At 69.7% G+C, this 56,599-nt stretch carries 53 protein-coding genes (1 of these 53 cut by a window edge); 21 read left to right on the plus strand and 32 right to left on the minus strand.

Annotation, left to right across the window (positions count from 1 at the left end):
* The 3 genes from LDO27_RS22090 to LDO27_RS22100 form a co-directional block, all read right to left on the minus strand.
* Positions 1–387, minus strand: a 387-nt coding sequence (locus tag LDO27_RS22090) for a response regulator (RefSeq protein WP_224044008.1), incomplete at its 3' end; no start/stop codon positions are given.
* 195 nt (positions 388–582) lie between these two features.
* The gene (metH, locus tag LDO27_RS22095; RefSeq protein WP_224044009.1) at positions 583–3,330 is read right to left on the minus strand and encodes a methionine synthase; all 2,748 of its coding nucleotides are present in this window, start codon (positions 3,328–3,330) and stop codon (positions 583–585) included.
* Positions 3,331–3,362: 32 nt separating this feature from the next.
* Entirely contained in the window at positions 3,363–4,490 is a 1,128-nt protein-coding gene (locus LDO27_RS22100; protein ID WP_222202815.1) for a homocysteine S-methyltransferase family protein, read from the minus strand.
* Positions 4,491–4,620: 130 nt separating this feature from the next.
* On the opposite strand from LDO27_RS22100, the gene LDO27_RS22105 reads away from it, so the two are divergent.
* Complete coding sequence (locus tag LDO27_RS22105; RefSeq protein ID WP_222202816.1) at positions 4,621–5,013, plus strand: rhodanese-like domain-containing protein; 393 nt, start codon at positions 4,621–4,623, stop codon at positions 5,011–5,013.
* Between the two features lie 80 nt (positions 5,014–5,093).
* Here the strand turns inward: LDO27_RS22105 and LDO27_RS22110 are convergent, their stop codons facing one another.
* The 4 genes from LDO27_RS22110 to LDO27_RS22125 all read right to left on the minus strand — a co-directional run bounded on the left by LDO27_RS22110 (position 5,094) and on the right by LDO27_RS22125 (position 8,317).
* The gene (locus LDO27_RS22110; RefSeq protein ID WP_222202817.1) at positions 5,094–5,351 is read right to left on the minus strand and encodes a BTH_I0359 family protein; all 258 of its coding nucleotides are present in this window, start codon (positions 5,349–5,351) and stop codon (positions 5,094–5,096) included.
* A gap of 230 nt (positions 5,352–5,581) precedes the next feature.
* The gene (gene pcaD / locus LDO27_RS22115) at positions 5,582–6,424 is read right to left on the minus strand and encodes a 3-oxoadipate enol-lactonase (RefSeq protein ID WP_224044010.1); all 843 of its coding nucleotides are present in this window, start codon (positions 6,422–6,424) and stop codon (positions 5,582–5,584) included.
* A 41-nt stretch (positions 6,425–6,465) separates the two neighbouring features.
* Positions 6,466–7,524, minus strand: a complete 1,059-nt coding sequence (locus LDO27_RS22120; protein ID WP_224044013.1) for a DUF3108 domain-containing protein — start codon at positions 7,522–7,524, stop codon at positions 6,466–6,468.
* Entirely contained in the window at positions 7,484–8,317 is an 834-nt protein-coding gene (locus tag LDO27_RS22125) for an IclR family transcriptional regulator (RefSeq protein ID WP_222202820.1), read from the minus strand. The genes LDO27_RS22120 and LDO27_RS22125 overlap by 41 nt, the downstream gene beginning before the upstream one ends.
* 207 nt (positions 8,318–8,524) lie before the next feature.
* Between LDO27_RS22125 and LDO27_RS22130 the strand changes: the two genes are divergently transcribed.
* From LDO27_RS22130 to rfaE2, 7 genes are all read left to right on the plus strand, one after another.
* Positions 8,525–9,508, plus strand: a complete 984-nt coding sequence (locus tag LDO27_RS22130) for a fumarylacetoacetate hydrolase family protein (protein WP_224044015.1) — start codon at positions 8,525–8,527, stop codon at positions 9,506–9,508.
* A gap of 176 nt (positions 9,509–9,684) precedes the next feature.
* On the plus strand, positions 9,685–10,536 hold the full coding sequence (locus LDO27_RS22135) for an enoyl-CoA hydratase/isomerase family protein (RefSeq protein ID WP_222202822.1): 852 nt from the start codon (positions 9,685–9,687) through the stop codon (positions 10,534–10,536).
* 109 nt (positions 10,537–10,645) lie between these two features.
* The gene (locus LDO27_RS22140; protein ID WP_224044017.1) at positions 10,646–11,524 is read left to right on the plus strand and encodes a PhaM family polyhydroxyalkanoate granule multifunctional regulatory protein; all 879 of its coding nucleotides are present in this window, start codon (positions 10,646–10,648) and stop codon (positions 11,522–11,524) included.
* Between the two features lie 236 nt (positions 11,525–11,760).
* On the plus strand, positions 11,761–12,624 hold the full coding sequence (locus LDO27_RS22145) for a ferritin family protein (protein WP_222202824.1): 864 nt from the start codon (positions 11,761–11,763) through the stop codon (positions 12,622–12,624).
* A gap of 179 nt (positions 12,625–12,803) precedes the next feature.
* Positions 12,804–15,713 carry a hypothetical protein gene (locus tag LDO27_RS22150; protein WP_224044018.1) on the plus strand — a complete coding sequence of 970 codons (2,910 nt, stop codon included), beginning with the start codon at positions 12,804–12,806 and terminating at the stop codon, positions 15,711–15,713.
* 56 nt (positions 15,714–15,769) lie between these two features.
* Complete coding sequence (locus LDO27_RS22155; protein ID WP_224044020.1) at positions 15,770–16,852, plus strand: hypothetical protein; 1,083 nt, start codon at positions 15,770–15,772, stop codon at positions 16,850–16,852.
* Positions 16,853–17,064: 212 nt separating this feature from the next.
* Positions 17,065–17,559 (plus strand): D-glycero-beta-D-manno-heptose 1-phosphate adenylyltransferase, encoded by a 495-nt coding sequence (gene rfaE2, locus LDO27_RS22160; protein WP_224044022.1) that lies wholly within the window; start codon positions 17,065–17,067, stop codon positions 17,557–17,559.
* Positions 17,560–17,591: 32 nt separating this feature from the next.
* Here the strand turns inward: rfaE2 and LDO27_RS22165 are convergent, their stop codons facing one another.
* Both LDO27_RS22165 and LDO27_RS22170 read right to left on the minus strand, forming a co-directional pair.
* Positions 17,592–18,428 carry a type III pantothenate kinase gene (locus LDO27_RS22165; protein ID WP_224044024.1) on the minus strand — a complete coding sequence of 279 codons (837 nt, stop codon included), beginning with the start codon at positions 18,426–18,428 and terminating at the stop codon, positions 17,592–17,594.
* A complete protein-coding gene (locus LDO27_RS22170; protein ID WP_224044026.1) occupies positions 18,425–19,312 on the minus strand; it encodes a biotin--[acetyl-CoA-carboxylase] ligase in 888 nt (295 codons plus the stop codon). Before LDO27_RS22170 ends, LDO27_RS22165 begins: the two co-directional genes overlap by 4 nt.
* 175 nt (positions 19,313–19,487) lie before the next feature.
* Between LDO27_RS22170 and LDO27_RS22175 the strand changes: the two genes are divergently transcribed.
* The 5 genes from LDO27_RS22175 to LDO27_RS22195 all read left to right on the plus strand — a co-directional run bounded on the left by LDO27_RS22175 (position 19,488) and on the right by LDO27_RS22195 (position 24,392).
* Positions 19,488–20,612: an MlaE family ABC transporter permease gene (locus tag LDO27_RS22175; protein WP_222202836.1), complete on the plus strand. Its 1,125-nt coding sequence runs from the start codon at positions 19,488–19,490 to the stop codon at positions 20,610–20,612.
* Positions 20,609–21,445 carry an ABC transporter ATP-binding protein gene (locus LDO27_RS22180; RefSeq protein WP_222202837.1) on the plus strand — a complete coding sequence of 279 codons (837 nt, stop codon included), beginning with the start codon at positions 20,609–20,611 and terminating at the stop codon, positions 21,443–21,445. Before LDO27_RS22175 ends, LDO27_RS22180 begins: the two co-directional genes overlap by 4 nt.
* On the plus strand, positions 21,445–22,386 hold the full coding sequence (locus tag LDO27_RS22185; protein WP_222202842.1) for an MlaD family protein: 942 nt from the start codon (positions 21,445–21,447) through the stop codon (positions 22,384–22,386). Before LDO27_RS22180 ends, LDO27_RS22185 begins: the two co-directional genes overlap by 1 nt.
* A 92-nt stretch (positions 22,387–22,478) precedes the next feature.
* Positions 22,479–23,102: an ABC-type transport auxiliary lipoprotein family protein gene (locus LDO27_RS22190; protein WP_224044027.1), complete on the plus strand. Its 624-nt coding sequence runs from the start codon at positions 22,479–22,481 to the stop codon at positions 23,100–23,102.
* A 27-nt stretch (positions 23,103–23,129) separates the two neighbouring features.
* Positions 23,130–24,392 (plus strand): VanZ family protein, encoded by a 1,263-nt coding sequence (locus LDO27_RS22195; RefSeq protein ID WP_222202849.1) that lies wholly within the window; start codon positions 23,130–23,132, stop codon positions 24,390–24,392.
* 15 nt (positions 24,393–24,407) lie between these two features.
* Here the strand turns inward: LDO27_RS22195 and pcp are convergent, their stop codons facing one another.
* The 7 genes from pcp to LDO27_RS22230 all read right to left on the minus strand — a co-directional run bounded on the left by pcp (position 24,408) and on the right by LDO27_RS22230 (position 30,166).
* The gene (pcp, locus tag LDO27_RS22200; RefSeq protein ID WP_224044029.1) at positions 24,408–25,064 is read right to left on the minus strand and encodes a pyroglutamyl-peptidase I; all 657 of its coding nucleotides are present in this window, start codon (positions 25,062–25,064) and stop codon (positions 24,408–24,410) included.
* A gap of 50 nt (positions 25,065–25,114) precedes the next feature.
* Entirely contained in the window at positions 25,115–25,855 is a 741-nt protein-coding gene (pxpA, locus tag LDO27_RS22205) for a 5-oxoprolinase subunit PxpA (protein WP_224044030.1), read from the minus strand.
* Positions 25,856–25,941: 86 nt separating this feature from the next.
* Entirely contained in the window at positions 25,942–26,967 is a 1,026-nt protein-coding gene (locus tag LDO27_RS22210) for a 5-oxoprolinase subunit C family protein (RefSeq protein ID WP_224044032.1), read from the minus strand.
* A complete protein-coding gene (pxpB, locus tag LDO27_RS22215) occupies positions 26,964–27,614 on the minus strand; it encodes a 5-oxoprolinase subunit PxpB (RefSeq protein WP_224044034.1) in 651 nt (216 codons plus the stop codon). The genes LDO27_RS22210 and pxpB overlap by 4 nt, the downstream gene beginning before the upstream one ends.
* Before the next feature lie 249 nt (positions 27,615–27,863).
* Positions 27,864–28,859, minus strand: coding sequence for a lipoyl synthase (gene lipA / locus LDO27_RS22220; RefSeq protein ID WP_222202856.1), 996 nt, complete (start codon positions 28,857–28,859; stop codon positions 27,864–27,866).
* Between the two features lie 67 nt (positions 28,860–28,926).
* Complete coding sequence (lipB, locus tag LDO27_RS22225; RefSeq protein ID WP_224044035.1) at positions 28,927–29,652, minus strand: lipoyl(octanoyl) transferase LipB; 726 nt, start codon at positions 29,650–29,652, stop codon at positions 28,927–28,929.
* A gap of 151 nt (positions 29,653–29,803) precedes the next feature.
* Complete coding sequence (locus LDO27_RS22230) at positions 29,804–30,166, minus strand: DUF2917 domain-containing protein (protein ID WP_222202861.1); 363 nt, start codon at positions 30,164–30,166, stop codon at positions 29,804–29,806.
* A gap of 302 nt (positions 30,167–30,468) precedes the next feature.
* On the opposite strand from LDO27_RS22230, the gene LDO27_RS22235 reads away from it, so the two are divergent.
* On the plus strand, positions 30,469–31,395 hold the full coding sequence (locus LDO27_RS22235) for a transcriptional regulator GcvA (protein ID WP_377747222.1): 927 nt from the start codon (positions 30,469–30,471) through the stop codon (positions 31,393–31,395).
* A 13-nt stretch (positions 31,396–31,408) separates the two neighbouring features.
* On the opposite strand, the gene LDO27_RS22240 is transcribed toward LDO27_RS22235, so the two are convergent.
* The 8 genes from LDO27_RS22240 to gatC form a co-directional block, all read right to left on the minus strand.
* Positions 31,409–32,509, minus strand: a complete 1,101-nt coding sequence (locus LDO27_RS22240; RefSeq protein ID WP_224044039.1) for a tyrosine recombinase XerC — start codon at positions 32,507–32,509, stop codon at positions 31,409–31,411.
* Between the two features lie 10 nt (positions 32,510–32,519).
* Entirely contained in the window at positions 32,520–33,188 is a 669-nt protein-coding gene (locus LDO27_RS22245; RefSeq protein ID WP_222202867.1) for a DUF484 family protein, read from the minus strand.
* Between the two features lie 77 nt (positions 33,189–33,265).
* Positions 33,266–34,888: a hypothetical protein gene (locus LDO27_RS22250; protein WP_224044041.1), complete on the minus strand. Its 1,623-nt coding sequence runs from the start codon at positions 34,886–34,888 to the stop codon at positions 33,266–33,268.
* A 1-nt stretch (position 34,889) separates the two neighbouring features.
* Positions 34,890–35,330: a type III secretion system chaperone gene (locus LDO27_RS22255; protein WP_222202871.1), complete on the minus strand. Its 441-nt coding sequence runs from the start codon at positions 35,328–35,330 to the stop codon at positions 34,890–34,892.
* A 330-nt stretch (positions 35,331–35,660) separates the two neighbouring features.
* Positions 35,661–37,118, minus strand: a complete 1,458-nt coding sequence (gene gatB, locus LDO27_RS22260) for an Asp-tRNA(Asn)/Glu-tRNA(Gln) amidotransferase subunit GatB (protein WP_224044042.1) — start codon at positions 37,116–37,118, stop codon at positions 35,661–35,663.
* 61 nt (positions 37,119–37,179) lie between these two features.
* Positions 37,180–37,632, minus strand: a complete 453-nt coding sequence (locus LDO27_RS22265) for a hypothetical protein (protein ID WP_222202873.1) — start codon at positions 37,630–37,632, stop codon at positions 37,180–37,182.
* The gene (gene gatA, locus LDO27_RS22270; RefSeq protein ID WP_224044044.1) at positions 37,629–39,140 is read right to left on the minus strand and encodes an Asp-tRNA(Asn)/Glu-tRNA(Gln) amidotransferase subunit GatA; all 1,512 of its coding nucleotides are present in this window, start codon (positions 39,138–39,140) and stop codon (positions 37,629–37,631) included. Before gatA ends, LDO27_RS22265 begins: the two co-directional genes overlap by 4 nt.
* Before the next feature lie 114 nt (positions 39,141–39,254).
* The gene (gene gatC / locus LDO27_RS22275; protein ID WP_222202877.1) at positions 39,255–39,554 is read right to left on the minus strand and encodes an Asp-tRNA(Asn)/Glu-tRNA(Gln) amidotransferase subunit GatC; all 300 of its coding nucleotides are present in this window, start codon (positions 39,552–39,554) and stop codon (positions 39,255–39,257) included.
* A 570-nt stretch (positions 39,555–40,124) separates the two neighbouring features.
* Here gatC and LDO27_RS22280 point away from each other — a divergent pair.
* The 5 genes from LDO27_RS22280 (at position 40,125) to rodA (ending at position 46,416) form a co-directional block, all read left to right on the plus strand.
* A complete protein-coding gene (locus tag LDO27_RS22280) occupies positions 40,125–41,168 on the plus strand; it encodes a rod shape-determining protein (RefSeq protein WP_222202878.1) in 1,044 nt (347 codons plus the stop codon).
* Between the two features lie 234 nt (positions 41,169–41,402).
* Positions 41,403–42,377 (plus strand): rod shape-determining protein MreC, encoded by a 975-nt coding sequence (mreC, locus tag LDO27_RS22285; protein ID WP_224044045.1) that lies wholly within the window; start codon positions 41,403–41,405, stop codon positions 42,375–42,377.
* Entirely contained in the window at positions 42,374–42,886 is a 513-nt protein-coding gene (gene mreD / locus LDO27_RS22290; RefSeq protein WP_222202883.1) for a rod shape-determining protein MreD, read from the plus strand. Before mreC ends, mreD begins: the two co-directional genes overlap by 4 nt.
* 33 nt (positions 42,887–42,919) lie before the next feature.
* Complete coding sequence (mrdA, locus tag LDO27_RS22295) at positions 42,920–45,262, plus strand: penicillin-binding protein 2 (protein WP_222202884.1); 2,343 nt, start codon at positions 42,920–42,922, stop codon at positions 45,260–45,262.
* Between the two features lie 11 nt (positions 45,263–45,273).
* Positions 45,274–46,416, plus strand: coding sequence for a rod shape-determining protein RodA (rodA, locus tag LDO27_RS22300; RefSeq protein ID WP_222202886.1), 1,143 nt, complete (start codon positions 45,274–45,276; stop codon positions 46,414–46,416).
* A gap of 10 nt (positions 46,417–46,426) precedes the next feature.
* Here rodA and LDO27_RS22305 read toward each other — a convergent pair whose 3' ends face one another.
* From LDO27_RS22305 to LDO27_RS22340, 8 genes are all read right to left on the minus strand, one after another.
* Positions 46,427–47,131 carry a tetratricopeptide repeat protein gene (locus tag LDO27_RS22305; protein ID WP_222202887.1) on the minus strand — a complete coding sequence of 235 codons (705 nt, stop codon included), beginning with the start codon at positions 47,129–47,131 and terminating at the stop codon, positions 46,427–46,429.
* Positions 47,132–47,320: 189 nt separating this feature from the next.
* On the minus strand, positions 47,321–48,016 hold the full coding sequence (gene kdpE / locus LDO27_RS22310; RefSeq protein WP_224044046.1) for a two-component system response regulator KdpE: 696 nt from the start codon (positions 48,014–48,016) through the stop codon (positions 47,321–47,323).
* Entirely contained in the window at positions 48,017–50,866 is a 2,850-nt protein-coding gene (locus LDO27_RS22315; protein WP_224044047.1) for a sensor histidine kinase, read from the minus strand. It abuts the gene before it with no gap.
* Positions 50,867–50,994: 128 nt separating this feature from the next.
* Entirely contained in the window at positions 50,995–51,612 is a 618-nt protein-coding gene (kdpC, locus tag LDO27_RS22320; protein WP_224044048.1) for a potassium-transporting ATPase subunit KdpC, read from the minus strand.
* A gap of 37 nt (positions 51,613–51,649) precedes the next feature.
* Complete coding sequence (kdpB, locus tag LDO27_RS22325; protein WP_224044049.1) at positions 51,650–53,863, minus strand: potassium-transporting ATPase subunit KdpB; 2,214 nt, start codon at positions 53,861–53,863, stop codon at positions 51,650–51,652.
* A gap of 74 nt (positions 53,864–53,937) precedes the next feature.
* Complete coding sequence (kdpA, locus tag LDO27_RS22330) at positions 53,938–55,761, minus strand: potassium-transporting ATPase subunit KdpA (RefSeq protein ID WP_224044051.1); 1,824 nt, start codon at positions 55,759–55,761, stop codon at positions 53,938–53,940.
* The gene (locus LDO27_RS22335; protein ID WP_222202905.1) at positions 55,761–55,850 is read right to left on the minus strand and encodes a potassium-transporting ATPase subunit F; all 90 of its coding nucleotides are present in this window, start codon (positions 55,848–55,850) and stop codon (positions 55,761–55,763) included. Before LDO27_RS22335 ends, kdpA begins: the two co-directional genes overlap by 1 nt.
* The gene (locus tag LDO27_RS22340) at positions 55,850–55,987 is read right to left on the minus strand and encodes a hypothetical protein (RefSeq protein WP_224044052.1); all 138 of its coding nucleotides are present in this window, start codon (positions 55,985–55,987) and stop codon (positions 55,850–55,852) included. The genes LDO27_RS22335 and LDO27_RS22340 overlap by 1 nt, the downstream gene beginning before the upstream one ends.
* A gap of 152 nt (positions 55,988–56,139) precedes the next feature.
* Between LDO27_RS22340 and LDO27_RS22345 the strand changes: the two genes are divergently transcribed.
* Positions 56,140–56,484 carry a nucleotide pyrophosphohydrolase gene (locus LDO27_RS22345; RefSeq protein WP_224044055.1) on the plus strand — a complete coding sequence of 115 codons (345 nt, stop codon included), beginning with the start codon at positions 56,140–56,142 and terminating at the stop codon, positions 56,482–56,484.
* Between the two features lie 22 nt (positions 56,485–56,506).
* Positions 56,507–56,599, plus strand: partial view of a DUF72 domain-containing protein gene (locus LDO27_RS22350; protein WP_224044056.1) — the 5' end (the start) only. Its footprint extends 783 nt past the window's final position; 93 of the gene's 876 nt are visible here — the first part of the coding sequence; its start codon is at positions 56,507–56,509; its stop codon lies off the right edge, out of view.

The following is a 56,599-nucleotide window of genomic DNA, read 5'->3' on the forward strand; positions in this document are numbered from 1 at the left end:
CTTGGTCAGGTAGCCGGACGCGCCAGCGCGGATCAGGTTGATCGCGTACTGGTCCTCCGGGTAGGTGGACAGGATCAGCACGGGCAGGTCGGGGTAGCGTTGGCGGATCAGGTTGATCGCGTACTGGTCCTCCGGGTAGGTGGACAGGATCAGCACGGGCAGGTCGGGGTAGCGTTGGCGGATCAGCTTCAGCACGTCGATGCCGTTGCGGTCCGGCATCGAGATGTCGAGCACCACCACGTCGAACTCGCTCTCGCGCAGCCGCGTCATGACTTCGTCGCCGCTGGCGGCTTCGCCCTCGACGCGGATATCGGGCTCGTCGGAAATAAACTGGCGCAGACCGGCGCGGACGATCTGATGATCGTCGGCGATCAAAACGCGAATCATGGAGTTCTCCCTGTCGGTGGGGTGTCGCCCCGGACGCCGGGACAGCGTGTGCTGCGGACTGAAGCATTGTAGTCCTTACAAGTCGCACGGACTGTCGGTGTCAGGCTGACACCAGAACGTCAAACCCGCATGAAAAAAAGGGACGGCCGAGCCGTCCCTTTTGCTTTGCGCGCCGCCGCCGGGCGGGCCGGGTGCCTACAGATTCGGCGCCAGCGCCCGCTCCAGTTCGCGCCGCTCCTCGCCGCGGCGTGCCACCATGTCGTCCAGCTGGTCCTGCCCGATCTTGCCGACGCTGAAGTAGGTCGCGTCCGGGTGCGACAGATAGAAACCGCTGACCGAGGCCGCCGGCGTCATGGCCAGCGCATCGGTCAGCGCCATGCCGATCTCGCCGGCGTTCAGCACCTCGAACATCGGCCGCTTGACGGTGTGCTCCGGGCAGGCCGGGTAGCCGGGCGCCGGTCGGATGCCGCGGTACGACTCGGCGATGAGCTCGTCGTTGGACAGCGCCTCGTCCGCCGCATAGCCCCACAGGTCCGTGCGCACCCGCCGGTGCAGGCATTCGGCGAAGGCCTCGGCGAAGCGGTCGGCCAGCGCCTTGAGCATGATGGCGCTGTAGTCGTCATGGTCCGCCTCGAACTGCGCCTCCTTCTTCTCGACGCCGAGCCCGGCCGTCACGGCGAACAGCCCGACATAGTCCGCGATGCCGCTGTCCTTGGGCGCAACGAAGTCGGCCAGGCAGCGGTTGGGCCGCATCACGCCGTCGATCACCGCGCGCTCGCTCTGCTGGCGCAGGTTGTGCCAGGTCAGCGCGACTTCGCTGCGCGTCTCGTCGGTGTAGATCTCGATATCGTCGTCGTTGACCGTATTGGCAGGCAGCAGTGCGATCACGCCGTTGGCGGTCAGCCAGCGGCCCTGGATGATGCGCGAGAGCATCGCCTTGCCGTCCGAGAACACCCGGCGCGCCGACTCCCCGACGATCTCGTCGTTGAGGATCGCCGGAAACTTGCCGGCCAGGTCCCACGTCTGGAAGAACGGCGCCCAGTCGATATAGTCGGCCAGCTCGGCCAGATCGTAGTTGCGGAACACGCGCCGGCCGACGAACCGGGGCTTGGGCGGCACGTAGCCAGACCAGTCGACCGGCGTCTTGTTGGCGCGCGCCTTGGCCAGCGACACCATCGGCGTAGCCTTCTTGCTGGCGTGCTGGTGGCGGATGCGCTCGTAGTCCGTCTTCAGCTCGTCCAGGTAGCGCGCCGCGCCCTCGTCCGACAGCAGGCTGGAAGCCACGCTGACCGAACGGGAGGCGTCCGGCACGTAGACCACCGGGCCCTCGTAGTTCGGCGCGATCTTGACCGCGGTATGCACGCGCGAGGTGGTCGCGCCGCCGATCAGCAGCGGAATCTTCTTGATGCGGAAATAGTCGTCGCGCTGCATCTCGGCGGCCACATAGGCCATCTCCTCCAGCGACGGCGTGATCAGGCCCGACAGCCCGACGATGTCCGCGCCCTCGACCTTGGCCTTGGCCAGGATCTCGTTGCACGGGACCATCACACCCATGTTGACCACTTCGAAGTTGTTGCACTGGAGCACCACCGACACGATGTTCTTGCCGATGTCGTGCACGTCGCCCTTGACGGTGGCGATCACGATCTTGCCGCGCGAGCGGACCTCGCCGCCCGCCTCGACCAGCAGCCGCTTCTCCTCCTCGATGAAGGGCAGCAGATGGGCCACGGCCTGCTTCATCACGCGGGCGCTCTTGACCACCTGCGGCAGGAACATCTTGCCCGCGCCGAACAGGTCGCCGACCACGTTCATGCCGTCCATCAGCGGGCCTTCGATGACCTCGATGGGCCGGCCGCCGCGCGCGGCGATCTGCTGGCGCGCTTCTTCCGTGTCCTCGACGATAAAGGTCGTGATGCCGTGGACCAGCGCGTGCGCGAGGCGGTCCGCGACCGGCACCGGTGCCTCCGGCGTGCCGCGCCACTGCAGGTTTTCCTCCCGCTTCGCGCCGCCGCCCTTGAAGCGGTCGGCGATCTCCAGCAGCCGGTCGGTCGAATCGGCCCGGCGGTTCAGCACCACGTCTTCCACGCGCTCGCGCAGCTCGGGGTCGAGCTGATCGTAGACGCCGAGCTGCCCGGCATTGACGATGCCCATGTCCATGCCGGCCTTGATGGCGTGGTACAGGAACACCGTATGGATGGCCTCGCGGACCACGTCGTTGCCGCGGAACGAGAACGACACGTTCGACACGCCGCCGCTGACCTTGGCGTACGGCAGGTTCTGCTTGATCCAGCGCGTGGCCTCGATGAAGTCCACCGCGTAGTTGTTGTGTTCCTCGATGCCGGTGGCCACCGCGAAGATGTTCGGATCGAAGATGATGTCCTCGGGCGGAAAACCGACCTCGTTGACCAGCACGTCATAGCTGCGCTTGCAGATCTCGGTCTTGCGCGCGTAGGTATCGGCCTGGCCCTGCTCGTCGAAGGCCATCACCACGGCGGCCGCGCCATAGCGGCGGATCAGCGCGGCATGGTGGCGGAACTGCTCCTCGCCTTCCTTGAGCGAAATGGAGTTGACCACCGCCTTGCCCTGCACGCATTGCAGCCCGGCCTCGATCACTTCCCACTTCGAGGAATCGATCATGATCGGCACGCGCGCGATATCGGGCTCGGAGGCGATCAGGTTCAGGAAGCGAACCATCGCGGCCTTCGAGTCCAGCATGGCCTCGTCCATGTTGATGTCGATGATCTGCGCGCCGTTCTCGACCTGCTGGCGCGCGACCGCCAGCGCCTCGTCGAACTGGCCGTTCAGGATCATCCGCGCGAAGGCTTTCGAGCCGGTCACGTTGGTGCGTTCGCCGACGTTGACGAACAGCGTGCCCTCGTCGATGGAAAACGGCTCGAGGCCGGCAAGGCGCATCGGGCGCGGGGCAAGGGTAGCGGTGGTCATGGCGGATTCTGTGTCTTGGGGCGCGGGGCGATTCATGCGGCGGCGGGGCTGTCGCCGCCAGCGTCCGGGTCGCGGTACTGGCCCGGCCAGGCGCGCGGCTTGCGGCTGGCCACGCGCTGAGCGATCGCCGCGATATGTTCTGGCGTGGTGCCGCAGCAGCCGCCAACCAGGTTGACCAGCCCCGACGCCGCGAACTCGTCGACCAGCGACGAGGTGACATCGGGCGTTTCGTCGAAGCCGGTGTCGCTCATCGGGTTGGGCAGGCCGGCGTTCGGGTAGCACGAGATCGCCGCGTCGCAGACCTTGGCCAGCTCGGCCACATAGGGACGCATCAGCGCGGCGCCCAGCGCGCAGTTCAGGCCGAAGGTAATCGGGCTGGCGTGGCGCAGGCTGTTCCAGAACGCCTCCACGGTCTGGCCCGACAGGATGCGGCCGGAGGCGTCGGTGACGGTGCCGGAGATCATGACCGGCAGGCGTTCGCCCGTGTCCTCGAAGAGCTGGTCGATGGCGAACAGCGCGGCCTTGGCGTTCAGCGTGTCGAAGATGGTCTCGACGAGGAACACGTCCGCGCCGCCTTCCATCAGCCCCTTGCCCTGCTCGTAGTAGGACTGGCGCAATTCCTCGAAGGTCACGTTGCGCGCGCCCGGGTCGTTGACGTCGGGGGAGATGCTCGCCGTCTTGGGCGTGGGCCCGAAGGCGCCGGCGACGAAGCGGGGCTTGTCCGCCGTGCTGTACTTGTCGCAGGCCGCGCGGGCCAGGCGCGCGGCCTCCACGTTCATCTCGTAGGCCAGATCGGCCATCTTGTAGTCTTCCTGCGCCACGCGGGTGGCGCCGAAGGTATTGGTCTCGATCAGGTCGGCCCCGGCGGCCAGGTATTGCTCGTGGATCTCGCTGATGACGGCCGGGCGGGTCAGCACCAGCAATTCGTTGTTGCCCTTGACGTCGACGTGGTGGTCGGCGAAGCGCTCGCCCCGGTAGTCGGCCTCGCCCAGCTTGTAGCGCTGGATCATGGTGCCCATCGCGCCGTCCAGGATCAGGATGCGCTCGCGCAGCAGCCGCGGCAGGACCGCGGCCCGGGTATAGGGTCGCGCATAGGGCCGCGCATCGGGGCGCGGACTTGGCGCGGCGGGGCGGGAGGCGGAACTCGGGGCGGCGCTCATGGCAAAGGCTCGTTACGGGGAAAAGACAGCGATTTTAGCAGTTGGCCCCGCCGGACGCGGGGCGGCGGCTTGCGGCGCAAGGGCCGGCGCGCCTACACTCGGGCCATCCTCCTGCCCCAGGCGCCACGCCATGCGACACCTCACTCCCGCCGACGCCCAGGCGCTCCTTGCCGATGCCCCCGACGCGCTGTTCGTCGACTGCCGCAGCGAAATGGAATATCTGTTTGTCGGCCACCCCAAGGGCGCGCACAACGTGCCCTGGAACGACGGACCGGACTGGGAGGTCAACCCGCATTTCGTGCAGGCGGTGAAAAAGCTGGCCGGGCACGCATCCGCCCGTCCCGTGCTGCTGATCTGCCGCAGCGGCAACCGCTCCAACGCGGCCGCCCAGGCGCTGGAAGGCGCGGGCTTTACCAATGTGTACAACGTGCTGCATGGCTTCGAGGGCGATCTGGATGCGCAGCGCCATCGCAATACCGTCAACGGCTGGCGGCACGACGGCATGCCCTGGGAGCAATATTGAAGCCGCGATCGGTCGCGGTTGAAAAAAACGCCCGCGAAGCGGGCGTCGTTCTTTATGGATAGCGGCAAGACCGCGGCGGCTCAGTGCATGACCAGGGGATGCGTCATCACGGTGTCGAACTTCGCAAGAAAGTCATCCACCTCCTCCACCGACGGTTCGCTCTCGATCAGACGTTTCACGTCGGCGCGGAAATGCTCGGCCAGTTCTCCGCCGAGAAAGATCTCGCGCTTCAGATTCTTGTCCACGATCTCGTAGCCGCCGGAAGCGAGAGGTGCATGCTCGACGTCGGCACCGAATTCCACGATGCAATAGTTGTCGCTGTTGTAGATCATCTGCATGGCAAACCTCCTGGCTGTCATGGGTCAAGCGGAAGTGGTTTGTTGATTGTTGCTCGACCGGATAAAAAGCGGTCTTCTTCCGCAAATTCACCTCTAAGCTGAGGGTGACTGCAGCGATTTCAAGCCATGCCAGGCTTCGGAACGACTCGGATTCGGTGCGCCCTCCACAGATTGGGCACTTCTATGGCGTGCAAGTTCTGGGCCCAGCGGAGAAAAGCGCCGGCCAATTATTACGGCGTATCACACTGCGTGCCGCAAGCGGCGCGCCCCAGGAATCCGTCGAGGATCTCCCCGAAACGGGCGGGCTGCTCCACCGGCGGCAGGTGGGCGGCCTCGGGGACGATCTCCAGCCGCGCCCCGGGAATGGCGCTGGCGATCGCCTCGGCCTCGGCCACGGGGGTGCCCTGGTCCTGCTCGCCCACCACCACCAGCGTGGGGCAATGGATGCGGCCGATCGCCTGGTCCAGGTCGTATTCGAGAATGGCCAGGCACGCGCCGACGTAGCCGTGGACCGGCGTGGCGAGCACCATGCGGCGGATGCGCTCGACCTCGTCCGGATGGCTGGCGCGCCAGGGAGCGGTCAGCCAGCGCTGCAGGGCGCCGTCCACCACGCCTGCCATGCCGTGCGCTTCCGCATGGCCGATCCGCTCGTGCCACATCGGATGCGCCTCCATCGGCGTGCGGCGCGTGGTGTCGGCCAGCGTCAGCGACAGCAGGCGTTCGGGATGGCGCACGCCCAGCGTCTGGCCGATCATGCCGCCCAGCGACAGTCCGACGAAATGCGCCTGCGGCACTTCGAGCGCATCCATCAGCGCGACCACATCGTCGGCCAGCCGGGTCATCGTGTACGGACCGACAGGCGCGCCGCTCTTGCCGTGCCCGCGGATGTCATAGCGCAGCACGCGATAGCGGCCGGCCAGGTGCGCGGCGGTGGCATCCCACAGCGTGTGGTCGGCGCCGAGCGCGTGGGACAGGATCACCCAGGGGCCGTCGGCCCCGTCGATGCGGACTTGCAGCTCGATGTCGCCGACGGAAATCCGGCGCGTTTCGAAGGGGGGCAGATTGCTGGTCATGACGGCTCCTGACGGGAAGACGTGAATGGGACCGCGACGCGCTAGCCGCCGCGCAGTATCAGGTCGATCTGCGTGCCATCGGGTTCGGTCTGGCGCAGCTTGACCGGCATCCAGCCCACCGCCTCGGCCAGCCAGACCTCGACCCGGCGGTGGTCGTCGGCGCGGCGCGGCAACCGGATGAAATGCCGGGCGCGCACGAAGCCGTTGCCGGTATCGACCTCTTCTTCCCCGACATACTGCACGCGCATCGGTTCCAGGTCACGCGTATCGGCCACCTGAAACGTTTCGGTGACGCCCGGCGTGGCATAGCGCTGCGGGTTGCCGCGCACCAGTCCCACCAGTTGCAGGAACACGCTGAAGCGGTCCTGCACGCCCTCGGGCAGCGGCTCCTGCCGTCCGGCCGCCTCGAAGACCAGGGTGCGCGCCGCGCGATCGAAGCGCACCGCCTGCTTGCGCTTGCGCCGCTCCTCCTCGTAGCGCTCGGGCGCGAGACCGCGCTCATCCAGCGCGCCCTCGCTGCGAAAGGCGAAGCGGAACCAGAGCATGCGCATTTCGACGGACAGCCGGTAGCGGCCGCCGCCCTGCTCCCACTGGATATTGCCGTCCGGGTTCTGCACGCCGTTGACGAAGCTGGCGTAGCGCAGCGTCGTGGACGGCGGCGCGGCGTAGCGCAGCGCGGGTGCGGCCGGCTCCTGCGGGGCGCCTGCCGCAGGCGCCGCGGGCGGTCCGGGCGGGGCGGCCGGCGCCGTGCCCTCGCCGCCGCTGCCGGCGGCCGTGGTGGTATCGCCGCCTTCGGAGGTGGCGAGCGGCGGCGCGGCGTCGGGTTCGGGCGCCGGCGCGGGAGGGGCCGGCCTCGTGGCCTTGGGCGGCGGCCGGGGCCGGGGCGGCGGCACGGCGACCGGCTGCGGCGGCACGAGGATGGCCTCCAGCACCGGCAGGTCCGGGGCGAGGGGCAGCGCAGGGCCGGGCATGCGCACGAGGCCGACCCAGACCAGCAGATGGGCGCCCACCACGAGCGCGATCGCCACCGCCCAGCGCAGGCGGCGCCCGGTCTTGCCTTCAGGAGTGGCCGGCGTCTCCGGCCGGCGTTTGCCCGCCAAGGTATCCAAGTTCCGTCGAGATCTGTTGCGCGATGGCGCGCACGCGGCGGTCCACCGCGCCGCCCCATTCTGCATCGAACACGCTCTGGGCGCCGAGCACGATCAATGCCATCGCCACATGGCCGTTGGCATCGAACACCGGCATCGAGATCGCGTTGATACCGGGCAGCACCCCGCCGCGGATGCGCGCCGCGCCGTGCGCACGCACGTCCGCGCAGACGGCATCGTAGTCGGCCAAGGTGCGGGGCAGGTCGGGCACCTCGTCCTGCTGGCGTTCCCGCAGCTCGCGCTCGATCAGCGGCAGCGTCTGGCGGCGCGGCAGATAGGCGCCGAACAGGCGGCCGGTGGCCGAATTGAGCATGGGCATGACATCGCCCAGGCGCAGGCTGACGGTCACGGGATGGCTCGACTCTTCCCAGTGCACGATGGTGGGGCCATGGTTGCCCCATACCGCGATGCCCGCCGTCTGGTCGATTTCGTCCCGCAGTTGCGACAGGATGGGCCGCGCCTTCTTCACGGGGTCCAGCCGGTTCAGCCCCGCCAGGCCCAGCTGCAGCGCGAACGGCCCGAGATCGTAGCGCCCGCCCACGGGGTCTTGGGCGACCACGCCCAGGCGCTGGAAGCTGACCAGATAGCGGTGCGCCTTGGCCGGATTCATGTCGGCGGCGGCCGCCAGATCGCGCAGCATCATCGCGCGCGGCGAGGCGGCGAGCGCCTGCAACAGCTTGAAGCCTACCTCGATGGACTGGATGCCGGAGCGCAGCCTGGAGTCGTCGTCGTCTGGTTCTGTCATGCGGGGTCTTTCGGTTGGCGCGGCCCGGGCCGGCGTGGCCGGGAGCGGCGGGACCAATTTACTATAGCGAAATGAATTTACCAATTTTTAAGCCCCGCGCGCTTCGTCCGGCGGCCCCACCGCGAAAATGCGGCGCCGCATCACGGGTAGACTAGCGGCCTACCAGCGCCGGCGCGCCGCCGGCCCCGTCATGACGCAGGAACATCGATGAAACTCGCCACCCTCAAGGACGGCTCCCGCGACGGCCAGCTCGTGGTCGTGTCGCGCGACCTGAAGACCGCGCACTACGCCACCGACATCGCCGGCAAGCTGCAGACCGTGCTGGACGACTGGTCCTTCTACGCGCCCCAGCTGCAGGACCTGTACGACGCGCTCAACGCCGGCCGCGCGCGCCACCCCTTCGCGTTCGATCCGAAGCACTGCATGGCGCCGCTGCCGCGCGCGTACCAGTGGGCCGACGGCTCGGCCTACGTCAACCACGTCGAACTGGTGCGCAAGGCGCGCGGCGCCGAGATGCCGCCCGAGTTCTGGACCGACCCGCTGATGTACCAGGGCGGCTCCGACGACTTCATCGGCCCGCAGGACGATATCGTCTGCGCCAGCGAGAGCTACGGCATCGACTTCGAGGGCGAGGTGGCGGTTATCACGGGCGACGTGCGCATGGGGGCGACGCCGGAGCAGGCCGCGGAGAGCATCCGGCTGGTGGTGCTCGTCAACGATGTCTCGCTGCGCAATCTGATTCCCGCCGAACTGTCCAAGGGCTTCGGCTTCTTCCAGAGCAAGCCGGCCACCGCCTTCTCGCCGGTTGCCGTGACCCCCGACGAACTGGGCGACGCCTGGCGCGATCGCAAGGTGCATCTGCCGCTGTCGATCTGGTGGAACAGCAAGAAGGTCGGCACGCCGGACTGCGGCACCGACATGGTGTTCGACTTCGGCCAGTTGATCGCCCATCTGTGCAAGACGCGCAATGCGCGCGCCGGCAGCATCGTCGGCTCGGGAACCATCTCCAACGTGGATCGCGGCAAGGGATACGCCTGCATCGCAGAGAAGCGGACGCTGGAGACGATCGACGGCGGCAAGCCGGTCACCGAATTCATGAAGTACGGCGACGCGGTCCGGATCGAGATGCTGGACGCGCAGGGGCGCAGCATCTTCGGCGCCATCGACCAGGTGGTGGCCCCGCCGGCGTAAGTCCAGGCACGGGACGCCGCGTTGGGGGAAACACGGCGTTGAGGCGGCCCGGGGATTGCATATAATTTGCCGACCGATCGGTCGGCGAAAGCAGTCGCCGGTCCGATTCCCGCGCCGTGCCGCTAGGCCCGGTCCCACTACGCCGTCGACCGAACTGGCTCGCGCCAGCCCCTCCGATGACCGCCACGCCTGCCTCCGCACCGTCCCCCTCCCCGTCGTCCCCGCTCTCGCCGCGCTATGCGCGCTACAGCGCGCTGACCCTGCGCCAGCACGGGCCCATCCTCGAAATCGTCATGGGCGCCGCGCAGTCGGCCAACCAGAAACTCGCCACCGCGGATGCCAACATGCATCGCGAACTGGCGGAAATCTGGCGCGACGTCTCTGCCGACCCCGACGTGCGCGTCGCGCTGATCCGCGGCGAGGGCAAGGGCTTCTCCGCGGGAGGCGACCTGGCGCTGGTCGAGGAAATGTCCAACGACTTCGCCACCCGCACGCGCGTCTGGCACGAGGCGCGCGACCTCGTCTACAACCTCGTCAACTGCGACAAGCCCGTGGTGTCCGCCATGCACGGGCCGGCGGTCGGCGCGGGCCTGGTGGCGGGACTGCTCGCCGATATCTCGATCGCCGCGCGCACCGCCCGCATCGTCGATGGCCATACCCGGCTGGGCGTGGCGGCCGGCGACCACGCCGCCATCGTGTGGCCGCTGCTGTGCGGGATGGCGAAGGCCAAGTACTATCTGATGCTATGCGAGTCGGTCAGCGGCGAAGAGGCCGAGCGCATCGGCCTGGTATCGCTGGCGGTGGACGAGGGCGAGCTGGTCGGCAAGGCCTTCGAGGTCGCCAACCGGCTGGCCGCCGGATCGCAAAGCGCAATCCGCTGGACCAAGTACGCGCTGAACAACTGGCTGCGGATGGCGGGCCCCGCCTTCGATACCTCGCTGGCGCTCGAATTCATGGGCTTCGCCGGGCCGGATGTGCACGAGGGCATGGCGAGCCTGCGGGAAAAGCGGCCGCCGCGCTTCGACTGACGGCGAAGTAGCGGCGACAGGCGCAGGACCGCAGCATGGCTGGCACAAGCAGTCAGGCAGACAGACCCACGGCCGCGCATCCGCGCGCCACGGCACCGGAGGCGACACCATGTTTGGACAGATTCCCGATTTCAACGACGGCTTCGAGTTCCTGCGCAAGATGTGGGGCAACGCCGCGGGCATGCCCGCCGGCCTGATGCCAGGGCTCTCGTCGATGACCCCGCCGATGGACCTGGAGGAAGTGGACAGGCGCATCCAGGAACTGAAGACGGTGGAGAGCTGGCTGCAGTTGAACACCAACCTGCTGCGCACCACCATCCAGGGCCTGGAGGTGCAGCGCGCCACGCTGGTCGCGCTCAAGACCTTCGGCAACGCGCTGTCTCCGGAAGCCATGCAGAGCGCGATGGAAAACGTGGCGCGCGCGGCCAACGCGCCGAGCGCCTCGCCGCCCCGCCGGGACACCCGCCCGGAGCCGGCGCAGCCGTCGGCGGCGGGCCACGATCCCGACGCCGACAATAACGAGGAGGACGAGGAAGAACCCATTCCGGGCCAGCCCCCGTTCGAGCCCTCGTCTGCCGGGGAGGCGGCCGGTGCCGGCGCCACCGCGGGCGCCTCCGCCGCGCCCGAACCGGCCGCCCATGCCAACCTGTGGTGGGACATGGTCCAGCAGCAGTTCAACCAGATCGCGAGTACCGCCGCGGCCGCCAGCCTCGCGTCGCTTGGCAACATGGGCGGCTTCGGCGTACCCGGCGGCGGCGCGACGGAGGCGCCAGTCCCGTCGGGAACCGGCCCGACGGGGCAGCCGGCGGCCAAGCGCGCGCCCGCGAAGAAGGCGGCCGGCGCGAAGGCCGGCGCGAAAGGCGCCAACAACGGCAGCGCCAACGGCCGCAGCGGCAAGGCAGGCGCCAAGTCCGCCGGTACGGCGGGCAACGAGGGCGCCGGGAAAGGCCGCGCCAGGCGCGCAGGCCCGGACGGCGGCAAAAGCTGATTCCGCCGCGCCCTCGCAGGGCAGACCCGGCGCGGCGGGGCAAGCTCCGCTTGCGTGGCTTTTGCCGCCGGTAAAGTCGGGTCGGACTCACCGGACGCACGATATTGCGGGCAAGGGACGGATAAGCGCCGAACCTTTGCGCCGCGACGGGTTCTCACTTCTTTGGGGCGATTGGAAAAGCCCTATAAGAATGACTCGCATCTGGTAGAATCCGCCAGTAATTTCAAAGGCTTACCATGCTCTACCCCGAACTGTTCAAATCGCTGGAAGCGGTGCGCTGGCACATGGACAAGGACATCCCCTGGGATTCCTTCGACGCCAGCCTGCTCACCGACGACCAGGCCAAGACCATCCGCATGAATGCCATCACCGAGTGGTCCGCATTGCCGGCCACCGAGATGTTCCTGCGCGACAACCGCCACGATTCCGACTTTTCGGCATTCATGAGCATCTGGTTCTTCGAGGAGCAGAAACACTCGCTGGTATTGATGGAATACCTGCGCCGCTTCCGCCCCGACCTGGTGCCGACCGAAGAGGAACTGCACGCGGTGCGCTTCGAATTCGATCCTGCGCCGCCGCTCGAAACGCTGATGCTCCATTTCTGCGGGGAGATCCGCCTGAACCACTGGTATCGCCGTGCCGCCGAATGGCACACCGAACCGGTGATCAAGCATATCTACCGCACGCTGTCGCAGGACGAAGCCCGCCATGGCGGCGCCTACCTGCGCTACATGAAGAAGTACCTGAACCAGTTCGGCGACAGCGCGCGCTCGGCATTCGCCAAGATCGGCGTGCTGATGGCCTCGGCGCGCCGCACCGAGAAGCCGCTGCACCCGACCAACCTGCACGTGAACAAGTCGCTGTTCCCGAACGACACCGTGCAGTCCCGCCTGCCGGATCCGGACTGGCTCGAGCACTGGCTCGATACGCAGATCCGCTTCGACGAGGGCTGGGAGAAGAAGGTGATCGAGCGCATCCTGCACAATATGTCGCTGCTGTTCGAGCGGACCTTCGAAACCGTGCAGGACCTGAACCGGTATCGCAAGGAACTGAACGCGCGGCTGCAGGCGGCCGGCGGTGCGCAACCGGCGGAGATCTGAGCCGGCGCCAACCCGCCCCAACGCAGTACCCACGAACCCCATCCCCCGGATGGGGTTTTTTGTTTTTCTGGCCCCGCAACGCCCCCCGGCCACCAAGCCGGTGGGGAGCGACCAAAGTCGAAAGAGCGCATGCGAAATCCGGAGCGATCGGCGCCGAAGACGGCTACAAAGCAGTCTCCTTGTTCGCCAGACTGCCTGCGCGACGAGGTTCGTTCCGCGCCGCCACCATCCGGATTGCCATGCCAGTACCTCCCGCTTCGCTCACCCCCACTTCCCTTGCGCTGACCAAGCGCGTGTACGACGTCGGCCCGGTCGACAAGCCGCGATACGAGCGCGCGCAAAATCTGATTCATCTGATACTGACCAACAAGGTGCCCAAGGACGAGGCGGCGCCCCGCTCTCTGGTCATCCGCCTCCATGAGGCGCTGCAGAAAGTCGTCGACCTGTTCAAGCTGTTCGTCGGCCGCCATCATCCGGATGCCCCCGATCGCAACACCATCGCGAATTGCGTGGCGTCGTTGAACTGGCGCGACCTGGCCTACCTGCACGAATGGCTCACCTACAACGAGCGGCCTCTGGCTGCGATGCTGGATCGAAACACGACGGCCGTCGCGGCGGACTTCACGCTGCTGCGGCAGTGCGTCGACGAAGAGTGGGTCGCACGGGACGCGCAGTTGCATACGGCCCCCTATTCCCAGGACCGATTCCAGGCCGCGCTCCGTGAGGCGCTCTACAAGATCGACGGCCGGGCACAAGCGGTCTGCGACCGCGAAGCGGCCGCCACCGACCTGAGAAGCGCGCTGACGGAGCTGACCCGACACGCCGGCGGCGGCAAGGGTCTGAGCGACGCGGAAAAGGCGCAATACCACGACACCATCAAGGCCACGCTCGCAGAGTTCGACAAGCCGGCGCTGCGCCGGATCACGGACTGGTTCGATGGTCGCGACCTGGGCAACGCGGGCCCGGCGGCCCGCGAATTGCTGGACATCGAAACGTGGCTGCGCACCTATATGGCAAGTCCGGAGTCATTGCGCGCCGACCGGCTCCGGCTCAATGCGGGCTTCTTCAAACAACAGCATCGCTGCCTGCAAGCCATCGCCGCCGGCATCGCATCGCCGGACGGTGCGCCGTTCCCGACAGCGCTTCCCAAACACCTGCTTCATTCACTGACGCCGGCCGAGCAAGACCAGCTGCATCTCGTCATCGACGCATATGGCAAGGCGTTCTCGCCCGTCGTGCGTCGCGAGATGCCGCAGTTGGTGCGCGGCCTTGCCAACGCGTTGGTTGCCGAACACGACATGCTGGCGCGCGGGGCGGAACGCGGCGAGCTGTCGCCCTCCGCCGTTGGCCATATCCATGACGTCGTTCACGACGCCGTGGCAGCGATGAAGGCGGAAGGCTACCGACAGGGCGCTGCCTCCGTGCGCTATGTCGAGAGGCATCTGACCCGGGAAGGCGTCGATCACCTCAGGGCCGGACTTGCGAGCGAGCATCCCGCCGAGAAGCAGGCGGCGCAGTCGAAGCTTGCCTTGCTGGTCCGGCATATGCGCTTGCTGTCCGAGCTGCAACGTGTGCCGGCTCTGGGGGGCAGGGCCGATCCGGGCAACATCCAGTTCGGCAGCGAGACGCGAATGGCCTACGTGGGGCTGCTCGCGAGCGTCGGGCCGTTGCTTGGGGCCGATGCGTTGCGTCAGCTTGGCGAATGCGATCTCTTCGGATCGGGCACCGACGCGGTGGAAGCCAGCGGGCAGATGGCCCGCGCCATCGAACTGTGCATTGCGAGCAGCGTCGATGCCAACGGCTTCACCGCGTGCTTCAAGGACCTGGTCGAAGCCGGCGTGGCGCTCACCGCGCAGGCCTTCGTGACCGACGCGGCGCCGGAAGACGCCGCTGACAGCAGGAATGTCGCGGTCTACGCCCGCTTGGCGGACACGATCGGCATGGCGCTCGAACCAGTACTTGACGGCCTGGCGCCGGACGCGCTTTCGGCGCTATACGCCAACCTGCGCAATCCGGTGTACGACGCCGTCACGGACGAGCTGACGCAGTCGGCCATCAAGCTCTCCCCTAAGCAGTCGATCGACCCCAAGACCGGCGCGCCCGTGACGATCAATGGACCGTTGCAAGGGGCGTCGCCCAGCGCCGTTGGCGGTATCACCGGAGCGCTCGTTGCAACATGTCAATGCTTCGACGCGCTTCGTGAGAGTGTTCGGGAAAGGTGCGGCGCGCAGGAGATAGCCGCGCCGGTCCCGGAAGACGCCCAGTTGGAGGCAGCCGCCGTTGTCCGTCGGGCGTACGGGATCGACACCGAGAGAACCACCGACGCAAGCGCCGCCATCGATGGCCTGACGTTCGTATTCATCGATCCGGATTCCGGTCGGCCCTATCGGGCTATCGTCAACTATGGCGAGATGACGCCGGAGCGCGTCGACGAGATGTGGGAGCGGCAGGCGAAGACGTTTTTCGACGTGCTGGATCCGGCTCGACGCGAACAATTGCATGTCGATGTGAATGGCCAGCTCATCCTTTTCGAGGTCGACGAGCAGATGCCGAAGGACTTCAACCGCGGCCCTTATTTCCTCGACGGTATCGAGTACGGCAGCGCCAGAACCGATGAAACACTGGCGGTGACGCTGCCGGCGTTCGTCGGCAAGTTGGCTAACCGGCTGGACAATGATCCCCAGTGGGTGCTTTCGGTCAGCAGGCTGGCATCGCAGATGACGCAGTCTGCCCCCCAGACCCTCATCGAACGCCCAATCGGAAATCCGGTTCTGGGCATGCTCGGACCCGGTTACTTCAGCGACCGCCATGGCACCCCCTCGGCCTACCACATCACGCGACAAGGAGACGAGGCACTGGTCGTGGCCACATGGAAAAAGACCGACTTCGGACGCTTCGTATCGACTCCGGACGAGAACGGCGACCCTTTAGACACCCGATGCGCATACGACATACTGGGGTCGCACAGCTTTATCGAGTTCAGCACTGCGCTGGTTGCACGAAAGGACGGCACTGGCGCATTTTCCCGGGACGTGCCATGCACGGTAGCCATGGTGCTGGCTTTCGACCCTCACAGCCGACCGGCATAGGAACTCCAGCGGGCGTCGTACAGGCCGGCGGGATCCACTTTCATCGGGAGCGCAAGATGAAGCAATGTGTTTCTGTGAACGCCTATGGGACGCGTGTCAGCCGCAGCGATATCAAGCGGGCAGCGCACGGTTCGGACAAACCGACCGCCCGGCCAATCGCGAGCCGCGACGGTCCCGCCGGGCCGCTTGCCAAGGGCGCCAGGTGTCATGCAGGCCGGACACCGAAGCAGGCAGGTGTCGGCCTGGAGACCGTACTCGCCGCGTTGCCCCCGCGCCAGATCAAGAAGATTTTCTGCACCGACGGTAAATCGCTGCGGGCGCTCAGCGTGACATCGACCGCGATGTCGTCGCTGTTGCGAGCCGATTATTTCTGGACCCACGTACCTTCCCCCAATACTCCGAAAACCATGATGCAGCTTGCCGAACTGGGAGTGGACAAAGACATGGTCGAACGCATACCCGTTCGCATGATCATGGCGCTGGCCAATGCCTACCTGTCGGGCCAGTGCTCCCGGCGGCAGTGCAGATACGCGCTCAAGCTCCTGGCGCAGCCGCGGCCCCTCCGCCCCGGCGACGATGACCTGGCGCAGATGGGCCTGTCCGAAGCATCACGCCTTATCGAGGGACGCAGATTCCTGCTCGACGAGTGGGCGGTCATCGGGCTGATGAATGGCATCATCGATGTGCACGACTTCGCCTACATCCGACCTGGGATTGGCATCGCGTTTCCCGAATTCTGGGCGCGGCGCTTTCCCGCCATGCGCAAGGAGTCGCCGTTTGCACTGATACCGCAGGACTTGCGCTACATCGGCGTCTATACGCCCGCAGCAATCGACTTGATGCGCGTCGGTCTGCTCCGCGACCGACCCGTCACGCTCGATGGGCCCTGCCGGACCAATGTGCTTGATGTGGCGGAAACCCTCGGCGTCTATACGGGACGAATGCACTACCTGCTGGGCATCGTGGCCGCGCGCGCGGCGGGCAGAAGCCCCGGGCCGCTGGGTGGAGACGCGAGCAATGAGGCGTTGAACCTGTCCTTCCAGGCCGCGTTCGGCATCGCCGTGGAACCGGCCGAAGGCGGGAACCGCGCCGCCGCGCCTGCCGCGCCGCGCCATCGGGAATTCTGTCATCTCGTCTGAGCGATGCGCCGCCCCGGCGGCGTAGTCGCCTAAAATGCCGGTGTCCGACGGAAACCCAAGCCGTCGGCTCCGCGCACGATCTGGCCAGAACTGTGTAGCAGCCCTTCCTGCAATGGCTGCCTCTTTCTCCGGTGCCATTTCCTCCCTGTCGCGGACCGCAAACCCATCCCGGCCGCCAGACTCCATCGCGGCCGGCGCCACACACCGGAACCATGGCCGCCCCGAATTTCGAATCCAAACTGGTCCCCCCGGGGAACCCCGAAGCGCTGCAACGACAGCTTTCCGCCCTCCCCCGCCCCATGGTCTTCACCAACGGGGTATTCGACATCCTGCATCGGGGCCATGCCACCTATCTGGCGCAGGCCCGCGCCATGGGTGCGAGCCTCGTGGTCGGCGTCAACAGCGACGCTTCGGTGCGCATGCTTGGCAAGGGCGACGACCGGCCGCTGAACAGCGAGGCGGACCGCATGGCGCTGTTGGCCGCGCTGGAATCGGTGGACCTGGTGGTGATGTTTACCGAGCAGACGCCGGTCGAACTGATTCGGCAAGTGCGCCCGGACATCTATGTGAAGGGCGGCGACTACGATATCGATACGCTGGAGGAAACGCGGGTGGTCCGCAGCTGGGGCGGGCAGGCGCATGCGATCGCGTTCCTGCACGACCGCTCCACCACCAAGCTGCTGCACAAGGTGCGGCAAGGCGGCTGAGCGAGATACCTCCCGCGCGCCGGCGCCCGGCGTCAGCCAGCCGTGGCGCCAGCCATCACGTGCAGGCCCAGCAGTACCAGGTTGTCATGCATCTCGAAGGGCATCGGCAGCGCGGGCGCCAGCACGTGGCGGGCGCCGCCGGACAGCAGGCAGTGGGCCGGTCCGAGCGCTGACAGCGCCCGCCATGCGCGTTCGATGGCGCCCACCTGGGCGGCGAGGCAACCCGCGGCGATGGCGTCGTGCGTGTTGTCGGCCCAGGGCGCCCGGGCCGCCGCGTCCTGCGGATCCACCGCAGGCAGCTGCGCGGTATTGCGGGCGAGCGCGTTCATCATCAGCTCCAGCCCCGGCAGGATCTGTCCGCCGGCGAAGCGCGCGCCGCCATCGGGCTGCGCGAGCACGACGTCCAGCGTGGTCGCCGTGCCGGCGGTGACGATCAGCAGATGGCCGGCGCGCCGGAACGCGCGGGCCCCCACGCTCCCGGTCCAGCGGTCCACGCCCAGCTGCGTCGGTTCCCGGTAGCCGTTGACCAGTTCGCCCGCCGCGGCGGCGCTGCGCACCCAATGGATGCCGGGCAGCACGCCGAAGACCGCGGCCAGCGCGGCGTCGACACGCTCGGCCACCACGGGACCGGCCACGTTGCTGATCCAGACCGCCGGTGGCGCGCCGGCCGCCGAGGCCAGCGGCAACAGCGGCCGCCATTGCGCGGCCAGCGCGTCGGCGTCGTGGTGCGCGACCGCGCTGGCGTGGCGCCACGGTGTCGGCAGCGCTGCCGCGGCGTCCACGTTCGCGTGCGTATCGCACCAGGCCCATTTCAGGCGCGTATTGCCGATATCGATCAGCAGCAGCGGCGACGAGGGCGACGCGCTCATGCCTGCGCCCCGGCAACCGCGCCGCCCGCCGTGGCTGGCCGCAACGACAGTTCCCCGCTGGCGATGCGCTGCAGACCGGCATCGGTCTCCAGCAGCAGATGGCCCTCGCCATCCACGCCGCGCGCCATGCCCTGGGCCAGCAGCCGGCCGTCATGCAGCAGCCGCACCGGCTGGTCCCGGTAGGCATCGTGGGCGCACCAGCGTGGCGCCATCGGGCCGAAGCCCTGCGCCAGGAAATCGGCGTGCATGGCGGCGAGCCGGTTCAGCACGGCGGCCAGCAAGGCGGTAGGCCCTTGCACGACGTCGAAGCCGGTCGCGATCTCCGTCACGCCGGCCAGTTCGCGGCCCAGTGCGGCCTCCATTGCGGGATCGCGCACGAGGTTCAGGCCGATGCCGATCACCGCCCACACGCGTTCGGGCCCGGCCGGCACCGACTCGATCAAGATGCCGGCCAACTTGCGTTCGTCGATCTGCAGGTCGTTGGGCCACTTGAGCCCCACCGCGCGGCCCAGCGCCGGCTCGAAGTCAGCCAGCGCCTCGGCCAGCGCCAGCCCGACCGCCAGGCTCAGTCCGCTCAGCCGCGCCGGCGGCAGCGCCAGGGGCAGCGCCACCGAGAAGGTCAGGCCCGCCTGCCCCTGCCACGGGCGCCCCTGCCGGCCACGGCCGGCGCTCTGCCGGTAGGCCGCGCGCACGCGGCCGCCGCCGCCCCAACCGGCCTCGCGCACCGCGCGCGACAGGTCCGCATTGGTGGAACCGGTTTCGTCGACGATTTCCAGCAGCCAGTCGCGCGCGGTGCCGCCTAGCGCGGCGCGCAGGGACGGCGCGTCGATGCGCCACGGCGCAGGGGCTGGATTGGCTTGAAAATCGGGCGGGTCGGCTGGCATGGGAAGGCGCGGAAGCGGGGCGGGAAAGCGGTCAGCCCGCATTGTAGCCGCGGCCCCCGCGGGCGATCGCCGCGACGGCCGTGGCGCCCGCGCCCGCCCTTCGCCCGACCGTGGTGCTTCGCGATGCCCCCCGCGTGGCTTAGAATCGGCACTCGTTCATCAGATCACCGACCCTTTGGAACGCTATACGAGGCCAGATCTCGAGGTCACCCGGCAGGACGGCGCGGCGGCGGTACGCCTGCAAGGCGACTGGACCGCCCTGTCGCTGACCGAGGACCGCTGCGCGTTCGAGCTGCGCCGCCAGCTGCGCGAACTGGCGGGCGAGCGGACGCGATGGTCGCTCGCCGACATGGGCCGCCTGGACCATATCGGCGCGCAGCTGCTGTGGCAGGGTTGGGGCGCGAAGATGCCGGCCGCGCTCGAAGCGAACGACGGCCAGCGCCGCACGATCGAGCGGATCGCGGCGGTGCAGCGGCAGGGGTGGAAGAAGCGCATGGTCGAACGCTTCAACCCGATCACCCTCTTGGGCGCGTCGATCCTGTCGATGCTGTCGCAGCTGGGCAATGGCATCACCATGCTGGGCCAGCTGATGCTGGACCTGCTGCGCTTTGCCGCCGCGCCGCGCCGCGGCCCCTGGCGCGAGATCTCGGCGAACATCTACAACGCGGGTTACAAGGCGCTGGGCATCACGGCGCTGGTGGGCTTCCTGATCGGCATCGTGCTCGCCTATCTGTCTGCCAACCAGCTGCGCACCTTCGGCGCCAGCATCTTTATCGTCAATATCCTGGGCATGGCGGTGATCCGCGAACTCGGCCCGGTGCTGGCCGCGATCCTGGTCGCGGGCCGCTCGGGTTCGGCCATCACGGCGCAGATCGGCGTGATGCGGGTCACGGAGGAACTGGACGCGATGCGCGTGATGGGCATTCCGCACGGCTTCCGCCTGATCATGCCGCGCGTGGTGGCGCTGTCGATCGCGATGCCGCTGCTGGTGTTCTGGACGGACCTGATGGCGCTCGCCGGGGGCATCATGGCCGCGCGGCTGCAACTGGGCATCAGCGCCACGTTCTTCCTGCGCGAGCTGCCGGAAGCGGTGCCGGTGGCCAATCTGTGGTTCGGCCTGGGCAAGGGCGTGGCGTTCGGCATCCTGATCGCGCTGACCGCCTGCCACTTCGGGCTGCGCATCAAGCCCAATACCCAGAGCCTGGGCGAAGGCACCACCGCGTCGGTGGTCACCTCCATCACGATGGTGATCGTGGCCGACGCCATCTTCGCCATCCTGTTCCGGAACGTCGGCATATGAGCGCGGACACCGGCCGCATGCCGGCAGACACCATCATCGAGGTACGCGACCTGGTCAAGCGCTTCGGCAAGGCCGTGGTGCACGACCATCTGAACCTCGACGTGTACCGCGGCGAGGTGCTGTCCATCGTGGGAGGATCGGGCACCGGCAAGACGGTGCTGCTGCGGCAGATCGTCGGACTGGAGCGGCCCACCTCCGGCACCATCCGCCTGTTCGGCGAGGACGCGACCCGGCTCGGCGCGCGCGAGCGCCAGTCGATGCGCAACCGCTGGGGCATGCAGTTCCAGCGCGGCGCGCTGTTCTCGGCGCTGTCGGTGCTCGACAATATCGCGCTGCCGCTGCGTGAACTTCGCTGCCTGCCCGACAATCTGATCTGCGAGGCGTCGCTGCTCAAGCTCGAGCTGGTCGGCCTGTCCGCCAAGGACGCGGACAAGATGCCGGCGGACCTGTCCGGCGGCATGGTCAAGCGCGTGGCGCTGGCCCGGGCGCTGGCGCTGGAGCCGGAGCTCGTGTTCCTGGACGAGCCCACGGCGGGCCTGGATCCGATGGCCTCCGACGACTATGTGGCGCTGATCCGCGACCTGCGCCGCGAACTGGGACTGACGGTGGTAATGGTGACGCACGACCTGGACACCCTGGTCGCGCTGTCGGACCGCGTCGCCGTGCTGGCCGACCGCAAGGTGCTGGCGGCGCTGCCGCTGCCGCAACTGGTGAAGGTCGACCATCCCTTCATCCACGAATATTTTCTCGGCGAGCGCGGCCAGCGCGCGCTGCAGGCCCTGCCCTCGCCGGCGAGCCCGATGCCCGGCGACGGGCAGTCTGGAGAGATGTAATGGAAAACAAGTCCAACGCCTTCCTCGCGGGCGTCTTCACCATCGGCCTGGTGGTGCTGACCGCGGCGGCGATCTTCTGGTTCAGCACCGACCATACCGAGCGCGTGCCGTTCGACCTGGTGACCCGCTCCACCGTCAACGGCCTCGGCCCCCAGGCCGACGTCAAGTATCGCGGCCTCGACGTCGGCAAGGTCGTCTCGATCCGCTTCGATCCGTCCGTGCCCGGCCAGATCATCGTGCGCATCAGCGTCGACAAGAACGCGCCGATCACGCGTACGACCTACGCCACGCTGGGCTTTCAGGGCGTGACCGGCATCGCCTACGTGCAACTGGACGACACCGCCGCGCAGGAAGGCAGCAATGCGCCGTCCCCGCCGCTGGCCACTTCCGAGCGCGCGGTCGCGCAGATCACGATGCGCCCCGGCTTCCTGGAGCAACTGGAAAAGCGTGGGGATACGCTGCTGACGCAGGCCGAGATGCTGATGACCTCGATCAACGACATGTTCCAGGGCGAGAACCGCCGCGAGGTCATGACGACGATTCGCTCGGTCAAGGAAGCGGCCGACGACTACGCGCGCCTCGCGCGCCGGCTGGAGCCGGCCGTGCGCGACCTGCCCCAGGTCACCGCCAACCTGAACGCCACGCTGGCGTCCACGCGGCGGCTCGCGCAGGAACTGGGCAGCCCCAACGGCACGCTGCTGCGCACGGTCGACAACGTGGGCACCGATCTGCAAAGCGCCGCGCAGTCGGTGCAGACCGCGGCCGGCAGCCTGGGCGAGGACACCCTGCCGCAGATCAACGGCCTCACACGCGACGCGCGCCAGACGGTGCGCTCGCTGGACCGCGCCGCCAGCCAGTTCAACGACAGTCCGCAGAGCGTGCTGTTCGGCGGCTCGGCGACGCCGCCCGGTCCGGGCGAACCGGGCTTCAGCGCGCCATGAAGGCCGCCACGAGGATCGCCATGAGACTGCGCACCACGTCGGCCATCCGGTCCCCACGCGGGTGGACCATCGAACTTCATTCAAGGCATGTCATGACACGTCTGCTTTCCCCGTTCCGCCGCGCGCGGGCCGCGCTCGCGGCGCTGGCCATCGGCGCCGTACTGGCCGGCTGCTCGCTGGTGCCCGACACGCAACCGGTGGTGACCTACGACCTGGGCCCCGCCGTCGCCACGACCGCGGCCACGCCGGCGGCCGCCACGCCGCTGCCGCCCCTGCGGGTCTTTCCCACCGACGGTCCGGCGTGGCTTGACGGCAATGCCATCTACTACCGGCTGCACTATGCGCAGGCCGAACGGCTGCAGCCTTACGCCACCCAGCGCTGGGTGATGTCGCCGGTGCGGCTGTTCGACGAGCGCATGCGCGAGGCCATCTCCGCCCGTGGCGCGCTGGGCTGGACCGGCGACAAGGCCACGCCGGCGCTGAAGGTGGACCTGCTGGACTTCGAGCAGGTGTTCGACAGCGCCACCGCCAGCCGTGGCGTGGTGCGCGCGCGGGCCACGGTGTTCCGCGACGGCGTGGTCGGGCAGAAGACCTTCGTGGCCGAGCAGCCGGCCCCGTCGGCCGATGGCGCCGGCGGCGTCAAGGCGCTGGCGGCGAGCTCCGACGCGGTGGTCCACGCGATCATGGACTGGGTCGCGACCCTGCCGCTGCGCTAGCCAGGGCGACGGACAAGGCAAATTCGCATGGCCACGGTCGATCCCGCAACGGCCTCCCCGCCGCCACCGCCCCCGGTACAACCCGCCGACGCGGCCCCGGCTCCGCGGCATTCGCCGCTCGCGCGCGTGGGCCTGCTGTGCTTCACGCTGCTGGTGATTTTCGCCAGCCTGTATCCGTTCACGGGCTGGACCGACAACGGCATCTCGCCCTTCGCCTTCCTGACCGCGCCCAAGCCGCGCTATATCACCGACTTCGACCTGCTGACCAATGTGATCGGCTATTGCCCGCTGGGCGCGCTGGTGGTGTTCTCGCTGCATCCGCGCGTCTCGGGCACGCGCGCCACGCTGGTGGCGCTGGTGGCCGGCGCGCTGCTGTCGGCCGTGCTCGAGGCGCTGCAGACCTGGCTGCCCAACCGCATCTCGTCGAACATCGACCTGATCACCAATGCGCTCGGCGCGCTGCTGGGCGCGGCCATCGCCGCGCCGTTCGCCGCGGCGATGATCGACCGCGGTGCGCTGCGCCAGCTGCGCATCAGCTGGTTCGAGCCGCACGCCAGCTTCGCCATCATGCTGATCCTGCTGTGGCCGTTCGCGCAGATCTTTCCGCAGGAGCATCTGTTCGGCATGGGCGGCATCGTGCGTCAGTGGCTGACCGATCCGGATTCATGGCCGATGCAGCTGCTGCAGATGGTGCTGCCCGGCGTGACCACGATCCAGGAGGACCTGGGCCTGCGCCCCGACGACATGCACAGCCAGGAGTTGCTGGAATCGCTGGTGACGGCCTGCGCCTGGCTTGGCACTGGCCTGTTCGCCTCGGTGGCGATGCGCCGGCAGGCCCCGATGCTGGGCATTCTGGCGGCGCTGCTCTCCAGCGCGCTGCTGCTCAAGGCCTGGGTGTCGGAGCTGCAGTTCCGCGCCGACAGCCCGTTCAACTGGCTGTCGGAGGGCGGCCGCTTCGGCCTGCTGACCGGCTCGCTGCTGCTGGTGCTGCTGCTGCGGGTGCCGCGCTGGCTGCGCGGGGTGATCGCCATGGCGGCGCTGGCGGCGCTGGTGGTGCTGACCAACCTGCTGCCGTCCAATCCCTATGCGTGGATCTCGGACGAGAGCTGGCGCCTGGGCCGCTACGTCCATTTCAACAGCCTGTCCCAGTGGCTGGGCTGGCTGTGGCCGTTCCTGGCCTTCTGCTATGTGGCCTGGCGCTTCGAGCAGTTCGGCCTGCGCCGGCGCAGCGAACGGCGCGCGCGGCGACGCGCGGCGCGCCGCGCCGGCGGCGGAAATCCGGACGCCTGAGCGCGAAGGCAGGGCTCAGTGCAGCTGGCCGCCGCTCTCGCGGGCGTCGGTCGCGGTGGACAGCGCGGTGGCCACCGCGCAACGCAGCCCCGCCACCAGCGTGGCGAGCGCCAGGCTGGGCTGGCCCGGGTGACGCGCCGCCTGCTCCGGCAGGTAGGGGATATGGATGAAGCCGCCGCGCGTATTGCGATCGCGGTCGCCGTGGCCGGCGAGCGCATGCATCAGCCCGTAGAACACGTGGTTGCAGACGAAGGTGCCGGCCGTCTGCGAGACCGAGGCGGGAATGCCCGCGGCGCGCATGTCGCGCACCATGGCCTTGATCGGCAGCGTCGAGAAGTACGCGGCCGGGCCCCCGCCGGCGATGGGCTCGTCCACCGGCTGGCGGCCGGCGTTGTCGGCGATCCGCGCATCGTCGATATTGATGGCCACCCGCTCCACCGACATCTCGGCCCGGCCTCCGGCCTGGCCCACGGCGATGGCAACGGCCGGCCGCAACTCTTCCAGCAGCGCCGCCATCGCGTCGATCGCCGCGCCGAACACGCACGGCAGCCGGCGCGCCACGATCACCGCGTCGCCCACGCGCTCGCCGTCCAGCGCGCGCACCGCCTCCCATGACGGATTGATGGGCTCGTTATCGAAGGGCTCGAAGCCGGTCAGCAGCACGGTACGCATCGCAGGTCCTCGGGATGGGTTCACATCGGCGTCAACGGCGCTCTTCCGCGTCAACCGCCGGCCCGCACGGCGATGCCTTCTGCGCCGAGCCGCTCGCGGATGCGCCGCGCGAAGGCCAGCGCGTGCGCGCCGTCGCCATGCAGGCAGACCGTCTCGGCGCGGATCGGCACCCAGCTGCCGTCGACGGCGCGCACCTTCTGCTCGCGCACCATGGACAGGGTCTGGTCCAGCGCCACCTGCTCGTCCTCGTGCAGCGCGCCCGGCGTGCCGCGCCTGACCAGTGAGCCGTCCGGGTTGTAGCCGCGGTCGGCGAAGACTTCCTCCTTGACCTTCAGCCCCGCCTCGCGCGCGGCGCGGATCATCGCGCTGCCGGCCAGGCCGAAGAAGATCAGCCCGCCATCGAAGTCGCGCACCGCGCGCACGATGGCGCCGGCCAGCACGGGATCGCGCGCCGCCTGGTTGTACAGCGCGCCGTGCGCCTTCACATGGGCCAGCCGGCCGCCCTCGGCCCGCGCGATGGCCGCCAGCGCGCCGATCTGGTACAGCACGTCGGCGTAGACGAGCTCCGGCGCGCGGTTCATCTCGGTGCGGCCGAAGTTCTCGCGATCCGGATAGCTGGGATGCGCGCCGATGGCCACGCCGCGCGCCAGCGCCCATTGCACCGTCTGGCGCATGGTCGCGGCGTCGCCCGCGTGCCAGCCGCAGGCGATATTGGCCGAGCTGATCAGGTCCAGCAGCGCCTCGTCGTTGCCGCAGCCTTCGCCGAGGTCGGCGTTCAGATCGATTTGCATGGCTCTCTCCTTGTCGATGCGCGCGGCCGGCGCGCGGCGGTGCGGTGCTGTCCGGTTACGTCGTTACGGTGAGCTCCGCGGCCGGTTCAGACCACGGACCGCGTGATGGCGCGGCGGCGCGCGGCGAGCGGCGCGCCGCCCGCACCCGCCTGCCACGCCAGCGCCAGATCCACCTGGCGCAGGTAGCGGTCCAGCGCGGCCTGCGCCTCGGCCGCCTCTTCCAGCGAGACACGCACGAAACGTACCGCGCCGCCCAGCGGCGCCTGCGCGAGCCGCCACAGGTCGGCGCCGATCACCACGCCGATCTTGGGATAGCCTCCGGTGGTCTGCGCGTCCGCCATCAGCGCGATCGGCTGGCCGCCCGGCGGCACCTGCATCACGCCCGGCACCACGCCGTGCGAGAGCAGGTCGGCGCCCTGCCAGGCCAGGCGCGCCAGCGCCGGGCCCTGCAGCCGGAAGCCCATGCGGTTGCTGTTCGGCGTCACGGTCCAGTCCGCCTCCCACAGCGCGGCCTGCGAGGCCGCGTCGAACTGCTCGTATTCGGTACCCGGCAGCATGCGGATCGGCATGGCGGTGCCCAGAGGCTTTACGGGCATGGCCCAGCCCGGTGCCTGCACACCCAACGAACCCTGCTCGGCGGCCACCCCGGGCCTGCCCACCGGCAGCCGGTCGCCGTCGCACAGCGCGCGGCCGGCGAAGCCGCCGAAACCCGCCTTCAGGTCGGTGCTGCGCGAGCCCATCACCGGCGGCACGTCGATGCCGCCCGCCACGCAGAGGTAGGTGCGGGTGCCGCCCTGCGCCGCCGGCAGCGTCAGCGTCTGCCCCTCGCGCACGTCGAAGGCGTGCCAGGACCAGACAGGCACGCCGTCCAGGTTCGCGCGGCAATCGGCGCCGGCCAGCGCCACGCGCATGTCGGCACGGAAACGCACCGCGGCGCGGCCGAGCGTAAATTCGATCGCGGCGCAGTCCGCGGCGTTGCCCACCAGCCGGTTGCCGACCGTCAGCGCCACGCGGTCCAGCGCGCCGGTGCTGCCGACGCCGAAGCGCCGATAGCCCGTGCGGCCCAGGTCCTGGACGGCGGCCAGCGCGCCGGGACGCAGGATCTCGATCACGCGAGCACCTCCTGCGCCACGAAGCGCACCGTGTCGCCCGGTGCGAACAGGGATGGCGGATCGCGGTCGGCCACGAACAGCGCGGCATCGGTATGGCCGATCAGCTGCCAGCCGCCGGGCGCGGTGGCCGGATAGATGCCGGTCTGCTCGCCGCCGATGCCCACCGAGCCGGCCGGCACCGCCATGCGCGGCTCGGCGCGGCGCGGCGTGGCGAGGGCGGGCTCCAGCCCGCCCATATAGGCGAAGCCGGGCTGGAAGCCGAGGAAGTAGACGACGTACTCGCCGGCGCTGTGCCGGCGCACCACCTCGCGCGGACTCAGGCCGGTATGGGCCGCCACGTCGGCCAGGTCGGGCCCGTGCTCGCCGCCATAGCGCACGGGAATCTCCACCAGCTTGCCGGTGGTATTGCGCGATTCGCCCGATGCCCAGGCCAGCTTCAGGTTGCGCTCCAGCGCCTCCGGGTCGGCCTGGCCGTCGAACACCAGCGTGAGGTTGTTCATGCCGGGCACCACGTCGACTACGCCGCGCCAGTCCCCGGCGCGCTCGGCCATGGCCCAGATGCGGCGCTGCACCTCCAGCGTAGCGGGCGGCGCTACGCTGCAAAGCAGGGCGTGCTCGGCAAGACGGTGAACGGTGCAACGGGTCATTGGCGGTGTCGGTGGTGGCCCAGCGTGCAGTGTAAGCCGCAGCAAGCCTGCGGAGCGCAAGCACAGGCCGAATATCGCTTCCGGTAATTCATCGACAATTTATCTACAAATCATCATAAAGGAACGGGCGGAGCCGGGCAGTCGGGGTTGACCCTAGGTGCGCGGCCGGGACCCTTTACGGGGCGCGGACGAAAAAAAAACCGGCCGGTGTGGCACCGGCCGGTTTTCCCTGGCTGGACTGCTGTCGCCTTACGCGAAGCCGGCCAGATGCGCCTGTTCGTCGGCGTGGTAGGAGCTGCGCACCATCGCGCCCACGGCGGCGTGGGTGAAGCCCATCTTGTAGGCCTCTTCCTCGAACATCTTGAAGGTGTCGGGATGCACGTAGCGGGTCACCGGCAGGTGGTGGTTCGACGGCGCCAGATATTGGCCGATGGTCAGCATGTCGATATCGTGGGCCCGCATGTCGCGCATGACTTCGAGAATTTCCTCGTCGGTCTCGCCCAGGCCCACCATCAGGCCGGACTTGGTGGCCACGTCCGGGCAGCGGCGCTTGAACTCCTGCAGCAGCTTCAGCGAGTGCGCATAGTCGGCGCCCGGGCGCGCCTGCTTGTACAGGCGCGGCACCGTTTCCAGGTTGTGGTTCATCACGTCGGGCGGGTTGCCCTGCAGGATGTCCAGCGCCTTGTCCAGGCGGCCGCGGAAGTCGGGCACCAGCACCTCGATGCGGGTGAGGGGCGACAGCGCGCGGGTTTCGCGGATGCAGTCGACGAAATGGCCCGCGCCGCCGTCGCGCAGGTCGTCGCGGTCCACGCTGGTGATCACCACGTAGTTCAGCTTCAGCTGGGCGATGGTGCGCGCCAGATTGCCCGGCTCGTTGACGTCGAGCGGATCGGGACGGCCGTGACCCACGTCGCAGAACGGACAGCGGCGGGTGCACTTGTCGCCCATGATCATGAAGGTGGCCGTGCCCTTGCCGAAGCATTCGCCGATATTGGGGCAGCTCGCCTCCTCGCACACCGTCACCAGGTTGTTGGCGCGCAGGATGTCCTTGATCTCGTAGAAGCGGGAATTGCCGGTGGCCGCCTTCACGCGGATCCATTCGGGCTTCTTCAGCTTCTCGGCCGGCACGATCTTGATCGGAATGCGGGCCGTCTTGTCGGCGGACTTCTGCTTGCGGGTCGGGTCGTAGGCCTCGGGGGCCGTTGCGGGTGCTTCGCTGGAAGCGGCGATCAGGGCATCGCTCATCGTGTTCTCCGCACGCCCTCTGGCGTGCAATGTCGGCTAACCCGGCGCAATGCCGGTTCAGGCTGTGTCAGGCCGTGGCGGCAGACCGATCCGCCGCGACCGCGCGCTCGTGCGCCGCCGTCAGCACCTCGCACAGGGCCGCCGCCAGGCGCCGCGCGATCTCGGGTTGATGTGCCGCGCTCACCGGCTCGGCACGCAGTTCTCCACTGGCATCCGCCGCGCCGCGCGTGGCGCCGGCGCCGGCCATGTCGACCGTCTCGAGGCCGGCATAGCCGCAGGGGTTGATGCGCAGGAAAGGCGCAAGGTCCATCTCCACGTTCAGACTGACACCGTGATAGCTGCAACCGTTGCGGATCTTGAGGCCGAGCGCGGCAATCTTGGCGCCGCGGTGCGGCCCCGCGGACAGATAGATGCCGGGGGCGCCGGGCTTGCGTTCGGCTGCGAGATTATACGCCGCCAGCGTATCGAGTACCGCCTGCTCGATGCCGTGGACCAGTTCGCGCACCATCAACTTGCGCCGGCGCAGGTCCAGCAACAGGTAGACGACGATCTGGCCGGGGCCGTGGTAGGTGATCTGCCCGCCCCGGTCGATCCGTACCAGCGGGATCGCGGGGTCGGGTGCCAGCAGGTGCGAGGGATCGCCGGCCTGCCCGAGCGTATAGACCGGGGGATGTTCGACGACCCAGATCTGGTCGGGGGTGTCGGGCGTGCGCGCGTCGGTGAAGGCGCGCATCTCGTCGAAGCAGGCCTGGTAATCCACGCGGCCCCGTTCGAGGACTTCGATATCTGGCATGCCCGAGAGTGTAACGAAAAGGGCCGGATCGCTCCGGCCCCTGTCGTGTCATGGGTTTGCGCCGCCCGGGCCCGCCGCCTCTGGCGCGCGGCGAGAATGCACCAGCCGCAGGGGGCCGCGGGCGATGCCGCCCGCCGCCGGCCCCACCGCGTCAGGCGGCCGTGACGACGTTCTGGCTAGGCGTCCATTCCGTGCCTCGAACCAGCCGGCGTCCGATGCGCGCCACGACGTGGCCGAGGTGGGTGCCGGCGGGCCGGCGCGCTTCGGCGATCAGGGCCAGCCGCACCGGGCGCTGGGCGCGCGGATCGACGCTTAGCGTGACCTCTTCTCCCGCCGACAGCAGCAGGCTGCCGCCGCAGCGCAGCCAGTAGTCGGCCGAATCGCTATCGCGCGTGGCCCACAGGTCGACCCCGGCGGCATCCTCGACGTGCAGGCGCTGCGCGGTGTGGATCGACAAGGTCGTGACTTCGCCCGGGCTCAGGGAAAAAACGGTCGTTGTGAGCAAGGTTTCCATTTTGTGCACCCTTCAGATGACTTGGCCCGTCAGCTTCACCCGCCGGAATGGCGCTTCCGGGATCGTTGCCCCCGCAGGGGGCGGGCCGGAAATCGATGCAAAACCGCAGTGCCGATGGAGTGCATTCTAGTGATTGCCAAGGCGCTGCCAAAACGATATATATTGCGCTGGCTTGTTAGCAAAACTCACAACGGGAAGCCTTTGCGAACGCCGTTCGCAGCGGCCTTGCAGTACCGCACAGCCCCGTTCCCAATGTCATTCCGGAGTCCACCATGGCGTTCAAACTGTCCCGGGACGTCGACATGCCGCGCGCCTGGCACCGCGAACTGCCGCGCCTGCCGGCGCTGACCGCGCTGCGCGCGTTCGAGGCCGCCGCCCGCCACGAGAGTTTTTCCCGGGCGGCCACCGAGCTGTTCGTCACGCATGGCGCGGTCAGCCATCAGGTGCGGGCGCTGGAGGAAGAGCTCGGCCTGCCGCTGTTCGAGCGCCACGGCAAGCGCGTGAAGCTGACGCCGTCGGGCCGCGTCTACGCCGAACGGGTGCGCGACGCGATGCTGCAGATCGCGGACGCGACGCGCGTGCTGCAGGCCGGTGCCCGCGACAAGCGCCTGACCATCAGCACCATGCCGTCGTTCGCGGCGCGCTGGCTCACGCCGCGCATCGGCAGCTTTATCGAGCGCCACCCGGAGTTCGACGTCGAGCTGATGTCCTCCAACACGCTGGTGGACTTTGCCCGCGAGGAGGTCGACGTGGCGCTGCGCATGGGCAGCGGCGACTATCCCGGCCTGTATGTCGAGCGGCTGATCGACGATGTCTTCTTTCCCGTCTGCAGCCCCGACTTCAATGGCGGCAACCTGCCGCGAGCGCCCGCCGACATGCAGGGCTTGCCGCTGCTGCGCGGCGAGGGCGATCCGTGGAAACCGTGGTTCGAGGCGGCCGGGCTGGACTGGCCCGAGCCGCGCAAGGGCCTGTTCATGGAGGACTCGTCGCTGCTGCTGCAGGCCGCCGCCGCCGGCCAGGGCATTGCGCTGATCCGCTCCTCGCTGGCCTACAACGACCTGCTGGCCGGGCGCGTGGTGCGGCTGTTCGACGTGACCATCCCGTGTCCGTGGCTGCTGTATTTCGTCTGCGCGCCGGCCATGCTGCAAACCCCGAAGGTCCAGGCGTTCCGCGAGTGGCTGATGCCGGAAATGGAGGCGTTTCGCGCCGTGCTGGCGCAGTGGCGCTAGGCCGCCGGCCGCGCTAGCGGCCGCTCGTCCCGTCGATGTCGTTCCCGCCGTCGGCGCGCGGTGCGCCGTCGTCCGCGGTGGACCCCACGCGGCCCGCGCGGGGATGGGCCTTGTCGTAGACCTTGGCCAGGTGCTGGAAGTCCAGCGCGGTATAGATCTGCGTGGTGGACACGCTGGCATGGCCCAGCATCTCCTGCACCGCGCGCAGGTCGCCGGAGGATTGCAGCACGTGCGTGGCGAACGAGTGCCGCAGCATGTGGGGATGCACGTCGGCCGGCACGCCGGCGCGAATGCCCTGCTGCTTGATGCGCAGGCGCACCGTGCGATCCGACAGCCGGCGGCCGCGCGCGGTCAGGAACAGCGCATGCGCGTCCGAGGGCTCGGCCGTGGGACGCAGCCACGCACCGCGCACCGCCAGCCAGCCGCGCAGCGCGGCGACGGCCTTGGCACCGACCGGCACGGTGCGCCGGCGCGAGCCCTTGCCGATCACCGTGACCTCGGCGCTCGCCAGGTCGATCCAACCGTTGGAGCGGTAGGCGCCATCCTCGACGTAGCGGGCATCGAGCTGAACGAGCTCCGATACGCGCAGCCCGCTCGAATAGCACAACTCGTAGACCGCCTGGTCCCGCAGCGCCTCGGGACCCTCGCCGGGCGGCTGGGCCACCAGCGCCACCGCATGCTCCACGGACAGCGCCTTGGGCAGCGGACGGCCGGCCTTGGGCGCGCGCACGCCCTCCACCGGATTGGCGGTGACGCCGTGCCCATGGCGCGCCGCCCACAGATAGAAGCCCCGCCATGCCGACAGGGCGCGCGCGATGCTGCTGGCGGCGAGACCCGAGGCGCGCAGGCGCGCGGCGATATGACGGATATGGTCGGTGCGCAGCGCGACCACGGCATGCCCGGGCGCGTGGCGGGCGGCCTGCGACTGCAGCACGCCGAGCTCGCGGGCGTAGCCGGTCAGCGTGTGCGCGGCCAGCTTGCGGCTGGTCGCCAGCCATTGCAGGTACGCCAGGATCAGCGGGTCGGTGGCCGCTGGCGCGGCGTCGGCATCCGTGCCGGCCGGTGGCGCGCCAGCAGCGGGCGCGGAGCCGGGAGCGGGCCGCGAGGCTGCCATGGCGGGAGACTCAGTCGCGCAGGCGGTTCAGCGCGGCGCCCGCGACTTCGCCGATCTGGGCCAGATAGGCGGTGCCCATGCCTTCGTGGAAGCGGCGCGCGTCGGGCGAACCCAGCACCAGCAGCCCGAAGGCGGGCCCCGGTCCGTCGTCCTCGCGACCCGGCGCGCGCAGCGTCACCATCGCCAGCGATGCGATGTCGTCGCGCTCCAGCCAGGCCGCGGCCTCGAAGCCGCTGTTCGGTCCGCAGTACGGGGTACGCAGGCCGTCGGCGAACAGCCGCACGTCGTCGCTGATACCTTGCGCCACCTCCATGTGGGTGTAGCTCTCCGCCACGCCCCACAGCCGCAACGCCACCGCGGGGACGTCGAAGACCTGCTGCAGGCCGTCCTGCACGGCGTACGGCAACGCGTGCGCATCCGGCTCGGCCAGCAGGCGCAGTTGCCACGTGTGCATGCGGCGCTGGGTACGGTCGTTCTCGTGGCCGTGACGCACCAGGTCCGCGAGCCGCAGCTCCAGGCCCTTGTTCTTCTCGCGCAGGATTTCCATCTGGCGCTCCTGCAGCGACACCGCGCGATGGCTGTGCGGGCTGGTCAGCTGCACCGCCGCCAGCAACTCGGCGTGGTCTTCGAAGAACTGGGGATTGGTCTGCAGATAAGTGGCGACGTCTTGCGGATTCATTGGGTGTCCAGCGGAATATGTCCGCCGGAGTTTAGCAAAGGTCGCCAGCGAAGACGGCGCTACCGCCGCGGTCCCGCTCATACGGACGCTCGCCGCAAAGCGACCGGATGCCAGCCAGGCGCGGATTTCGCCGCGGCCGCGGTCGGCGTGCCCGCGGGCACGATTCCCGTCAACGCCGCGTCGAGGTCCAGATGCACCTCCGCGCCGCGGCGCTCCACGCCTGGAAGGGTCACGCCGAACTGGTCCATCGTCTGGTGGAAACGCTCGCCGAAGTCCAGCGCCGCGCGTTCCATCCGCCTTGCATCCGCATGCCGCACCGAACCGGCGGCATCGCATTGCACGCACGCGGCCTCGGCCTGTCGCGCGATGTCGTAGAGCGCTTCCACGGCCGCGGCGACGAACGGCAGGCCGTGATCGTCGACGGCCGCGAGAATGGCTTTGTAGCGCGGCGCGATCAGCCCGGCGCGAATGGCGTCCGCGATCAGCGCCACGAAGGGCGCATGGATCGCGGTCTTCAGGGCCCCCTTGGCAACGTGCTCCAGCCGCTCGACGCGATGCGCGCCGCCCTTGCCCCCGAAGCGGGTCGTGACGAAGTGGAGCATGTGGGCGACATTGCGGTGCGCCGCCTCGACGCCATAGGCCAGCCGCCGGCCGATGCCGGCCGGCTCGCGCAGGCGCAGCGGCGGCCATCCCGCCTTCTCGAACTTGACGAAGAGCTGCGTGCCGCCGGTGCCGGGTTCGCGCAGCGTGTCGAACAGCAACGCCCCGCCGCCGCCGGGAAAGCGCTTGCGCATGTCTTCGATGCCGAACTGCCGGGGCGACGCGCCCGCGAACAGGCCCAGCCAGCGGAACCGCTCGGTGGCGGCCGACTTGCTGGCGAAGTGCGTGGAAGGGCGGGGATGGGCTTGCGGCGCGCCTTGCAGGAAGCGGTAGAGGCGCTGCTCCGGATCCCGCATGACCAGCGAGCCGTTGGTGACCATCTCGCTCAGGACGGCCGGCGGCGCATCGTCCAGCGGCCCGCTCGCGCGCGCCGCCGTGTCCTGCGCCGCGGCCACCGCCATCATGTACCAGGTGAGCGCGCGCGCCAGCCAGGCGTTGCAGCGCACCGCGTGGCCTTCGAGCCGGGCGGTACCCTGGTCGTCGCCCGGCAGCGCCGGCTGGCGCAGCGCGAGCGCGAGGTTCTGGCCGGCATGGACGAGCTCGGTGATCTCCCGCGGCGTCAGTGGCGTTCCGATCCTTGCCGCGTAGGCGTGCAGCACGCCGAGCGCCGCTTCGTCGATGCCGCGAGCCCGCTTGCGCAGCAGCGCGCCTTCGACCGCCGGCGCGAGCCCCGTCCCGCCCGCCCCGCCGCTGCCGTCGACCGCCCGGCACAGCCTTGCCGCCAGGCGCATGCCTGCGTGCAGCACAAGGGCCGGCACGGCCAGCGGCAGGCCCAGCACCACGCCGGCCAGCGCCAGGCCGGCGGCCTTGAACACCGCCGCCGTGCGCTCGCGATGCGTCAGCACCGTGCGGCGGCGCTGGCCGTCGCCGGGCCGCACCAGCCGCGCGGCGAGCCCGTCGACGATGCCCGTGGCAGGGCCGCCGGGCGTTGCCGCCGCAGGCCAAGTGCGATCGGCGGCGTGGATGATGGCGCCGGCGTCGCGCGCGCCATGCGGCGGTCGCGCCGGCGGGGCCGTCAGCAGTGGCAGGCCATTGGGCATGTCAGGCACTCACCCCTCGCATCGACACGATGCGGCGCTCGCCCTCGGGCGCTTCGAGCCTGCCGCGCCAGAAATCCGCCACGTCGGCGAAGTCGCCCAGCAGCCCGGTCAGCGCTGCGCCGTCCAGGCGCTCCAGCGCAAAGCGTGCCCACAGCATGACGGTGCCGGTGTCCTGCTGGACGCCCAGCGTGCAGCCGCCGGTTCCCGCGCCCAGATAGTTGGCTTCGAGCAGGCCGCGCAACTGCGACGCGTCCGCGTTGGCCGCCAGGCGGCCGACCTGCGTGAACAGGTGGATATCGCCCGGACCGTCCGCGGCGGGCTCGTGGGAAACGCCAATGACGTTGCCGTCGATCTCGATTTCCTCGGTCTGCAACAGCTGGTCGGGCGCGATGGCGACGGCGAGCGCAGCCTGGCGGAGCAGCTCCTCGTAAGACGATGGCATGGCTCAGACTCGGTGAATGGCGTGGCTAGCGGGGCCGTGTGGGGACGCGGCAGCGGCAAGGCGCCAGATGGGATGGCACGAATGCGCGCCAATGTAGAGGCGTCGCACCGGCATCGTCTTCCGCTTTGCGCGGCAAGCCTAGCTTCGCGCACGCCGTTGTGCCGGGGCATCAGGTATCGGCCTGATTTCGGCGGGCATGCCGCGTGCGGGCTCGGGCGCGCGCAGGCCGATGCGATACGCAGACGAGGGAGGAGAGGACGGCGGAAGGAGGGAGAGAGGAAGGCCGGACGCCACGCCAGGCGGCGTCCGGGGTTGCGGGGTGCCCCCCGCTCAGCCCAGCTTCTGCTTCAGCAGGGCATTGACCTGGGCCGGATTGCCCTTGCCCTTGGTGGCCTTCATGGCCTGGCCGACCAGCGCGTTGAACGCTTTTTCCTTGCCGGCGCGGAATTCCTCCACCGACTTGGCATTGGCCGCCAGCACCTCGTCGATGATGCGCTCCAGCTCGCCGGTGTCGGACATCTGCTTCAGGCCCTTGGCCGCGATGATCGCGTCGGCGTCGCCGCCCGCCTCGCCCGCCCACATGGCCGGGAACACGTCCTTCTTCGCGGTGTTGTTCGACACGGTGCCATCGGCGATGCGCGCGAGCAGCGTCGCCAGCTGGGCCGGCTTGACCGGCGCCGCGTCCAGCTCGATGCCCTCGCGGTTCAGCAGCGACGCCACGTCGCCCATCAGCCAGTTGGCCGCCGGCTTGGCGTTCGCCGCGCCGGCCGCCGCCACCACGGCCTCGAACCAGCTGGCCATGGACTTCGTCGCGGTCAGCACGCTCGCGTCATAGGCCGACAGCCCGTACTGCGAAACGAAGCGCGCCTGCATCGCGGCGGGCAGCTCCGGCATGCCGGCCTTGACGCGGTCGATCCAGGCCGGCTCGATCTCCAGCGGCAGCAGGTCCGGGTCGGGGAAGTAGCGGTAGTCGTGCGCGTCTTCCTTGGTGCGCATCGCGCGCGTCTCGCCGGTGTCCGGGTTGAACAGCACCGTGGCCTGCTGGATGGCGCGGCCGTCCTCGATCTCGGCGATCTGCCACTGGATCTCGTATTCGATGGCCTGCTGCAGGAAGCGGAACGAGTTCAGGTTCTTGATCTCGCGCCGCGTGCCGAGCTTGTCGCTGCCCATGGGTCGCACCGACACGTTGGCGTCGCAGCGGAAGCTGCCTTCCTGCATGTTGCCGTCGCAAATGCCCAGCCACACCACCAGCGAATGCAGCGCGCGGGCGTAGGCCACGGCCTCGGCGGCGCTGCGCATTTCCGGCTCCGTCACGATCTCCAGCAGCGGCGTGCCGGCGCGGTTCAGGTCGATCCCGGTCATGCCGGCGAAGTCCTCGTGCAGCGACTTGCCGGCGTCCTCTTCGAGGTGGGCGCGGGTCAGGTTGACGGTCTTCTCGTACGACTCGCCCTTCTTGCCCTCGACCTGGAACGTGAGGCTCCCGCCCTGCACCACCGGGATCTCGTACTGGCTGATCTGGTAGCCCTTGGGCAGATCGGGATAGAAGTAATTCTTGCGCGCGAACACGCTTTGGGGCGCGATCGTCGCGCCGATGGCCAGGCCGAACTGGATCGCGCGCTCGACCGCGGCGCGGTTGAGCACCGGCAGCGTGCCGGGCAGCGCCAGGTCAACCGGGCAGGCCTGCGTGTTGGGCGCCGCGCCGAAGGCGGTGGACGCGCCGGAAAAAATCTTGGAGGCCGTCGACAACTGCGTATGCGTCTCGAGGCCGATCACCACTTCCCATTGCATGGCGGTATTCCTGTTCTCTTCGTTGGCGGCGGGCCGCGGCCCGCCTCCTGGTATCTGTTTTCTAGCGCGTCTGCGCGCAGGCGCCGGTACCCGGCTCGAACATCACGGGCCAGGCGTTCTCGTAGATGCCCGGCGTGCAGCGGCGCTCGCAGTTGGCATGCGCGAGCGTCACGCGCCGCGGGTCCTGCCAGACCATCAGCTTGCAGCCGCTGCCGTCGCGCGCGGCCAGCTCGACATGCGGCTTCTTGCGGACCTGGCGGAATTCGGCCAGGTCGAAGCTGCACGAACCGCGCTTGCCCACCCACAGCTTCCACGACAGCTGCTGCACGGTGTTGTCGTCCACGCGCAGCTGCGCATCCTCGCGAAAGCCGTCTTCCTCCGTGCGCTGGCAGTTGCCCACCAGGTCGATGTCGCGGCTGGCGATCGGGCTGGGCGTGCCGAAACGCGGCAGCGGAATGCAGCCCGCCACGGCCGCGGCCAGCGCCAGCACCACGGCGAGCCGACGCGCGGTCATGCCTGGGCCGGCTGGCGCAGGTGCCAGTCGGTGGCCTGCTGGAACGCGTGCGCGGTCTGCAGCAGCTGCGCCTCGCCGAAATAGTTGCCGATCATCTGCAGGCCCACCGGCATGCCACCTTGGCCGAAGCCGCAGGGCACGCTCATGCCCGGCAGTCCCGCGAGGCTGGTCGACAGCGTGAAGATGTCGGCCAGATACATCTGCACCGGGTCGGCGCTCTTCTCGCCGAGCTTCCACGCCACCGTCGGCGCCACCGGTCCCATGATCACGTCGCACTGCGAGAAGGCGCGTTGGAAGTCGTCGGCGATGATGCGGCGGATCTTCTGCGCCTGCAGATAGTAGGCGTCGTAGTAGCCGTGCGACAGCACGTAGGCGCCCACCAGGATGCGGCGCTTGACCTCCCAGCCGAAGCCCTCGGCCCGGGTCTTCTTGTACATGTCCAGCAGGTCGCGGTATTCGGCGGCGCGATGGCCGTAGCGCGCGCCATCGAAGCGCGACAGGTTGGACGACGCCTCGGCCGGCGCGATCACGTAGTACACCGGGATCGACAGCTCGGTCTTGGGCAGCGACACCTCGACCAGCGTGGCACCCAGCTTCTCGTACTCGGCCAGCGCCGCGCGCACGGCCTGCTCGACATCGGCCGACAGGCCCGCGCCGAAATACTCCTTCGGCAGGCCGATGCGCAGCCCGGCCATCGGGCGCTCGGCGCTCCCGCCGGCGCGCGGCTGGCCCAGGTGGCGCGTGAAGTCCTCGTCCACGCCGCCCTGCGCGGGCGCGAGGCTGGTGGAATCGCGCTCGTCGAAGCCGGCCATGGCATTGAGCAGCAGCGCGCAATCCTCGGCGCTGCGCGCCATCGGGCCGCCCTGGTCCAGCGACGAGGCGAACGCGATCATGCCGTAGCGCGACACGCGCCCGTACGTCGGCTTGATCCCGGTGATGCCCGAGAACGACGCGGGCTGGCGGATCGAGCCGCCGGTGTCGGTGCCGGTGGCCGCCGGCGCCAGCCCCGCGGCCACCGCGGCGGCCGAGCCGCCCGAGGAACCGCCCGGCACGCGCGCCGGATCCCAGGGGTTGCGCACCGGGCCGAAGAACGAGTTCTCGTTGGACGAGCCCATCGCGAACTCATCCATGTTGGTCTTGCCCAGCGTGACCATGCCGGCCGCGGCCAGGCGCTCGACCACGGTGGCATCGAACGGGCTCTCGTAGCCGGCCAGCATCTTCGAGCCGGCGGTCGAGCGCCAGCCGCGGGTCACGAAGACGTCCTTGTGGGCAATGGGCACGCCCGTCAGCGGGCCGGCCTCGCCGCGCGCGCGGCGTTCGTCGGCGGCGCGCGCCTGCGCCAGCGTCAGTTCGGCGTCCACATGGACGAAGGCATTGAGCGCGCCGGCCGCCTCGATGCGGGCCAGGTAGTCGCGCGCCAGTTCCTCGGCGGACAGGGAGCGCGCCGCCAGCGCGTCGGCAAGCTGGCGCAGGGAGGTCACGGGCGAAGCGGAGAAGGAGGAGGACATGAGAATCGGGAAAGCGTCAGGGAAGCACCCGGAAACAGGAGCGCGCCGGATGGGGGCGCTGCGCTGCGGCCGGCGAGCCGTTGTGGCGCGGCCGCGCGCGGCGGCCGCCGCGCGCTATTCGATGACCTTGGGCACCAGGTACAGGCCCTCGGCGGTGGCCGGCGCCGGGCGCTGATAGTCGTCGCGGCGGTCCGGCTCGGTCACCGCATCGTCGCGCAGGCGCTGGGTCATCTCGCGCACCGCCGACAGCGGGTGCGCCAGCGGCGCCACGCCGGCGGTATCGACCGCCTGCATCTGCTCGACCAGGGAGAAGAAATGATTCAGTTGGCCAAGCGTCTGCCCCGCTTCGTCATCGCTGATGTCGATGCGGGCGAGATGGGCGATGCGTTTGACGTCGGAAAGCTCGAGGGCCATGGCGAGGTAGGTACGGCGACGATTCCGTGCCGCTCCCGCCCGGCGGATGCACCGCGCCGAAGCGGGTCGTGCGGGTCGCGCACCGGGGAGAGGCAAGCGGTCCGCAGGTGATGCGCGGGACGCCTGGAATCGTCAGATTTAAAGGTTTTTTCGGCCTTAATCCGGCCGAAACACGCGGAATTATAAGGTATCATTCCGTGTCTTCGCCCCCCTGCGGCGGCTCCGTCTCACGGATGTCCGGACGCGAAGCCAGGATCCTCCGATTAGATCGCCCCCCGGCACGTCATTGTGCCAGCCGCGCATGCCGCCAGAACTTTCCGGCGGCGTCTAATCAAAGGTTCCCAAGGAGAACGTTCCGTCACTGCGGACGCCGCCTCCAAGGATCGTAGTACGCGGGCCGCCTGGATGCTTCGATACCAGGCGGCCGTGATGGCCCGGGACCCTGAGCCCGGGCGACCGGGCAGCGCGGACGACGCTGTTCCTCGACAGATTGACATGAATACCGCGGCCGGCCCGACGAGGGCGCCGGCCGCTTCGCATACCTGCGAACCACCAGATACAGGATCCCTGATGTTCGGATTTCTCCGCAGCTATTTTTCCAACGATCTCGCGATCGACCTCGGCACCGCCAACACCCTGATCTACATGCGCGACAAGGGCATCGTCCTGGACGAACCCTCGGTGGTCGCCATCTATCTGGGCGGCGGCCCCAACGCCAAGAAGTCGATCCAGGCCGTCGGCAAGGAAGCCAAGCAGATGCTCGGCAAGGTCCCGGGCAATATCGAGGCGATCCGCCCGATGAAGGACGGCGTGATCGCCGACTTCACCGTGACCGAGCAGATGCTCAAGCAGTTCATCAAGATGGTGCACGACACCAAGCTGCTGCGTCCCTCGCCGCGCATCATCATCTGCGTGCCCTGCGGCTCGACCCAGGTCGAGCGCCGCGCGATCCGCGAATCGGCGCTGGGCGCCGGCGCCTCGCAGGTCTACCTGATCGAGGAACCGATGGCGGCCGCGATCGGCGCGGGCCTGCCGGTGTCCGAGCCGTCGGGCTCGATGGTCGTCGATATCGGCGGCGGCACCACCGAGGTGGGCATCATCTCGCTGGGCGGCATGGTCTACAAGGGTTCGGTGCGCGTGGGCGGCGACAAGTTCGACGAGGCGATCGTCAACTACATCCGCCGCAACTACGGCATGCTGATCGGCGAGCAGACCGCCGAAGCGATCAAGAAGGAAATCGGCTCGGCTTTCCCGGGCTCCGAAGTGCGCGAGATGGAAGTCAAGGGCCGCAACCTGTCCGAGGGCATTCCGCGCGCCTTCACGGTCTCGTCCAACGAAATCCTGGAAGCCCTGACCGATCCGCTGAACCAGATCGTGTCGACGGTGAAGATCGGCCTGGAACAGACGCCGCCGGAACTGGGCGCCGACATCGCCGAGCGTGGCATCACGCTCACGGGCGGCGGCGCGCTGCTGCGCGACCTGGACCGCCTGCTGGCCGAGGAAACCGGGCTGCCGGTGCTGGTGGCCGAGGATCCGCTGACCTGCGTGGTGCGCGGCTCCGGCATGGCGCTGGAGCGCATGGACAAGCTCGGCAGCATCTTCGCCTACGAATAAGACAACCGGCGGGGACGGTTCGTGCCGATGCGCGGCCTGCCTGAGCGAGCGGAGCCAGCCGCCTCGCGGCGCGGCGACCGCGCGCCCTGCACGCGGCGCCGCCCGGGACCCCCGTCCCGCCGCGCCGGCGCACCGGACCTTCCCGCCACCGCCCGCCCCCACCTTCTGCAGCCCGCGCCATCGCGCCGCCCGTCGGCGCGCCGGCGCGGGCCACTCCTGCCTGCGCACGGGTAAATGGATTACACGCCGCCGCCGCTCTTCAAGCAAGGGCCCTCCGCTGTCGCACGCCTGGTCATCTTCGTGACGATCGCGCTGGTGCTGCTGGTCGTCGACGCGCGCTTCGATGCGCTGCGCGTCGTGCGCCAGGTCGCCGCCACGGTGCTGATGCCGGTGGAGCGCGCGGTGCTGGTGCCGCGCGACATGGCGCGCACCGCGTTCGACTACCTGCAGTCCTCCGCCACGCTGGCCACGGAGAACCGCGAGCTGAAGCGCCGCGCCGTGGCCCAGGCCGACGATGCGTTGCGCCAGGCCCAGCTAGACGCGGAGAACCGCCAGCTGCGCAAGCTGCTCGGGCTCAAGGAGCAGTCGGCCACGCCGGTGACGGCGGCCGAGGTGCTGTACGACGCGCGCGATCCGTACAGCCAGCGCATCGTGATCGACCGCGGCAGCCAGCATGGCGTGCGCGCCGGCTATCCGGTGATCGACGACCGCGGCGTGGTCGGCCAGATCACGCGCGTCTCGCCCTTCCAGTCCGAGGTCACGCTGCTGACCGACAAGGAACAGGCGATCCCGGTGCAGGTCGTGCGCAACGGCCTGCGCAGCATCGCCTTCGGCGGCGCCCGCGCCGGCCTGCTGGACCTGCGCTTCATGGCCGCCTCGGCCGATCTGCAGCAGGGCGACCTGCTGGTGACCTCCGGGCTGGACGGCGTCTACCCCGCGGGCCTGCCGGTGGCGAAGATCGTGCAGATCGAGCGCAAGGCCGATACCGCGTTCTCGCGCGTGTACTGCGAGCCGGTGGCCGGCGTGCGCTCGCACCGCCAGCTGCTGGTGGTGCGCTACGACGCCAACCTGCCGCCGCGCGACCAGACCTCGCCGCCCGAAGCGCCGGCGGCCAAGAACAAGCTCGGCGCCCCGCGCGGCACCGCGCCGTCGCAGAGCGCCGTGGCCAAGGAAGCCGCCAAGGCAGCCAACCAGGAGGCCGCGCAGTGACGCATCCCCACTACCTGCTGCGCCCGGTCAATCCGGCGTTCATCGCGCTGAGCTTCGTGCTGGCCTTCCTGTTCAACCTGATGCCCTGGGGCGACATCCTGTGGGTGCCGGACATGGTGGCGCTGGTGCTGGTGTTCTGGAACATCCACCAGCCGCGCAAGGTCGGCATGGGCGTGGCGTTCGCGCTGGGCCTGCTGATGGACGTGCACGACGCGCGCCTGCTGGGCGAGCACGCGATGGCCTATACGCTGCTGGCCTACTTCGCCATCACCATCCATCGCCGCGTGCTGTGGTTTACCGTCTATACGCAGGCGCTGCACGTGCTGCCGCTGCTGTTCGTCGCGCACGCGGTGCCGGTGGTGATCCGCCTGGCGATGGGCGCGCCGCTGCCCGGCTGGCCGCTGCTGCTCGCGCCCGGCATCGAAGCGCTGCTGTGGCCGCTGGCCACCGGCCTGCTGCTCGCGCCGCAGCGCCGCTCGACCGACATCGATGAAACCCGCCCGATCTAGCGCCCCGCGCGCCCGCCTGGCTTTCGCAGCACCATGACAGAAATCCGCAACGTCGAACTGGAACTCGGCCGCTTCCGCACGCGCGCAGCGGCCGCGGGCCTGTTCGCCGTGATCTGCTTCGGCCTGCTGTTCGCCCGCTTCTTCTGGCTGCAGTGGTACAAGCACGACCAGTACTCGGCCAAGGCCGAGGACAACCGCATCTCGGTGGCGCCGATCGAGCCCAACCGCGGCATCATCATGGACCGCAACGGGGTCATCCTCGCGCGCAACTATTCGGCGTATACGCTGGAGGTGACGCCGTCCAAGCTGTCCGACACGCTGGACAACACGCTGGAGGAGCTGTCCAAGCTGGTCGAGATCCAGCCGCGCGACCGGCGCCGCTTCAAGCGGCTGATGGAGGAATCGCGCAGCTTCGAGAGCCTGCCCATCCGCAGCCAGTTGACCGACGAGGAAGTCGCGCGCTTTTCCGCCCACCGCTTCCGCTTCCCGGGCGTCGATGTGCGGGCGCGGCTCTTTCGCCAGTACCCGCTGGGCGAGTCGGCCTCGCACGTGGTCGGCTATATCGGCCGCATCTCGCAGCGCGACCAGGAGCGCATCGAGGCGATGGATCTGGCCAACGACGCCAACCCCAAGGACTACGATCCGCGCCGCGACGCCGACAACTACAAGGGCACCAACTACATCGGCAAGATCGGCATCGAGCAGAGCTACGAGGCCGAGCTGCACGGCCTGACCGGCATCGAGGAAGTCGAGGTCAGCGCCGGGGGCCGCGCCATCCGCACGCTCTCGACGGTGCCCGCCACGCCGGGCAACAATCTGATCTTGTCGCTCGATATCCGGCTGCAGCAGCTGGCCGAGGCGCTGTTCGGCGAGCGCCGGGGCGCGCTGGTGGCGATCGAGCCGGCCACCGGCGACATCCTCGCCTTCGTCTCCAAGCCCACCTACGATCCGAACCTGTTCGTCGAGGGCATCGATACCGCCACCTGGAACGAACTGAACAACTCGCCGGACAAGCCGCTGCTGAACCGTCCGCTGCGCGGCGCCTATCCGCCGGGCTCCACCTACAAGCCCTTCATGGCGCTGGCGGCGCTCACCACTGGCAAGCGCACCGCGAACTGGGGCATGTCCGATCCGGGCTATTTCACCCTGGGCAACCATACCTTCCGCGACGACAAGCCGGGCGGCCATGGCTGGGTGGACATGCACAGCTCGATCGTGGCCTCGTGCGATACCTACTACTACGCGCTGGCGCGCGACATGGGCGTCAACGCGATCCACGACTTCATGAAGCCGCTGGGCTTCGGTCAGCTCACCGGCATCGATATCGAGGGCGAGAACAAGGGCATCCTGCCGTCCACCGACTGGAAGCGGCGCGCCTACCGCAAGCCCGAGCAGCAGAAATGGTATGACGGCGAGACCATCTCGCTGGGCATCGGCCAGGGCTACAACACCTTCACCATCCTGCAGCTCGCGCACGCCACCTCGATCATCGTCAACAACGGCGTGGTGATGAAGCCGCACCTGGTCAAGGCGGTGGAAGACTCGGTCACGCGCCAGCGCAAGCTGACGGTGCCCAAGGAAAGCTACCGCATCCCGTTCAAGCAGGCCCATATCGACGTGATCAAGAAGGCCATGGTCGGCGTCACGCACTCCGGCACCGCCGCGCGCGTGTTCGCCGGCGCCGCCTACGAGTCGGCCGGCAAGACCGGCACGGCGCAGACCTATTCGCTCGCCAAGGGCGAGAAGTACAACCACCATGCGCTCGAGGAGCGCAAGCGCGACCACGCGCTGTACACCGCGTTCGCGCCGGCCGACACGCCGCGCATCGCGCTGGCGCTGATCGTGGAGAACGCCGGCTTCGGTGCGCAGCACGCCGCGCCGATCGCGCGCAAGGTGATGGACTACTACCTGCTGGGCAAGTGGCCCGAGGAACTGGCCGCCATCGCGCCGCCCGCGAGCGAACGCGCCGGCGGACTGCCGCCGGTGGACCGGCCCAGCGTCTTTACCACCGGCAACACCGCCAGCATCGCCAGCGCCACCGTGATGGCGGCCAGCGAGCCCGCGGTGGCGACCTCAACCGGCGCGACCGGCGCCCCCAGCGCCGCCAGCGCCGCGCAGGCGGCGCCCGCGGCCACCGTGGCGCACGCCGCTTCGTCGGCGATTGCAGCCCCGGTCATCGACCCGGCGGCAATCCCCCCGGCGTCGGCGCCGCTCGCGCTCGACGAGCGCATGCTGCAGGCCCTGGGCCACAGCAAGCCGCTGCAGCCGCCCCAGCCCGCCTCGGCGCCCGCCGCCAGCCCGGCCGCCGCGCCGGCGAGCCCTAAACCCCGCGTCCGCCCGGTAGCCACCGCGCCGGCGAACGCGGCAACCCGTTGAAGGAGGCGCAGATGGATCGCCGCCGCGCCCTGTCCCTCGTCAAGACGTTCCTGACCGGCTTCGACAAGCCGCTCGCGCTGATCGTGTTCCTGCTGTTCGCCACCGGCATCGTGGCGCTCTACTCCGCCTCGGTCGACGTACCCGGGCGCGTCGAGGACCAGTTGCGCAACATCCTGCTGTCCTATGTGGTGATGTGGATCATCGCGTACCTGCCGACGCAGACGCTGATGCGGGCGGCGGTGCCGCTGTACACCGTCGGCGTGGCGCTGCTGATCGCGGTGGCCATGTTCGGGCTGATCCGCAAGGGCGCCCGGCGCTGGCTCTATGTGGGCATGGTGATCCAGCCCTCGGAACTGATGAAGATCGCCATGCCGCTGATGCTCGCGTGGTACTTCCAGAAGCGCGAAGGCACGCTGCGCTGGTTCGACTTCATCGTGGCCACGGTGCTGCTGGGCATACCGGTGGGGCTGATCGCCAAGCAGCCGGACCTGGGCACCGCGCTGCTGGTGCTGGCGGCCGGGCTGTACGTGATCTATTTCGCCGGGTTGTCGTGGAAGATCATCCTGCCGGTGATGGCGATCGCGATCACGCTGATCACCGCGCTGGTCACGTTCGAACACGACATGTGCGCGCCTGGCGTGAACTGGCCGGTGCTGCACGACTACCAGCAGCACCGCGTCTGCACGCTGCTGGACCCCACCACCGACCCGCTCGGCAAGGGCTTCCACACCATCCAGTCGACCATCGCGATCGGCTCGGGCGGCACGCTGGGCAAGGGCTGGCTCAAGGGCACGCAGACCCACCTGGAGTTCATCCCGGAGAAGCACACCGACTTCATCTTCGCGGTGTACTCCGAGGAGTTCGGCCTGGTCGGCAACGCGGTGCTGCTGATCCTGTACCTGCTGCTGATCTTCCGCGGACTCTATATCGCGGCGAATGCGCCGACGCACTTCTCGCGCCTGCTGGCCGGCGCGGTGACGCTGATCTTCTTTACCTATGCCTTCGTCAACATGGGCATGGTCAGCGGCATCCTGCCCATCGTCGGCGTGCCGCTGCCGCTGATCAGCTATGGCGGCACCGCGCTGGTGACGCTGGGCATGGGCATCGGCATCCTGATGAGCATTTCCCGGCAGAAGCGGCTGATCCAGACCTAGCGGCGCCGCGCTACATCGCTCCCGGCGGGCGCGCGCGCACGGTCTGCTCCAGCAACGCGCGCAGCTTGGCCATGGCGCCGGGATCGCCCCGCGCGGCCGAGCGCGCGTACCAGATCTTGGCCTGCTCGATATCCTGCTCCACCACGCCCGGTTCGCCGCGCTCGTAATAGCTGGCGACGATGTATTGCGCGCCGCCGTCGCCCGCGGTCGCCGCGCGGCGATACCACTCGAACGCCTTGGCATAGTCGCGGTCCACGCCGCGGCCGGTGAAGTAGTTGGTGGCAAGCGCCACCTGCGCCTGCACATGGCCGCCCTGCCCCGCCTTCTCGTACCAGCGGTTGGCCTCGGGCAGCGACCTGGCCACGAGGTCGCCGCGCTCGTGCAGTTCGCCCCAGGTGAACTGGGCGTGCGTCATCTCGTTGTCCGCCGCCTTCTTCAGCCAGCCCAGCGCCTCCTGCGGGCGCGGGGCGGTGCCATCGCCGCGCAGCAGCATCATGGCGTAGTTGAACTGCGCCAGCCGGTTGCCCTGCCGCGCCGCCTGCGCGAAGTCGCGCAGCGCGGCGTCGAAGGCCCCTGCCTCGTAGGCGGCCACCGCCTGGCGCGTCATGGCTTCGGCCGGTTGCGGAGGACGCGGCGCCGCGCTCGCGCCGAGCCAGCCGGTGCAGACGAGAAGCGCGCAGGCGGCGCGGCTGGCAAGGCGGCGGGGGATCGGCATGGGTGGCTCCACATTGGGTCGCGCTTCCCAGCCAGTGTAGGAGCCGGCGTGAGGGGGCGGAAGCGGGCACGCGCTGGCGGCGCAGCCGAACTGCCGCGCGTCGTGACACTCAATCATTCACGCCAGTAATGAGGCACGCTGACATTCCGCCCGCAACATCCGTTGCGGTAATGGCTCGCGTCGCGCGCTTCAGCCGACGAACCGATACCCCACGCCGACCTCGGTCAGCAGGAAGCGCGGCTGTGCCGGATCGGCCTCCAGCTTGTGCCGCAGATGGCCCATGTAGACGCGCAGGTAGTGACTGCTGTCCGCATGCGAGGGCCCCCAGACCTGGCGCAGCAGTTCGCGGTGGGTCAGCACCTTGCCGCGATGCGCGATCAGCACCGACAGCAGGCGGTATTCCAGCGGCGTCAGGTGCACGGGTTCGCCGTCGCGCGTGACCAGGCGGTTGACCAGATCGATCTGCACATCGCCCAGCACCAGTTGCGGGCTGCCCTGCGGATTGCCGCGCGCGTGCCGGCGCAGCAGCACGCGCAGCCGCGCCACCAGTTCGCCTACGCCGAAGGGCTTGGTCAGGTAGTCGTCGGCGCCGGCATCGAGCGCCGCGATCTTGTCGGCCTCCGCGGTGCGGGCGGACAGCACCAGCACCGGCACCTCGGTCCAGGTGCGCACGGTGCGGATCAGCGCCATGCCGTCGCCGTCGGGCAAACCCAGATCCAGGATCACCAGGTCGGGCTGGCGCGTGCCCGCTTCGGTCAATCCGCGTTTGAGCGACTCGGCCTCGTGCACGGTGCAGCCCTCGGCTTGCAGCGCCTCGCGCACGAAGCGGCGGATATGGGGTTCGTCCTCGACCAGCAGCACGCTGGGTGCAAATTCGAATGGCATTCAGCGGGGCTCCGGCTCCAGGGGGGTGATGGCGGGCGGCTCGGGTTCCACCGCGGGCGGCTCCCCGCGCGGCAGCGCCACGACGAAGCGCGCGCCGCCGGTTCCGGAGCCGGTGGCACGGTGGGCCGGTTCGACCCAGATGCGGCCGCCATGCGCCTGCATGATGGCCTCGCAAACCGCCAGCCCCAGGCCCACGCCCGCGGTCGCGGACTCGCGGCCGCCGCGATGGAAGGTCTCGAAGATGGCCCGTTCCTGGCCGCGCGGCACGCCGGGTCCGTCATCCTCGACCGTGAGCCAGACCTCGGCGTCGGCCACGCGCCCGCCGATGCGGATCGCGGTGCCCACGGGCGTGTGCTTGGCGGCGTTCTCCAGCAGGTTGCACAGCACGCGCTCCATCAGCACGGCATCGCATTGGACCAGCGGCAGCGCGGCCAGAGCGGACACGGCGACGGGATGGCCCGCCAGCGCCTCGCGCATGCCGGCCAGCGCCGCGCCGACCAGTTCCTCGGCCGACTGCCATTCGCGCCGCAGCGGCACCGCCCGGCCCTGCAGGCGCGCCATGTCCAGCAAGTTGACCACCATCGCCCGCATGCGGGCGGCCTGCTCGCGGATCGCGGCCACCGTGACGGCCTGCCGCGGCGTGAGCGCGGCGCCATCGCGCTGCAGGCTCTCGGCCATGCCCATCAGGCCGGTCAGGGGCGTGCGCAGATCGTGCGACACCGCCGCGAGCAGCGAGCTGCGCAGCCGTTCGGACTCGATCGACACCAGCGCCTGCTGCGCGACCTCGACGTAGTGCAGCCGCTCCAGCGCGACCGCCATCAGCGTCGCGAACATCTCGGCCTGCCGCCGGGCGGCCGGCTGAGCCAGCCGCTGCCAGGCGCGCGCCTCCACCGCCAGCACCCCGCGCGTGTGCATCGGCGCCTTCAGCGGCAGGTACAGCACGGTGCTGCCCGGTAGCGTGCCCGTGCCGGTGCCGGCGGCCTGGCCATGATCGAACACCCATTGCGCCAGCACCGGGTCGATGGCCTCGCCGTCGCCCGGGTGCTCCCCGCCCGGCGCGGCGTCCTCGCGCACCAGCTCGACCCGCCCGCCGGCCGGCCCCAGGAAGACCGCGACTTCGGCGTCGAAGGCGGCGCGCAGGAAGCGACCGCCGACCTCGACGATCTGGTCCGCGGTCAGCGCGCCCGACAGCTCGCGGGCGAGTTCGTACAGCGTGCGCGCTTCGGTCTCGCGCCCCACCGCCACCTCGGCCTGCTCGCGCAGGCCGGCGGTGAGCTGCCCGATGACCAGGCCCACGGCGAGCAGCACGACGAAGGTGAGCAGGTATTGCACGTCGCCGACGGCAAACGACAGCCGCGGCGGCACGAAGAAGAAGTCGAAGGCCGCCACCGACAGCAGCGAGGCCAGCGCGGCGGGGCCGCGCCCGTGGCGCAGCGCCACGCCGGCCACGGCGGCCAGATACAGCATGGCGATATTGACCGGGTCGAACAGCGGCCGCGCCAGCGCCGACAGCGCGGTGGCGCCCAGGCACCAGGCGGCGGCCCACAGATAGTCGCGTCCCCGCGCGCCGGCGGGCGCAAGCGGCGCCTCGGCAGCAGCGCGCGCACGCGCGGCGCCGGCCACGTCCTCGCGTGCCACATGGACGACATCGATATCGGGGCAGCGCTGCGCCAGCGCGCGCGCCGTGCCGGGCCGGCCGGCACGCGCCCAGCGCCAGTCCAGCGGCCGAAGCATCGCGTCCCCCAGCCGGGCGCGCCAGCCCCGGTGGCCGTCCGCCGCGGACGGCAGCGGCGCCGGCGAGCGTCCGAGCACGGCTTTGGTCATGCTATGGCGCCGCACATAACCGGCGAGCGCGGCGCCCACGTCGGCGCCGGCCAGCGTCGCGGTGCGCGCGCCCAGTTCCTCGGCCAGCCGCATCGCGGCGGGAATGGCGCCGTCGTCGCGCCGCACCAGGCGCGGCGTCGCCACGGTCACCGCATGCCAGTCGCAGCCAAGCTGGCGGGCGAGCCGGCGCGCGCCGCGCACCACCTGCTCCGCGTCGGCGCCGGGGCCCACGCAGGCGAGAACCGCCTCCCGCGTGCGCCATACCGGCTGCACCGACGCCGCGTGGCGGTAGGCCTGCACGTCGTCGTCCACCCGCTCCGCGGTACGGCGCAGCGCGAGTTCCCGCAGCGCGATCAGGTTGCCCTTGCGGAAGAAGTGGCGGGCGGCCTCGCGGGCCTGCTCCGGCAGGTAGACCTTGCCCTCCTCCAGGCGGCGCAGCAGCTCGTCCACCGGCAGATCCACCAGCACCACTTCGTCGGCCTGGTCGAACACGGCATCGGGCACGGTCTCGCGCACGCGGATGCCGGTGATGCCGCCGACCGCTTCGTTCAGGCTGTCCAGGTGCTGGACGTTGACCGTGGTCCAGACGTCGATGCCGGCGGCCAGCAGTTCGTCGATGTCCTGCCAGCGCTTGGGATGCCGGCCCCCGGCCACGTTGGTGTGGGCCAGCTCGTCGACCAGCAGCAGCGCGGGCCGGCGCGCCAGCGCGGCGTCCAGGTCGAACGCCTGCAGCGTGCGGCCGCGGTACGGCACGGCCCGCATCGGCAGCCGCTCCAGGCCGGCGGCCAGCGCCGCGGTGTCGGCGCGGCCGTGGGTCTCGATCACGCCGATGAGCACGTCGGCCCCGCGCTCGCGCAGCGTCACCGCCGCGCTCAGCATGGCGTAGGTCTTGCCGACGCCCGCCGACGCGCCGAAATACACGCGCAGCTTGCCGCGCGCCGCGCGCGTGTGCTCCGCCTGCACGCGGCGCAGCAGCGCATCGGGATCGGGCCGTTCGGAGGGGTCGCGCCGGGCGGCGTCTGGCATTCGGATAGGCGGCTCAGCGGGTCGGTGGCGCATTGGAGCGCGGGGGCACGGCGCGCCGGCGCGGCGGCGCACGGCCGGGCCGAGTCACGGACGCGATTCTGCCACGCCCGCGCGCCGCGCACCCGGCGCTATTGCAGCGCGTCCAGCGCCAGATTGAGCCGCAGCACGTTGACCACCGGCTCGCCCAGCACGGCCAGCGGCGGCGGCTCGGTATGGTCCTGCACCAGCGCGAGCACACGCTCGCGTTCCAGGCCGCGCAGCCGCGCCACGCGTGCCGCCTGGTAGCGCGCGGCCGCCGGGCTGATATGCGGATCGAGGCCGCTGCCCGAGGCGGTCACCAGGTCCACCGGCACCGGCTCGCGGTTGTCCGGATCGGCGGCGCGCAGCGCCGCGATGCGCGCGCGCACGGCCTCGGCCAGCGCCGGATTGCTCGGCCCCAGGTTCGAGCCCGACGACGCCGCGGCGTTGTAGGGCATGGGCGCGGTCGCCGACGGACGGCCCCAGAAATGGCGCGGGTCGGAAAACGGCTGGCCGATCCAGGCCGAGCCGACGGTCTTGCCGTCGCGTTCGATCAGCGAGCCGCCGGCCTCGTGCGGAAAAGCCATACGGGCGATGGCGGTGACCGCGCCGGGATAGAGCAGTCCGGTAACGATCGAGAGGACCGCGAACAGCGTCAGCGCCGGACGCAGCAGGCTCTGGCGCGGCGCCGGCTCCGCGGTCGCGCGATGGATGGAAGTCGATGTCATGGTGAGGGGTTCCAGCGAAACAGCACATGAGAAAGCGTCAGGCCCAGCCCAGCGCGGCGATGACCATGTCGATGGCCTTGATGCCGGCGAACGGCACGGCGATGCCGCCCAGCCCGTAGACCAGCAGATTGCGCCGCAGCAGCACCGCCGCGCCCAGCGGGCGGTAGCGCACGCCGCGCAGCGCCAGCGGAATCAGCGCCACGATGATCAGCGCGTTGAAGACCACGGCCGACAGGATGGCCGAGGCCGGCGTGGCCAGGCCCATCACGTTGAGCAGGCCCAGTTGCGGATAGGTGGTGGCGAACGCGGCCGGGATGATGGCGAAGTACTTGGCCAGGTCGTTGGCGACGCTGAAGGTGGTCAGCGCGCCGCGCGTCATCAGCATCTGCTTGCCGATCTCCACGATCTCGATCAGCTTGGTCGGATTGCTGTCCAGGTCCACCATATTGGCCGCCTCGCGGGCCGCCTGGGTGCCGCTGTTCATCGCCACGGCCACATCCGCCTGCGCCAGCGCCGGGGCATCGTTGGTGCCGTCGCCGGTCATCGCCACCAGCCGGCCCTCGGCCTGGTACTGGCGGATCAGCCGCAGCTTGGCCTCGGGCGTGGCCTCGGCGAGAAAGTCGTCCACGCCCGCCTCCGCGGCGATCGACGCGGCGGTCAGGCGGTTGTCGCCGGTGATCATCACGGTGCGGATGCCCATGCGGCGCAGCTCGCCAAAGCGCTCGCGGATGCCGGCCTTGACGACGTCCTTGAGCTCGATCACGCCCAGCACGCGCACATCGGCGCCGGTGCCGTCGCCGGTACCGGCTGACTCCACCACCACCAGCGGCGTGCCGCCGGCACGCGCGACCTCCTCCACCGCCCGGGACACCGCATCGGGAAACTTGCCGGCGCGCGCGGCGACGTAGCCGCGCACCGCGTCCGCCGCGCCCTTGCGCAGCGAGCGCACCGCCTGCATGCCGCCCGTCGCCTCTGCGCTCCCGCGCAAGTCCACGCCGCTCATGCGCGTCTGCGCGCTGAAGGCGACGAAGTCCACCTCCGTGGGCGCGGCGGGCGGCGCGGCGTGCGCCTGCCCCTGCCGGGCGAGCGCGACGATGCTGCGGCCTTCCGGCGTGTCGTCCGCCAGCGACGCGAGCCAGCATGCCTCGGCCAGCCGCGCGGCATCGACGCCCGGTGCGGGAATGAAGCGCGCGGCCTGGCGGTTGCCGTGCGTGATGGTGCCGGTCTTGTCCAGCAGCAGCACGTCGACGTCGCCCGCCGCCTCCACCGCGCGCCCCGATGTAGCGATGACGTTGGACGCCATCATCCGGCTCATGCCCGCCACGCCGATGGCCGACAGCAGGCCGCCGATGGTGGTGGGGATCAGGCAGACGAGCAGCGCGACAAGCACGGTGACGGTCACCGGCACGCCGGCCTGCGCCACCATCGCGCTGTACAGAGAGAACGGGCGCAGCGTGGCGGTGGCCATCAGCAGCACGATGGTCAGGCTCACCAGCAGGATGGTCAGCGCCAGCTCGTTGGGCGTCTTCTGCCGCTTCGCGCCCTCGACCATGGCGATCATGCGGTCGATAAAGGTCTCGCCGGGATTGGCGGTGATGCGCACCACGATCCAGTCCGACAGCACGCGCGTGCCGCCGGTCACCGACGAGAAGTCGCCGCCGGACTCGCGGATCACCGGCGCGGACTCGCCGGTAATGGCGCTCTCGTCGACCGAAGCCACACCCTCGACGACCTCGCCATCGCCGGGAATCGTATCGCCGGCTTGCACCAGCACCACGTCGCCCCGGCGCAGCGCGGCCGCGGCGCGCGGCTCGGTGGCGCGCGCGTGCGCCGGGCGGCCCGGGAGCAGCACCTTCGCCATCACGGTGGTCTTGAGCCCCCGCAGCGCCTGCGCCTGCTGCCGGCTGCGGCCTTCGGCCAGCGCCTCGGCGAAGTTGGCGAACAGCACGGTGAACCACAGCCAGACCGTCACCGCGAGCACGAAGCCCCACGATTCGCCGCCCGCCGGTGCCCATGCCGCCCGCACGCACAACAGTGTGGTCAGCAGGCTGCCGACGTAGACCACGAACATCACCGGGTTGCGCAGCTGCTGGCGCGGCGAGAGCTTGCGCACCGCCGCGACCAGCGCCGGACGGATCAGCGCGGCCGTGAACGCCTTGCCGGGGATCGGGGACGAGACCGGCGGCGGCGCCGCATCGGTCCGATGAACGCCATCGGCGCCGCGCGCCGTGGCCAGGGATTGCTGCTGCATACGCTCTTCTCCGCGTTTCGCGGCGGGCGGCGCGCCGCGCTGGACGCCGCCGCCCGCTGCCGTGATGGGGGATGTCAGGGGACCGGGTGGCCGGCGGCCGCGGCGCCTTGCAGGTGCTCGGCCACGGGCCCGAGCGCCAGCGCCGGGATATAGGTCAACGCGCCCACCATCAGCACGGCGGCGACCAGCAAGGCGACGAACAGCGGGCCGTGCGTGGGCATCGTTCCCGCGCCGGCGGGCAGGCGCCGCTTGGCCGCCAGCGAACCGGCCATCGCCAGCACCGGCACGATGACCGCGAAGCGGCCCAGCCACATCGCCACGCCCAGCAGCACGTTGTAGAACGGCGTGTTGGCGGACAGGCCGGCGAAGGCGCTGCCGTTGTTGTTGGCGGCCGACGACAGCGCATAGAGGATCTCCGCATAGCCGTGCGTGCCCGGATTGAGCACGCCGGCGCGCCCGGCCTGGGCCATCACCGCGATGGCGGTGCCGGCCAGCACCAGCAGCGGCGTGACCAGGATCGCGAGGGCGGTCATCTTCATCTCGAAGGTCTCGATCTTCTTGCCGAGGTATTCGGGCGTGCGGCCGATCATCAGGCCGGCCACGAACACGGCCAGCACCGCGTAGACCAGCATGCCGTAGAGGCCCGAGCCGACGCCGCCGAACACGACCTCGCCCAGCTGCATCAGCACCATCGGCACCATGCCGCCGAGCGCGGTGAACGAGTCATGCATGGCATTGACCGCGCCGCACGACGCCGCCGTGGTGATGACCGCGAACAGCGCGCTCGCCGCGATGCCGAAGCGCGCTTCCTTGCCTTCCATGTTGCCGCCGGCCTGCAGCGCCGAGGCGGCATGGTCCAGCGGCAGTCCGGCCAGCGCCGTGCCGGTGCCCCGCTCGGCCGCCGCCGCGAAGCAGGCCATGACGACGAAGATCGCGGTCATGGCCGCCAGCACCGCCACACCCTGGCGCCGGTCCCCGACCATCTCGCCGAACACGAAGCACAGCGCGGCCGGAATCAGCAGGATGGCCAGCATCTGCACGAAGTTGGCCAGCGCCGTGGGGTTCTCGAACGGATGCGCCGAATTGGCGTTGAAGACGCCGCCGCCGTTGGTGCCGAGCAGCTTGATGGCTTCCTGCGAGGCAACCGGGCCCATCGCGATCGTCTGGGTCCGCGCGGTCAGCGGCTGCGTTTGCGGCTGCCCGGCCGCATCGGTCACAGGGTTGCCGGCCGCGTCGAGCACCGGCGCGTCGTAGGTTACCGGCGCGACCAGCGCCACCTCCTTGTACGGGTCCAGGTTCTGGATCACGCCCTGGCTCGCCAGCACGAGCGCGACCACCGTGGACAGCGGCAACAGCACGTACAGCGTGCAGCGCGTGATGTCGACCCAGAAGTTGCCGAGCGTCGCCGCGCCCTGCCGCGCGAAGCCGCGGATCAGCGCGAACACCACCGCGATGCCGGTGGCCGCGGAGACGAAGTTCTGCACCGTCAGCGCCAGCATCTGGGTTAGATAGCTCATCGTCGCCTCGCCCGCATAGCCTTGCCAGTTGGTGTTGCTCACGAAGCTGATGGCGGTATTGAAGGCGGAATCGGGCGATACCGCGCCGAAGCCCTGCGGGTTCAGCGGCAGCACGCCCTGCAGGCGCTGCAGCGCGTAGACCGCGAGCACGCCAAGCACGTTGAACGCCAGCAGGCTGAGCCCATAGTGGCGCCAGCCCATGCCCGCGTCGGCCCGCACGCCGGCAAGGCGGTACAGCGCACGCTCCAGCGGGCGGCCCCAGGCGGTGGCGCGGCTCTCGCCATCCTCCATCGCCACGCGCAGATAGCGGCCCAACAGCGGCGCGAGCACCAGCAGCACGGCCAGGTACAGCAGCAGCAGTCCGAGGAATTGTCCCGACATCAGAAGGCCTCCGGACGCAGCAGCGCGGCAAGCAGATAGGGCAGCAGCGCAAGCGCCAGCGCGGCCGCGAGCAAATCGGTCCAGTCCATCAGCGCACCTCCCCGGCCACGGGTTGGCCGGCGGCGGCGCCGCCCGGCGTGCCGGCGTCGAGCGCCGCGCACAGCGGTAGCAGCGCGCCGGTCAGCGCGCCGAGCAGTAACAGCAAGGTGCAATAGAGTGCGTCCATGGCGGGATAGCCCGGTGTCCATTCAAGGCTTGCAGCTTAGGGAGGCGGACGTAAAAACGGTGTAGAGAGACAGGCGCGGGGTGTAAACGCGATATAAAGACGGGGATGCCGGGGGCGAGGACTGCGGCCCGGCGAGAAAGACAGGAGCCGACGTGAAGCTGATCGACATCGAACCGTTGCAGGGCGTGCTGGCGGAATTCGTCCGCGCGCGCGGCTGGCAGCGTTACCACTCGCCGAAAAATCTCGCGATGGCGCTCAGCGTGGAGGTGGCCGAACTGGTGGAGATCTTCCAGTGGAGCACCGAGGCGCAATCGCGTGCCATCATGGGTACCGCCGAGAGCGAGCACGTCCGGCACGAGCTGGCGGACATCTTCCTCTATCTGACGCAGTTGGCGAGCGCGCTCGACGTGGACCTGAACGCCGCGGTCGAAGCCAAGCTCGCGCTGAACGCGAAGAAGTACCCGCCGCCGGACGAGGCCGAGCGCAACCAGGGCTGAAGCACGAGAACAGGAGACCATCATGACCGCCAAGTCCGGCGCCTCCAAGGCGCCAGCCGGCCCCGCCAATATCCGCGTCGGCATCGGGGGATGGAACTACGAACCGTGGCGCGAC

This window comes from Cupriavidus respiraculi, from assembly GCF_914271545.1.
Classification (GTDB): domain Bacteria; phylum Pseudomonadota; class Gammaproteobacteria; order Burkholderiales; family Burkholderiaceae; genus Cupriavidus; species Cupriavidus respiraculi.

Bases quoted from the DNA above. Each gene is read 5' to 3' on its own strand.
- LDO27_RS22240 (WP_224044039.1), bottom strand. From the start codon at position 32,509: ATGGCAGCCTCGCGGCCCGCTCCCGGCTCCGCGCCCGCTGCTGGCGCG.
- LDO27_RS22155 (WP_224044020.1), top strand. From the start codon at position 15,770: ATGAAGCAATGTGTTTCTGTGAACGCCTATGGGACGCGTGTCAGCCGC.
- LDO27_RS22145 (WP_222202824.1), top strand. From the start codon at position 11,761: ATGCTCTACCCCGAACTGTTCAAATCGCTGGAAGCGGTGCGCTGGCAC.
- mreC (WP_224044045.1), top strand. From the start codon at position 41,403: ATGGATTACACGCCGCCGCCGCTCTTCAAGCAAGGGCCCTCCGCTGTC.
- LDO27_RS22315 (WP_224044047.1), bottom strand. From the start codon at position 50,866: ATGCCAGACGCCGCCCGGCGCGACCCCTCCGAACGGCCCGATCCCGAT.
- LDO27_RS22140 (WP_224044017.1), top strand. From the start codon at position 10,646: ATGTTTGGACAGATTCCCGATTTCAACGACGGCTTCGAGTTCCTGCGC.
- gatB (WP_224044042.1), bottom strand. From the start codon at position 37,118: ATGCAATGGGAAGTGGTGATCGGCCTCGAGACGCATACGCAGTTGTCG.
- LDO27_RS22165 (WP_224044024.1), bottom strand. From the start codon at position 18,428: ATGAGCGCGTCGCCCTCGTCGCCGCTGCTGCTGATCGATATCGGCAAT.
- kdpC (WP_224044048.1), bottom strand. From the start codon at position 51,612: ATGACATCGACTTCCATCCATCGCGCGACCGCGGAGCCGGCGCCGCGC.
- pxpA (WP_224044030.1), bottom strand. From the start codon at position 25,855: ATGCAAATCGATCTGAACGCCGACCTCGGCGAAGGCTGCGGCAACGAC.
- LDO27_RS22190 (WP_224044027.1), top strand. From the start codon at position 22,479: ATGACACGTCTGCTTTCCCCGTTCCGCCGCGCGCGGGCCGCGCTCGCG.
- LDO27_RS22230 (WP_222202861.1), bottom strand. From the start codon at position 30,166: ATGGAAACCTTGCTCACAACGACCGTTTTTTCCCTGAGCCCGGGCGAA.
- mrdA (WP_222202884.1), top strand. From the start codon at position 42,920: ATGACAGAAATCCGCAACGTCGAACTGGAACTCGGCCGCTTCCGCACG.
- LDO27_RS22235 (WP_377747222.1), top strand. From the start codon at position 30,469: ATGCCGCGCGCCTGGCACCGCGAACTGCCGCGCCTGCCGGCGCTGACC.
- LDO27_RS22265 (WP_222202873.1), bottom strand. From the start codon at position 37,632: ATGACCGCGCGTCGGCTCGCCGTGGTGCTGGCGCTGGCCGCGGCCGTG.
- LDO27_RS22340 (WP_224044052.1), bottom strand. From the start codon at position 55,987: ATGGACGCACTCTATTGCACCTTGCTGTTACTGCTCGGCGCGCTGACC.
- LDO27_RS22185 (WP_222202842.1), top strand. From the start codon at position 21,445: ATGGAAAACAAGTCCAACGCCTTCCTCGCGGGCGTCTTCACCATCGGC.
- LDO27_RS22125 (WP_222202820.1), bottom strand. From the start codon at position 8,317: ATGACAGAACCAGACGACGACGACTCCAGGCTGCGCTCCGGCATCCAG.
- lipB (WP_224044035.1), bottom strand. From the start codon at position 29,652: ATGCCAGATATCGAAGTCCTCGAACGGGGCCGCGTGGATTACCAGGCC.
- rfaE2 (WP_224044022.1), top strand. From the start codon at position 17,065: ATGGCCGCCCCGAATTTCGAATCCAAACTGGTCCCCCCGGGGAACCCC.
- LDO27_RS22245 (WP_222202867.1), bottom strand. From the start codon at position 33,188: ATGAATCCGCAAGACGTCGCCACTTATCTGCAGACCAATCCCCAGTTC.
- rodA (WP_222202886.1), top strand. From the start codon at position 45,274: ATGGATCGCCGCCGCGCCCTGTCCCTCGTCAAGACGTTCCTGACCGGC.
- gatC (WP_222202877.1), bottom strand. From the start codon at position 39,554: ATGGCCCTCGAGCTTTCCGACGTCAAACGCATCGCCCATCTCGCCCGC.
- LDO27_RS22170 (WP_224044026.1), bottom strand. From the start codon at position 19,312: ATGCCAGCCGACCCGCCCGATTTTCAAGCCAATCCAGCCCCTGCGCCG.
- LDO27_RS22180 (WP_222202837.1), top strand. From the start codon at position 20,609: ATGAGCGCGGACACCGGCCGCATGCCGGCAGACACCATCATCGAGGTA.
- LDO27_RS22135 (WP_222202822.1), top strand. From the start codon at position 9,685: ATGACCGCCACGCCTGCCTCCGCACCGTCCCCCTCCCCGTCGTCCCCG.
- lipA (WP_222202856.1), bottom strand. From the start codon at position 28,859: ATGAGCGATGCCCTGATCGCCGCTTCCAGCGAAGCACCCGCAACGGCC.
- gatA (WP_224044044.1), bottom strand. From the start codon at position 39,140: ATGTCCTCCTCCTTCTCCGCTTCGCCCGTGACCTCCCTGCGCCAGCTT.
- LDO27_RS22250 (WP_224044041.1), bottom strand. From the start codon at position 34,888: ATGCCCAATGGCCTGCCACTGCTGACGGCCCCGCCGGCGCGACCGCCG.
- pcp (WP_224044029.1), bottom strand. From the start codon at position 25,064: ATGCGTACCGTGCTGCTGACCGGCTTCGAGCCCTTCGATAACGAGCCC.
- metH (WP_224044009.1), bottom strand. From the start codon at position 3,330: ATGACCACCGCTACCCTTGCCCCGCGCCCGATGCGCCTTGCCGGCCTC.
- LDO27_RS22195 (WP_222202849.1), top strand. From the start codon at position 23,130: ATGGCCACGGTCGATCCCGCAACGGCCTCCCCGCCGCCACCGCCCCCG.
- kdpA (WP_224044051.1), bottom strand. From the start codon at position 55,761: ATGTCGGGACAATTCCTCGGACTGCTGCTGCTGTACCTGGCCGTGCTG.
- LDO27_RS22280 (WP_222202878.1), top strand. From the start codon at position 40,125: ATGTTCGGATTTCTCCGCAGCTATTTTTCCAACGATCTCGCGATCGAC.
- kdpB (WP_224044049.1), bottom strand. From the start codon at position 53,863: ATGCAGCAGCAATCCCTGGCCACGGCGCGCGGCGCCGATGGCGTTCAT.
- LDO27_RS22110 (WP_222202817.1), bottom strand. From the start codon at position 5,351: ATGCAGATGATCTACAACAGCGACAACTATTGCATCGTGGAATTCGGT.
- LDO27_RS22305 (WP_222202887.1), bottom strand. From the start codon at position 47,131: ATGCCGATCCCCCGCCGCCTTGCCAGCCGCGCCGCCTGCGCGCTTCTC.
- kdpE (WP_224044046.1), bottom strand. From the start codon at position 48,016: ATGCCATTCGAATTTGCACCCAGCGTGCTGCTGGTCGAGGACGAACCC.
- LDO27_RS22335 (WP_222202905.1), bottom strand. From the start codon at position 55,850: ATGGACTGGACCGATTTGCTCGCGGCCGCGCTGGCGCTTGCGCTGCTG.
- pcaD (WP_224044010.1), bottom strand. From the start codon at position 6,424: ATGACCAGCAATCTGCCCCCCTTCGAAACGCGCCGGATTTCCGTCGGC.
- LDO27_RS22130 (WP_224044015.1), top strand. From the start codon at position 8,525: ATGAAACTCGCCACCCTCAAGGACGGCTCCCGCGACGGCCAGCTCGTG.
- LDO27_RS22100 (WP_222202815.1), bottom strand. From the start codon at position 4,490: ATGAGCGCCGCCCCGAGTTCCGCCTCCCGCCCCGCCGCGCCAAGTCCG.
- pxpB (WP_224044034.1), bottom strand. From the start codon at position 27,614: ATGACCCGTTGCACCGTTCACCGTCTTGCCGAGCACGCCCTGCTTTGC.
- LDO27_RS22105 (WP_222202816.1), top strand. From the start codon at position 4,621: ATGCGACACCTCACTCCCGCCGACGCCCAGGCGCTCCTTGCCGATGCC.
- LDO27_RS22255 (WP_222202871.1), bottom strand. From the start codon at position 35,330: ATGCCATCGTCTTACGAGGAGCTGCTCCGCCAGGCTGCGCTCGCCGTC.